Raw genomic sequence first — 57,671 nt, 5'->3', positions numbered from 1 at the left:
TGTAAAAATACCACTCCTTCCTATTGATATTCAAAAACAAATTATCAAGCAATATATTCAAGCGCAAGAAGCAAAACAGAAAAAAGACGAAGAAGCGAAATCTTTGTTAGATAGTATAGACTCTTTCGTGTTAAAGAATATGGGAGTAGCTTTACCCTCAAAAGATATTTATGCAAAAGTAAATGTAGTTTCCTTATCTCAATTAATTGGCAATAGGTATGACCCTTATTACCATAATGAATACTTTGAAGAAGCATTTAAACATCTAAAAGAGACCTCCAATTACAAATTGGTAAGATTAAGTGATATTACCGTATTGATAACAAGTGGTATTACTCCAAAATCAGGCGGTGATGATTATACTGATTCTGAACATGGTGTAGCATTCATCAGAAGCGGCAATATTGACATTATGGGCGAAGTAGATTTTGATAATTTATTATACATAAGACGCAATGTCCATAATACTCGAATGAAGTCATCTAAAGTACAAAACGGTGATATAATGATTGCTATTGTTGGCGCAACAATAGGACAAGTTGGAATTTACCATTCGTCTCGTGAAGCAAATATCAATCAGGCAATAGCTTTAGTACGATTGAAAGATGGATATAATCCGGAATATATTAAGGAGGTAATAAAATCTTCAATAGGCCAACTTAATCTTGATCGCCTTAAACGACCAGTAGCCAGGGCTAATATAAATCTTGAAGAAATATCCTCTATGCTCATTCCTGTGCCTGAAATCGAGATTCAAAATGAGATGGTAAAAAGTGTTGTTTCAATACGACAACAAGCAAAACAACTTCAAAAAGAAGGAGTTAAATTACTTGAAAGTACAAAACAAGAAATAGAAAAAATAATATTAGGCTAATCCATGAAAGAAGATATTTATAGCATTGCATGTCAATGCCAAACAATCATAAAGACGCAAGTAAGAATTACACGGAATAAAATACCATATTCTCATTTGAATCTTATATTTACAGATTATGATATTAATGGTGATATAAAACTATTAGAGACAAATCTGTTGGCTTTAGTGGAAAATATCAAAGTCAAATATCCGACAATATCCCAGTTACTACAGAAACATATAGATCAATATGATAATGATAAAATTATACATTTAAGTGCTATTGAAGCCATTGTTGACTGTATCGTTTCTTTAGAAAAGAAAGATGTAAATAGTAAACGAATTTTCATAAGCCATTCGTCCAAGAATAAAGATATTATTGAAAAATTTGTTGATTACATCTTGCAACTCGGTATAGGAATAAAAGCCGAAGACATCTTTTGTACTTCTATTGAAGAAATGGGAGTAAAAAATGGTGAGGATATTCGTAAACACATACAAACGAATATTCAAAATGTAGATTATGCGTTCTTGATAATTTCTAAAAAATATAAGGCCAGCGAAATCTGTATTAATGAAATGGGGGCAGTATGGGCTTACGACAACAAAGTACGATTATATCTTTTACCTGATGTGAATTTTAATAAAATAGGTTGGTTGTGCGACACTCGAAAGGCAGAAATGATAAATTCATCTATAGCCTTAGATGCGTTACATAAAGAAATGATAGAATATTTTGGATTACCGGATAAGGAAATCTGGAGTCGCCAAAGAGAAGCATTTCTAAAATATATAAATAACATCAAGTAGAAATTATGGCAAAGTTAGAAGGAATAATATATAAGACATTTAATCATTATGTTGTGCTTAGAGGTTTCGCCCCCATAAAGGATTTGGCCGCAATATCTCATAAACCAGATTCATATCAAAGAAATGCTTTGGACAATCATAAAAAAGAAATCGTTGAGTTTCTTGCAAATGGAGAATACAAGTATTTCCCTGAAATTACTCTTGCTTGCAGAGTACATGATTATGAGAACTTTGCAAGAAATATCGGTATTGATAATGCGGTAGATAGAGATGATGCCCAATTTGTTCCTGGATTAAAAGTTTTAAGTGAAAGACTCCCTTATGAGGGGTATCGGGCAAGACATGCTTATTTAATCAAAAGAACAAATACTGAATTAGTTAGGGTTGACGGGAATCATAGATTGGAACCTTTTGACAGTCCTGCTGATAGCGTTTGGACTGAAACAAATGCGGACATAAATGAGTTGAAAAAACTTATTGTGCCTTTTACTGTGATATTCTCAGCAGAAGAACAAGCGGACAAGTTTGAAGCTGGTATATTCCATAACATAAATTTTAAGCAAGAACCATTAAGACAAGAGGCAAGTTTGAAAATTATTCATGATTTGAATGTGTTTGACGATAAAGAAAATTTAGGGAAAGAATACCCAATTGCACTTCGTCTAATAGAACAAGTAAAGTCAGGACGATACAATGCGATTCCTTGGTTAAGGGTTAATGATTCTATTGACCAAGACTATTATCGTACTGCTTGTTTGAGAATCGTACAATTAATTAACAAGTTTATTCCAGAAATTAAAGAGGCATACGAAGAAGAGCAAAAAAGGTTGCCAGGTACTCAAGCAAAATATGAAGAATTGGATTCGCAATTAGTTAAACTTCAAACATTGCATGATCAACTTGTAGAGAAATTAGATGATTTCAAATTTAGGAGCAATTATGATGTAACTTTACCAGAGTATAGGACACTGGAGAAAGATGTTTATGGATACAGTTTGCAAGTACGCGATTTGCAAAATCAATACAATGGAGCAAAATACTCATTAGAAGTCAGAAAGAGTCAATTGAAAACTTATCAATCATTTCTCGATAAGGTACAAGATGCAAATGCCATAGAACAAGCTTTAAATATAGTTGGACGAGAATATGAACAATTTGAGGGAAACGAATATGGGAATATTGCTTTCTTGTGTGCAATGGTGTTTTATGCATTATTAGATAAGAATCGACTTAAATCCTTTGTGTATTGGGCGAAGCAAAATGGAATAAACAAAATTGTTGATGCAGACGATTTGTCCAACGATGGCTCAGAGAACTTGGTTAATATGTTTGAGCGAATACATCAGACAAAAAGAAATGAGATTTTCATATCAATGCAATTTGGGGATTCTCAAAGTGAATTGATATACGAAAAAATTGTTCGAGCAGTAGAGACATTTAATGCTAAACATCGCAATATAACATTGAATCCAAGACCTATTAGAATTGATAGAACCATTGAATCAAGCACATTCTCCATTCAAGATAAAATACTGGAAGCTATACAATCATGTAGTTTGATTATTGCAGATTTAAGTAGTGCTAACATTAATGTTTATCATGAAATAGGATATGCAATGGGGGTGGCACAATCTCACAATATGATTCCTAACATGATATTATTATATAAAGAAGACACTGACCACAATAAAGAGAGAAAAGATGTGGATAAATTTATTGGATTCAATTTAAGGAATTTGTCACAACTTCGTTTTAAGGATTATTCCCAGTTAGTTGATGGGCTTGTAGAACGATTAGAAAAGCATTACGGTGTATAATTATGGGCAAAACAGTAACAACATATCTCATTGATGGAGATCCGAAAGGAACTCAATACGCATTCATTAGCAACAAGATTTGCCAAATGTTTGTCGTGCCACGTTCTAACCTCTCTTATTTGAATACACAAAAGAAGTTGCAAAAACCTGCGTTTTATATATTACTAGGCGAAGATGAATCAACCAAGCCACAGGCATATATAGGTGAAACGGAAAACTTTAAAGAACGTGTAAAAGACCACGACAGCAAAAAAGCGTTTTGGCAAAAAGCACTCATATTCGTATCGAAAGATGCCGATATGACTAAAGTTGATGTGCAATACTTAGAGTATAAAGCGATAGCTGAAGCCAAGAAAGCAAACGCTTTTGTTTTAAGCGATAATAAACAAATCCCTAAAGCACCGAATCTACCAGAACATCAACAGGACTCAATAGATGAATTTTTCGAAGATGTGAAGTTTTTGGCATCATTTATCGGTTGCAATATCTTTGAAGTATCACAACCGAAGGAAGAACATTTGTTCTACACCAAAGGTAGAGGATGCAATGCAAAAGGCTTCTATAGTTCTGATGGATTCACAGTCCTAAAAGGAAGCATTGTTGCCCCAACAATGGTACCGTCTTTCAACTGGAAAGAAAAGCGAGAAAAGATGCTTCAAGACTACACCGCCAATGAAAACGGAATATTGGTATTGACATCGGATAAAACTTTTTCAAGCCCCAGTACTGCCGCCGATTTCTGTATTGGTAGTAGCAACAACGGCTGGTTAGTATGGAAAGATAAAGATGGAAATACATTAGATTCAGTTTATAGAAAACAATTAGAATAGATGATATGAATATATTTTCTAAAATTTACAAATTCTTATATGATTTGAATAAGGTTGAATCTGAATTACATTGGATAAGAAAAGGATGGTATATAATATTGTTGATTTTTTCGTCAATGTATGTATTAAAAAACTTTGATACATTTGTAACTCAATGTTTTATTTGCAAATTTGATGGAAACAGCTTAATTTTTGTTTTATGGTTATTGTTATTAATCATGCCTCTTATCAATAGTATAGAAGGATATGGTTTTAAATTCAATAAAGAACAAGCCAAGCAAGATGAAATAACACATAAAATCAAAATATTGAAAGAAGATATTATTAAACAAAATAACCATCCTGATTTAGCCGAGTTAGAAAATCAATTAAAAGACATTCAAAAAGAATACACAAATGAATAATTATAATAAGAATCAAGAATTAATCCGCAAATATATTCGTGAATTGATTGATGACGGATTAAAGCAGATGAAAGATTATAATCTTTCAGAAGAATTGTATGGTATATGGCTGAAATATTCTCAACAAGTTTTGGAAATAACTACCAAAGATTATAATCCTGCAATTTTATTGAATTATCTTAGTGTTGTTATGTCAATTAATCCCCAATTAAAGCCTTTTCAAAAAATTGGAATATGCTTGGATTACCTTATAGGGGTATTGAGAATTATTTAAATAATAAAAGCAGGTTAACTCTGATATATTACATTAAATGCTAAACTTCGACGAATACATTCAGCAAGGCGAGCCGCAAAAGCGTGAAAAAGGCTATGCGTGGCAAACGGCAATAGGACTTCAAGCGGTAGATGGCCTGAAGCCCTCCGAATATCTTATTGAGACTGCTCGTAAGCATATTGAGGGGGATATAACCATTGATGAAGTACAACAACTTATCAAGAGTTACTACGATTCGAAAGATATTCGTACTGAAAAAGATTACGAAACGGAGGAAGCCGATAAAGTTTCTGCTAATATAACCAAGCTATTGAACGAGCGTTCGTTTGCTTTCACTGTAGCTGGATTGACCGCTATCCATCGACGAATATTTGATGGTGTATTCAAATTTGCTGGACAAATCAGAGATTACAATATTACCAAAAAAGAATGGGTACTTCGTGGTGATACCGTATTCTATGTATCTGCTCCAGACATTCGGAAAGCCATCGAATATGACCTTGAACAAGAAAAGACGTTTGATTATACGGGGTTGGACATTTATCAAATAGTCAGCCATATAACTCAATTCGTATCGGGATTGTGGCAGATTCATCCGTTTGGAGAAGGTAATACCCGAACTACAGCAGTGTTTGCCATCCAATATTTACGTTCGATGGGATTCAATGTTGAGAATGACCTTTTCGCTAAACACTCTTGGTACTTCCGTAATGCTTTAGTTAGAGCCAACTATCAAAACATACAAAAAGGAATCAAAAGGGAAGTTGCCTATTTGGAACGATTCTTTCGTAACCTATTGATGGGAGAAAACAATGAATTGAGGAATCGTTTTATGATAGTAAATGCGCCCGAAGACATACTCATCTCCACCCCGACAAGTACCCCGTCAAGCACCCCGTCAAGATCGGAAAATCCATTACAGATAGATAATGAAAATATCATCCGGTTAATAAAAGCTATTGCGAACAATAGATTATCTGTCAAAGAGATGATGGCAACCGTAGGATTAAAAAACCGTGAGAATTTTATGGAATACTCACTCAATCCAGCCATAAAAGAGGGATTTGTTTCTATGCTCTACCCCGACAAGCCTCGCCATCCCCGTCAGAAATATCTGTTGACGATTAAAGGATTGGCAGTGTATAATTCTAAATATATGCAAAAATGACAGACAAGAACTGCATATTCCCTATTCAATCTGAGAACATAAACATACAATCAACTAGAAAGCCATTACAAGCGTTCTGTAACATATCTGCGGAAATGTCCTATCTTCAATACATTGTAGCTGATAGCGGACATTCCACAAAAAGACTGAAAATAGACGGCACAACACGTGTATGCAAAACAATGAAATACAATGATTTGCATTTGTCCTTGCATTCTATGTACTTGTAAAAACGGAGGTTGTACTGATAAAATGAATTGTCACTGATAATCAGTGATGTAAATATGCTGCGTTGGTAGTGTCAATATTCTTGGCTATCCAATAGGAGAAGATAGTATTATAAAAATTGCAGACATCAAACTTACAAACGAACTTTTGGATGTCATTTACAACAATGGAAAAAAGCTGTATGAAAACTCAAGAAGTAAGGAAAAATCGACCAAAGAGAAGAAGAAATAAAAAGTAGGGAGAAAAATCATTCACTATGCTTTCTAAGAACAACACGCCAAGTGCAAAAGCTTTTGCCGTACAACGCTATAGGAAAGCAGATAGCCTGACCGAATGCCGACAAAGTGAAAAGCACATTGAACCGGACAAAGGCGGATATTGTCAAGTAACCGAAAAAACGGATTGATTTTTCTGGAGGGAGCGCAGTTTGCCGCCTGCCCGCTTCATTCGGCTGTCAAAAAATATCCCTCCTATAGGATATCGGAACAGCATACAGACCGGTAGTATTCTACTGAACGTATGCTGTTTCTCTTTTGTTTTTGTTCCGACTTTTCCGTCGGTCGCTTGTTTCCGCTGCCGACGGCATCCATTGTACAGACGTGAAAGGGAAAAAGTTTTCGGGCTGAATACGCTCCGAAGGAGGAAGATTCTGCCCGAAACGGCCTGCCGCCCGACTTTTTCACTTTCAATGAAGTCTGTACTAACTTCCATGGGCGGCGAGGAAGCGGGCGACCGCGAAACAGGGATTCTAATTGGAAGATGCCCCGTTTTCACGTCTCCTTGCCATCAGCTTATCCATATCCTCGGAGATTTTATCATCGGTCACTTTGGCATAGCCTTGTGTGGTCCGGATGTTCGTGTGTCCCATCATCTTGCTGATACTCTCGATCGGCACACCTACTGAAAGCGTCAAGGTTCCGAACGAATGTCTGCTTGCATGGTAGCTGAGATTCTCTTTCACGCCGGCCAATATGCCTATCTCGTGGATGCAGTACCAAAGCCTGTCCCGATTGGGCAGAGGGAATACCGGCCTGCCGTCATCGGTTGTATTGTAGAGGGACAATATCTGTTCGGCTACGGGGTGTAACGGTATAAGGGACTCGACATCGGTTTTCTTCCTGTTAATACGGATATACCTCCTGCCGTCCGCGGTTGTTCCGATATGCGAGGGATAAAGCCGTTTCACATCGACATATGACAGCCCCGTGAAGGCCGAAAAGATGAACGCCCTCCGGGTAAGCTCCTGCAACCTCTCCGGCATGGGCTGCTCCATGACCCGTTGCAGTTCCGCCCGGCTAATGTGTTTCAACTTATAATCCGGTTTCTTCTCGTATGGGATATCGGCAAGCGGATTGAAACGGAGTACCTCTCTGTCCACCGCAATATAGATAAGACGGTTCAGCCATGTAAGGCAGTGGTTGATATGCCCATTCCCGCATCCTTTGGTTTTCAGATAGAGTTTATAGCCCCAGCCGAAGTCTTCGGTAATGTCCTCAAAGGCGATGTCCCGCATACCCAGCGACAGCAGATACTCGTGCAGGTATGCCTGCGAGGATTTGGACTGGCGGTAAGAGGAGGTCGAGTTTATCACTTCTGAGCGGATTCTCAGTCTTTCCCGCTCCTCCTCTCCGGCTTTCATCAGTGTGGTGGGAACGGTTGCAACATGGGTAATCTCGTTCTTGAGCATTTCCGCCGTGACCATACCCGCGTCCTTCAACAGATTGTCATATGAGGTTTCTATTCTGGAACGGAGTCCGACAAGGAGGTTGTTTGCCCTTGCATCCTTTACTTCCCCTGTTTTGGCGTTCCAGTTTTTGGGATTGCAGTAATAACCGGTGGCAAATACACTGCTCTTGCCGTCAACGGTGATACGGCACAGTATTGAAGTCGTTCCGTCTGCTTTGACCTTGCCACGGTTGATGTAGTATAGAATGGAAAAAGTGCTTCGCATAATCGAATTGTATTTATAGGGTTAGAGAATGAGTTTCAAATCTTTTGTCGCTTCGATGTATTTGTCCATATCCTCGAAGAGTTTCTTAGGGGTTACACGGGCATACACCTGGGTGGTTCTTATATCCGCATGACCCAGCATCCTGCTGACAGTCTCGATGGGTACTCCGTTTTCGAGTGTCATGAGGGTCGAGAACGAGTGTCGTCCCATGTGGTAGGACAGACGCCCCTTGATTCCGACCTTCATCTTAATGCTTGTCAGACACCATTTCAAGGCTTGATATGGAATCACCGGGAACAATGTCGCCCGTGTGTCGTCACGGTATTTGTCGATAAGGTCTATCGCTTCGGGCAGCAGTTTCACACGGCTCAACTGCCCGTTCTTCCCCCGGCGGTATTTCAGCCACAACGCTCCGCTATCGTCCCTTGACAGGTTATCGGGGGTGATCGCTACCACGTCCACGTACGAGGTTCCGGCATAACAGGCGAAAAGGAACATGTCCCTGACAATGGAGTGTTCCGGGCGGCATCCGGTAAGTTCTATATCCCGTATCTTCTCGAAATCCTCCTTGCTTAACGCTCTTGGAGCTGTTTCCTTCTGTTTGGGTAATTTGTAGTGCTCAAAATAAAATTTATCCGAGTGCCCCTCCTTGAAGGCTATGCGGCAAATCTTCTTCAGGATAGCCAGGTAGTGACGTACCGTCTGGACACCCAAGCCTTTCTCTATCACCACATACTCCTGAAATTCCCGGATGAACTGCTCGTTGAGCTGGCAGAAAGCAAGGTCGGAAACTTTGAACCTGCTGCTGACGAAATCAGCGAGACGGCTGCGGGTATAAAGGTAATTGGGAAGTGTACGGTGGGACACATCGATACCTACACGTGCCCTGACTTCCCCGATATGCCTGTCGAAGAGTTTGAGCAAGGTCATCCGCGTCTCCTTGCTGCCTTGAAAGGCTTCCTTGACCGCTGTCGCATCGAAATCGGTCTTTCGTTCCACAAGGGAGTCGAACGCGGAGTTTACAGCCAACAGCAGCTTGTCGATTTTCGCGTTGACTTCCACCGCCTCCTTGCTCTTGCCGTTCAGACGGCTTTCACGGGGATTCCACAGTTCGGGAGTGCAAGAGAGCTTGCAGCTGAACTGCGCCATCGTCCGGTTAACGGTGATGCGCCCCATTATCGGGGCTTTGCCGAATTTGTCCAGTCCGCTCTTTTTGAGGTAGAGCAACACCTTGAATTTTTCTACTTTCATACGCTTATATTTTTAGTGGCAAATTTACCTGTTTTATAAGCGCTCTTCGATATGCAAAACCATGACAATCAGTGTAATATATCGCTGTTTTAAATTGTTTGATCCGCTCTTCGTTACCTTATCCCTGCCGGTAACAGCCCTGCTAACGATTTGGTAACTGAATATCCTCAATAAGCCTCGCTTTTTTGCGTTTTACTCATGTGGAAGAATATAGAGAAATAGTTAATTACCAGTAAATTGCGTTGTGCTTTCTTTTCGTTGCCATTACTCATATTACTTCTTTCTTTCCATTGTGGGCGACATAGCTACGCTTCGCTGTTGCTGGAAAATGGCGTTGACATATACACAATCAAGTCTTTGATGGGACATACAAACGTCAAAACTACGCAGATTTATACGCATCTTGTAAACGAACAAAAGGAGAAAGCCGCCAATACACTGTATATAGAAAATTTGGATTTATAGGTTGTGGTGGTTATATCCACCATTGAGCATCAACGACTTATGTAATACCAATCATATACTTACCACCATTTGCCCCTCATGAAGCATCGGCTTTTTGAGGGGTGTTTTGTAGCATTGAGACTTTCGGTGAGGAATGTGTTAGTCCCAATAATAGTTTATTCCCCTTTTATTATGTTTTCCAATATATTCTCGTATTAATGAAACTTAAATCTGTCAGTGGTAAATGAGCGGTTGATTGGTGGTGGTTAAGCACCTATTTAGCACTCATAAACATCCCTATACTTTTGCGGCATCAACTTTAATACGAAGAAAATGGTTTATAAAGTAAATTCATTGGAGGAAATGCCGAATGCGTTGTCCTACCTGATTGAGTCCGTAGAAGTACTACAATCCAAAGTAAATGCCTTGCAACATAAGCAGGCAAGTAATTCACCTAAGTGGATGGATATAGATGAGCTTTGTACTTATCTGCCATCACATCCAGCCAAACAGACAGTTTATGGATGGGTATCTACCAAACAGATTCCCGTACATAAAATAAATAAGGCTTTGGCTTTCCTGCAATCGGAGATTGACGATTGGTTGAAGAACAAATCGCACAAGACCCAAGATGACTTAATGGAAGAAGCCAGACGATTTGTCGAATCTAAAAAGATTATCAGATGATGGAAACGACAGATTATTGCTTTTCGTTCTTTCGTAAGCCCATTCAAAACATCGAACCGATAAGGGCTGTAGGCATTGTGGATGTGTATCGCTATGTCATCGGGCATTATGCGCAACCACAAACCGAGTCTCTGCGTTCGATGCTATCTTCTCCCGAATCCAAAAGATACAAAGCCACCCATTTCGACTATTGTACTTTTTCGGGATTATTCCGTAAACGGAATGAAAAGGAACTGATTATGCACTCAGGATTGATGTGTCTGGATTTTGACCATGTGGAGAATATCGTGGAGCTAAAACAGCAATTACTCAATCATGAATATTTTGATACGGAACTATTATTTGTCAGTCCATCCGGTAATGGATTGAAGTGGATAATACCTGTAGACTTGAAAGGCTGGGAACATTCCCGATATTTCAAGGCTGTTGCTAATTGTATCAAAGCAACAGGTTTGCCATCAGCGGATATATCTGGCAGTGATGTAGCTCGTTCTTGCTTCCTGCCATACGACCCACAAGCATATATTAACCATAAATACAAAGATGATGTCGAAGAAAATATTTTCCGCCCAAGATTGGGAGAATGTCCCTTCTGAAATACAGCAAATACATACGCCAAGTATTGCCCCTATATATAATAAGGTGGAGGAAGATGTGGAAAGTGTTGTTCGGGAGATAGAACGGCGTGCCATTGATATAGCCCCTAATTATAAAGATTGGGTAGAGTTGGGCTTTGCACTTGTGGATGGATTAGGAGAGAACGGACGGGAGTATTATCACCGCATCAGCAGGTTTTACCCTACCTATCAAAGGGAAGAAACGGATAAACAATACACGCATTGTCTGCACTCCAAAGGGCAAGGCATTACTATCCGTTCTTTCTTCCATTTGGCAAATCAAGCTGGAATCTTATTGGCTTCGTTCAATAAAGAGCGTTTATCCATTTTGCCAAATATCCAAAATGGTAAAACGGGTAAATGGATAAAATCAGAGGAAGAACTTCCTGCATTTCCTGAATGTGTGTTTGAACACCTTCCTCCTTTTCTAAATGAGGTTGTCAATAACTCCATTTCGGTAGATGACCGTGATACAATATTGATTGGGGCTATTGTATGTTTGTCGGTATGCTTTCATAATGTTTGTGGAGTGTACGATGAGCGTATTGTTTATCCGAACCTCTATCTGTTCGTGGTAGCGGATGCCGGTATGGGAAAAGGAGCATTGACCTTATGCCGGGAATTGGTAGCCCCCATCAACTGCCATTTGCATGAACTTTCCAAACGATTGGAACAGGAATATAAAGAAGCAATGAACACATATATTAAAGGTAAGAAAATTGATGGAATGACTATGCCAGTCGAGCCACCCATGCGTATGCTTGTTATTCCTGCCAATAGCAGCGCAAGTTCTTTCTTGAAGATATTGGGAGATAATGACGGAATCGGACTGTTGTTTGAATCGGAGGGCGACACGTTAAGCCAGACATTGAAATCGGACTACGGCAATTATTCCGATGTGTTGCGAAAGGCATTTCATCATGAGTCGGTCAGTTTGAGTCGGCGTAAGGACAGAGAGTATTGTGAAGTAGCTAATCCGAGAGTGTCAGTCGCTTTGGCTGGAACTCCCGAACAGGTAAGAAGATTGATACCTGATGCAGAGAACGGATTGATGAGTCGCTTTTGCTTCTATATTATCCGCTTCAAGCGAGGTATAAGAAATGTGTTTGCCACAAATGATATTTCCCAATCCAAGAATGCCATGTTCAAACTATTGGGAGATAAATTCTGCCATCTGCATGAGGAATTTATAAGGCAGGGAAATTATTTCTTTTCTCTTCCTTCCGATTTACAGGAACACTTTATAGAATATCTCAGTCGGGTGAATGAGGAATGTTGTGACGAAGTAGATAACAAGATGCAAGGAGTAGTCAGACGGATGGGACTGATTGCTTATCGTACAATGATGGTGTTGACTGCTGTCCGGCATTTGGAAAATGTATATCGTAATTCTTCCTCACTTGATAAGACAGAACAATTACTTTGCCATGAGTATGACTATTCTATAGCCATGAGTATTTGCGAAACCTTACTTTATCATGCCGTATTCATTTATCGGAATTTGTCAGGAAGCCAGTCCAAGCGATTACAAGCCGCTTCACAAGAAACTGGCGTTTATGCACGAAGGAATGCCCTTTATAATATGTTGCCCGAAACATTCACTAAAAAGGATTATGATGCGACAGTTTTAGCTTTAGGTGAGAATGGGAGTACGGCAAATAAATGGATAGAAGCCTTTATCAAAGATGGCAAACTAAGCCGAATAGAACAAGGGAAATATAGGAAGATTTTTTGAGTGGCAAGTTTGTGTTTTAGTGTCACTAAAACCTATGCGGCAAGCGGATAGAACTTCCACTCTCAAAAAGTCAAATTACCAATATCAAAAGTCAATATGAGTATGAAAGAAAAGAAACTTGGTGGCCGCCCAAAGTTGGCGAGTTATCAGAAACGTACGAAATGTTTTCGGGTAATGTTTACCGAAAACGACTATATCTATATCCAATCCAAAGCGGAACAGGCTAGATTGTCTGTCAATGAATTTTGCCATCAGGCGGCAATGGATTGTCAAGTCTGTCAACGCATCAGTCCTGAAATGGCATCGGCAATCCGTGACCTTTCCGGCATCGCCAATAATGTCAATCAGATAGCCCGTCAGATGCACACTTATGGTTTGGAAGTAGTAAAGCAACAATGCTTTTCAATCATATCAGAAGTCAGCAGAATTATCAACCAAGTAAAGAACAATAGCCATGATAGCAAAGATTAAAACAAGAGCAGATTTCGGAGGAATAGTGAATTACGCCAACGACCCAAAGAACAAGAAAAAGAGTGCGACACTTTTAGCACATGAAGGTGTCTGTGCCATCAGCAATAAAACCATAGCCGATTCTTTTCAGATACAAGCGTCCATGCGCCCGAAAGTAAAAAGTCCGGTGAAGCACGTATCACTTGCTTTTTCTTCACAAGACATTAGCCGTTTCCCTGATAACGAAGAAGGAGATGCGCTGATGGTGGAGATTGCCGAGAAATGGATGGAGCAGATGGGGATTCGTAATACTCAATATATCATAGCTCGGCATCACGACACGAAATATCCTCATTGTCATTTGGTATTCAATCGGATAGACAATGACGGCAATCTTATCTCTGACAGTAATGAAAGAATACGTAATACTAAAGTATGTCGGGCTTTGACTAAAGAATATGGACTGTACTTTGCCCCTAAAAACAGCAAAGCCAGAAATAAAAGCCGTTTGCATCCTCATCAATTGCGGAAGTATAATCTACGGTCTGCAACTCTTGATGTGCTGGCTGTATCTCACTCATGGAATGATTTTCTTGGCATTCTCAAAGGTCAAGGCATAGATATGTGTTTTAATCGTTCTGATAACTCTGATAAAATTCGTGGTATATCCTTTTGTATGGATGAATTTAGCATTGCTGGTTCTAAACTTGACCGTGATTTGAGCTTCAACAACCTTTGCACTATATTGGGTGATGTAGCTGCGGAACTGATTATTCAACCCCATCAAGTCATAACTCCCGGTGGAGGTGGAGGAACCAACAATGAACAAGGCGGGCGGGATGATAAAGACAAGGATAACCAAAGAAGCGAACCTTTTTATAAACCTTCAAAACGTAGAAGATAATGAAAGAAGATGTAATAGCTGCAAATCTTGCAAATTTGCGCCAAAGTATCAGTGAACTGAAAGAGTGTATTGAAAAACAGAATGTCACTGTTTCTAAATCGGAACAATCTGTAAAAGTGGAATTTGATGAAAAGACCATTTATACTGGAATTGCCAAAAGTTTCTGTACTTGCTGGAATGAAGCCTTGTCTGTGATCAAGAAACATATCTGGCAACAGCAGCCTAACACATTGCCGTTTTCGCTATGGTTTCCGAAACTCATTGATTTATTCAAGCAGAAGTCCAAACTTCTTGAATATCTTTATCGGCACGTTTGCGATTACAATCAGAATCGTATAACTATCGAAACTAATACCCGATGTATATTGAAACGGCAGGATGAGATATTAGCAAAAATCAATGAATTGAAAAGCCCTGTAACCGTTATTCCACCTAATATCAGTGGGTTGTTTATATATGGCTATCATATTAAGCTACGATATGTCATGGTCTTCATTGTCGTTATTATGATATGGGCCGTTGCTGTTTCTGTTAGTAGTATGAAGTATAAGGAAGAGAGCTTTGCGTATTATTCTATGTATAGAGCAGTGAAGGAACAGAATCAGAACTTGATAGAAAAGCAGATAGCAATAAAAGGGGAAAATTAGTATATGCTTCTACGTATATACTGTTTGCTCCAATTTATCCCTTTACATTTTAATCAATTGTGAAGGAATTTTTTATATTGGTGTATATTAATATAATTTTAAGAGTTATGATTTACGGATACATTAGAGTAAGCAGTGACAAACAAACTGTAGAAAACCAACGTTTTGAGATAAGTAATTTCTGTAATAATAATGAGTTGACAATTGGCGATTGGATTGAAGAAACTATTAGTGGAACGAAAAATTACACAAAACGACAGCTTGGACGTTTACTGCGTAAAGTACGCAAAGATGATATTATCATCTGTAGTGAGCTTTCACGTCTTGGACGCAATCTTTTTATGATTATGGAAATCTTGAATATCTGTATGACAAAAGAATGTAAGGTATGGACAATTAAAGATAACTATAGACTTGGGGAAGATATACAAAGTAAAGTCCTTGCCTTTGCTTTCGGATTGTCAGCTGAGATTGAACGCAATCTTATCAGTCAACGTACAAAAGAGGCGTTAGCGAGAAAAAAAGCAGAAGGGGCAATGCTCGGACATTGTCGTGGCTTTCGTTGTAGACTTAATCCCAAATGTGCCAACAAGCACGATTATATTGTAAAAGAATTGGCTAAAGGAACAGAAAAAACAGTTATATCTAAAAGATTGAAAGTATCAAAAACTACATTATATCGTTATCTCGTTTATACGGGGCTTCATTTGCCTATAAACTGTCAACAAGAAGGATGGGAAGAGTATGGTATCTATCATTGATTTCTATGTACTACAGAAGCGACCCTCAAAAGAGGGCTTCGATATTGTCATTGGCAATCCACCGTACGGTGCTAAAATTTCATCTATAGACAAAGCATGCTTCAAACATATATTTACATCTGCTCAAACTATACCTAATATACAAAAAGGATCTTTAGATACTTTTTCGCTTTTCATTGATTTAGGTTACCAAATATTACACACTAAAGGAAATGCAATCTTTATTGTTCCACTAAGTGTTACTGCTTCCGATGCAATGTCAGGACTTCATAGACTACTAATAAATCACTGTGACGAAATCTATGTCAGTTCATATGGAGACAGACCACGCCGTATATTTGAAAGTGCAGAACAACAAGTATCCATTATTAGTTTTAAAAAATCCAGCAACAAGGCCACAAGAATTATGACTACGCATATCAACAAACGCTATTCTGATGAATCTCTGTGGTTACTCTTAGATGACCTAAAGTTTGTAAATGCCCTTCATCATATTCGCAATGGGAGAATTCCAAAGATAGGCAATGAAATAGAATTAGGAATATTATGCAAATTAGAGCGTTGTGTCACAACAATAAAAGATGTGTATAAACGAGAAGGTTTACCTATTTATTACCGGAAGGCAGGTGGTAGGTACTATAAAATAATAACTAAGATTCCTACTCATTCTTCTGCAGAAGGGGAATTGAAAGTCAGAGAAAAATATCAAAGTCTTGTAGGAGCAGCCTTGTCAAGTAACCTTTTCTATTGGTTTTGGCTGATACACTCAGATTGGCATAACCTACGATCATCCGAATTAGAAATGTTTCCTATCCCATTCGAATCATTTTCAGATGAAGAACTTGATAAAATAAATACTTTATATGATACTTATCTTAATGATTTATATTCAAAGAGCCAGACAACTAAAACGGGACTGAAATGTTTTTTTGCAAGACAATCTAAAATGCATATTGATGCAATTGATAAATTTATTGGAGAAAAATATGGTTTATCTGAGATTGAAATAAAATTTTTAATCAATTATGACTATCAATATCGAAATGCTGAATAAGCATTAATTCTGAAAGGAAAGATTATGATAATTGGAGGGATTATCCTCCAATTATCATTCATTCTCCAGCCAACCTAAATTCTAATTCGTAATTTTTGATAAAATCGGTTTCCTCCTGCGTCAATCCGTATAGCGGACAGATGTAGTCATCTATCTCATCAATGATGGCTTTGGAGCGTACAATTTTGTATTCCTTGAATGAATCAACATTATAGGTGGACTCTCCAGAAGTTATTCTGATATTAGCTTTTGCCTCTATGTCAGAAAGATAACGAGAATACAACTTGTCAAGATAGTCAATATCCTCAGCTGAGAGCTGTGGAACTGTGAAATTCTCTATCTCGTATGTCTTCCAATTTAAATTATCAGAAAAAATCTGATAGAACCAAAATGACAAACTGCTACTGAGTACGCAGCCAACAGCATCTGCGATTTTGGAATTAGCGAAATAGATAGTTCTCTCTGCTGATGAACCGGTACTATAATTTGTTACGACTTTGAAATATCGCCCTCCTGCAAACCTATATATGATTGGACTCCCTGAAGTCTTGATAAGAGATCCTAACTTTGTATAGTTGAAGAGTTTGTTTAAGATGGTTTTCTCTATTTCAGAACCTATCTTTGGAATACGACCATAAAGTGTTTGCCCTTTCACATCAACAAATTGCAAATTATCAATGAGCCTTTGTAATTCAAACTCATTCCCTCTTCTGTGCATCTTGGTTGAGAAAAGATACTGACATGGCGTTTCAGTCTTCTTAAAAAGAAGTATCGAAGTGTTTACTACAGCGTTCTCAAAAACAGGCTTAGGACGTACTGCATACGATGATATGTATATGGTATCACAGTTTCCCATCAAAAGACGGTGTACGCCTGTTAGGGAATCACTTGATGTCAAGGATATTGGAACGATATAGGCAAAACTCCCATTCTTCCTAAGCAGATTGTATCCCAATTCTATGAATAGTGTATATGTATCAAGAGACCCCTTCTGTAATCCTCGGATGCTATTTGCCGTCACATAGGTATTCTTATAATACCTCTTTGTTTGGTTGTCGTATTTCGCTCCGTACGGTGGATTGCCAATGACAATATCGAAGCCCTCTTTTGAGGGTCAACAATATGTCATTGATACAATGCTTCCACAAGATTATTGAGCTGTTCTTCCAATTCAGAGTAATCGGTATTTGTTTCTCGAATAAGAAGAATCTGTTTTGCAATTTCGCCAATAGCGTTTTGTATTTCTCTTTGCGGAACAGGTATTGGAAGATTACGAATATGTTCTGGATATATGTGATAGTCACCGCCTCGTTGGTCTGTCAACAGCTGGTCTGCCATAGAAGAATTAAGGATGCCAAGCAAATAATACAGGTCGACCTTCTCAGACAGAGATTCCATAGCTTCACGGCTATGTTTACTGAATTTCTTTACACTAGAAGATATGCTTTTATTGCTAACATCTTTCAAATCTTTCCAAAGAATAGCACAGTAGATAGAGTGATTATGCAGAAAGTGTTCTTCTGCATCTATTATCACGTTGATAGTTCCTAAACAATTCATGATAAGTTTTGGACGGTCATACAACTCGCGAAAAGTTGGACGGCGTAGTTTCTCTGGGCAGCGTTCCGTGTTCCATTCAAGATAGCGTACACGTTTGACTTGAAATTTGTCTATATCCTTTGCTTCAATATACTTTCTACAATGGATAGCATCGTATGTGTCACTTATCAAATCTTCTTTTTTGAATGCTCCTTGGGCATCCTTCTCATTGGCATTAACAACCATTCCTACGCTTATATAGCAGAAGTCACCCAATACATTCATATTAGCAAAACGGTTTCCTGTTCTTTCCTCTTCTGTCAAGTTCCAAACATAATTCTTCTTGTCCAGTTTTAATGCCTTTGGAGATTTGCTTAACACTTCACGGATGGTCTTGTCCTCAAAGATTTGTGTGATGCGAAGTTCACCCTCTGGTTGACTGTTCTGAATAAATGGAATACAGTTACTCACTGTGGCATTCTCAAAAATCTTTGTTCCATTTAGGTCGGCTATTTCCAACAAACGATACTCTTCTACAATCATCTTACGGAGTTTCTTTCCATACTTTTGATTTGTCAAAGGATATGGGACTATCATAGAAAATACTCCATTGGGGCATAGTAACTGCATACCAAGTTCCATGAAAGGAACATACAAATCCCACTTCTCATTAAGCGATTTATACTTCTTGCTTGCCACTATACGCTGCCGCTGTTCGTTCAATTCTGGTGATGCTATCTGTGTTGGCGCACTGATGTATGGTGGGTTACCAATGGCTATGTCGAATCCGCCCCCATTTGAGGGTCGTGAGAAAACATCATGGAACCAGGTATGCCAGAGGAAGAACTGACTGTTTGCAGACAAGTCCATATCTTCAAAATCAATATGAATACCTTGTTCAACGAGTTCCTGCTTTACAATATCTGCAATGTCCTTTCTCAGCTGCATTTTCTTGTCATGTTCAGGGCAAGCGTAATATTCAGTAAGTTTGTCGCGTAGATTTTTGCGATAAACATCTAACATGCTATCAAAGAAAGTTAGACTTTCACCAGCTCCTATTTTCTTTTCTGTCATCGTTGAAAGGTCAACACCCTTATATTGCTCCAGAAGGGAATTCCCCTGCATAATCTTGAAATCAAGGTTAGGCAGAGCCTCTGGTGACTTTTCGTCAACAATCAGTGAGAGCCAGAAACGAAGTCGGGCTATATCCACTGCTCCACGTTCAATGTCAACACCATAAATGTTGTTTTGGATAATGTGACGTTTAATGTTAGCTGCATTCTCTACAATGTTTGGCTCAATAGCAGAACGGCAGAAGAACAGTTCGCGCAGCAATCCCATTGGAAAAGCACCAGAGCCAATTGCAGGGTCGCATATCTTCACATCGTACAGTTTCTGATCAATGTATTCCTTTAATTCGCCCAGCTGGGATGCATCGTGAGTTGTCACAAACTGACGTATACACTCCTTGTCTTCTTCCCTCATGTCTGTTTGCAGATATGCTATCAAGCTTTCTCGGCACATGTACTGCACAATCTCTTTCGGCGTATAGAATGCACCCTTATCCTTGTTGTCCTCCAGCAGGTTTTCAAAGATGCGTCCAAGCATTTCTGGATCAACGCCCACTTCTGCATCGTTTGGGTCATTTTCATCGATGGTAAAGTTGTACTGCGAGAGCATTGTCAGCAGGCCATTAAAATAGCTGGCAGGAAAATGACTGGGCTTCTTGTCAAGAATGTCACGTTCAAACAGACCGCCGTTCAAATATGGAATACGACAGTTGCGGAAGCCTTCTACTTTTGTGTCGTAAAGGTCGCCCTGATCTGAACGGTTACGGTCTAAACCTTCTGTAAACAAGTCTTCTAATATGTCATCAAGAAAGTTTTCCTTTTGACGTTCATTTGCATTCTTGAAAATATTCAGCATGAAATCACGATCGCCTTCGCCCCATTCCTTGCTTGCAGGAACGCCAAGCCAGCCTTTCTTTTGGAGGAAGTGCAGGAACACAATGCGTCCAAGAAGTTTCTTCACATAGTCACGAATGGGTTTTTCCTCACGGTCACGAATTTTGTCAGCAGCCATACCCGTATGGTCAAAGCCTGTATCAATGAAGTGTTGACGCATTCCGTTTGTAGGGTCAACCATGTAATTGACAAAAGCTTCGTATTGAGCCTTGTACTTCCCAAAGAACTCTTTAGAAAGAGCTTCAACGTTGAATGCATTTTCGATGTCTTTAATTTCAAGAGAATTCCTTTTGTCGTATAGAGCTATGAAGTTGTCAGTTGCCGTGCGGCATGACTGACCAGGCCCCAGCAGGAACGTATAGCGTTTGCTGTCGGTGGATTCTTCTTTGTTGCCACTCTTTCGGCAATAGGTGAAACGCCAATCCCAACGAGTATCATCCTCGTAATGGAACAGCATGAAGGCACAAGAGAATTGATCCATGACAGCACGGATGAGCCGCTGGATGTTCACACGGTTATGCTCCATCATAACCCGGTCGCTGACTGTCACATCGAAAATCTGTAAAGGTTCAACGCCAACATACATCATTCCAACTTGCTTGATGCTGCGTATTCCCGTCGCTTCTGCCAGTTGTCTTCGTTCGGGCTGACTCTCCAAAAGCTCTGTTTCAAAACCATCCTCAAAGTCATCTTCACCGAAAATGGGAAAAATAACATTGTTGAGGAACGAACTCCAGCCTTGATATCGGCTGCTTAAATATTCTTTTAATGACTCCTTATTCATGGGGGTATTTGTTTACTTGATGGTTCCTAATACAATAGATGCTTCGCCTTGTTTACTTTCCACATGGGCTACGAGTTTGCCGATTTCTCGCTCCAGAATCTCGTCTATATCTTGTTGCTCTATGGCAAAGAGACGTAACCCCCGCTCTTCTAATTCTTGACCAATAGCCAATACTTTTTTGATAATATCAAAACTTCCTCGGTCAATAAACTTACGAGCATTTTTCAGCAAAATCTTGGATTGTAGTGATAAACTAGGTGTGCTGTTAATTTTCACCAACATTTCTTTTGCAGCCGTAGCCTTGTCACCAGCCCTTGACTTGTTGATGCGGACAAAGTATTGGTTATAAGTCTTTATGGCTTCTGCCGAAAGCTGTCGCCAGTTATCTGGTAATGGAACACGTTTGGCATTTTCTTTCACACGCATATCTTCAAGCAGTTCAAGCAAAGAAATTATTTTGGCGTTATACAGACCCTCGGCTTCTGTACGTATTCTAATTGCAAGCCTTGCAGAGTGTGGTGCTTTTACTATGAAATATGCCGTTCCACTTGCAGCCTGTGCTATCTGCCAGTCTTTATCAGCTTGTTCTATTTGCAGATAACGTTCAGGGTGAGTATCCTTGTATTGTTTCAGTTCATATACATACTTCTGCAAAGGTGATTCCTCACCGTCAACAGCTTTGGCAATATCGTAATGTACCACACTTTCCTCTTCCGAGAAAATCTTACTGTCTTCACCAAACAGGACATGGAAGGATTGTAACTTGGTATGTGCCTTGCGAACCAACTGAATCTGCGCATCGCCTTCTGCACTTGGCATGAAGTTATAAACATAGACAAAAGGCTCTTTACTGCCGATACGGTTTACACGACCTATGCGCTGCATCAGGCGAGTGGAGTTCCAAGGAGTATCATAGTTCAGAATAACATTGGCACGGTGGAGGTTCACACCTTCTGCCAAGACCTCTGTTGTAATGATAACATTGTAGTCATCCTTCCAAACACCTTCGTAATTGGCATCGAAATTTTCCTCAATCGTGTGTTCCATCTCATCACGATTGGCAGCAGTAATGACAAGTGCCTTATAACCCTTTGCCTTTACCGCTCTCGCAAGCGATTGTACTGTGTCTATAGCTTCCGAGAAGATAACCAATTTTCCAGAGGTATTCTTTTGTGGATTAAACAATTCTGGCTTGATATTCTCTTTGAATGCATCAAATTTCGGGTCTTGTGGGTTTTTTGCCCATCGATCATAGAGATTAGAAATGAGTCGGAAGTCTTCTTTCAGTTGGATATAGTATTCCTCCTTGAAGTCTTTGCGGTTATATTCTGCATTCTGTCCCTTCTCGTTACGCCCTTGTTCCGTCAATTTTGTTATCTTGGCTCTGATTTCTTCTACACAATCATTAAACGAAACACGTCTACCACGTTTCAATGTTTTGGTTTCATAGTCAAGTTCTTTGTTCACGTCAATTTGCGGACAAACGAAAATTGTGTCGTTCTCCCACATCTTAATCATGTTCTCTGTGTAACGTCGCAGGTTCAACAGGGATTGGGTGAAAGCAGTGAACGAACTTTCAAGACGCTTCACAAGAAGAATCTGCATGATGATTGCAAGCTGCTTGGCAACGTCGTTGACACCACGATTGCCTCGACCAGTATGTTTTCTTTCGTTGGCAGGGTCAGTAAAATATTCAATGGCACGATAGCGGAAATATTTTAACCACTCGTCAGTCTGCAACTTTTCTGCCTCCGTTGGAGCAATGATTGTCATAGTATCAGAGAACAGTTGAGCCAACTCGTCATCCATGATGTATTCAAGATTGTTAGGTCCAACAATTTTGGGAAATATCAAGCCTTGTGATTCCATATCATCCTTGTAATATTTCTCAACGTCAGTTCTTGTTCGGCGTTCTAGAATATCACTTAACACGCAATCACGTAGTCTCTTTGACACGGCATCCAAGCGTTGGCGGCGCTCATCTGCTGGTATGTCGTTGCTTCTATCTATCAGCGATTCATATTCTCGGTTGACATCTGCAAAGAACCTTTCGATATTACCACTTTCAGCCTTCTTCAATGTACTGTCATTGTGGTTTCTCTCAAAAAGGTAAATCTGATTCTTCAAGTCATTTGGTCGGTTGTTCTGCGGTGTGGCAGAAAGAAGACCCACGTATGGATATACCCCTGTATTAGAACAAATCTTCTGTATCAGTTCATCAAGAGACTGGTACATCAATGTGGCACTGTTGCGGAACTTATGGCTTTCGTCAATGACAATAAAGCCATAATTCTTTTCTTGGAGTGTTCCACCAAAATCGCCAGAATCGCGGCTGTCGTCATCGTCATCTTCGCAGCTCTCATCTTCGGCAACATTTCCGATGCGTCCAGTTGTAATGAAGTCAATGTATGGCGCAATCTTCTCGTCAGAATTTTTGTCGAACATGGCTATAGTCTTCTTCCAACCCGATTGAATGGCAGGAGGAGTAATGACCAATACTTTACGTTCTCGTCCATCGTCTTCTGGTACGGACAAGAAACGCTTGATGATGAGCGTACCAATAATCGTCTTGCCAAGTCCCACCACATCTGCCAACATAAAGCCACCATGTTCGTGCATAATGCCGATACACCTCTTGACAGCTTCTATTTGATATTCCAGTTTGTGGATGTTCGCTGGCAGATAAGTTTCTATCTGTTGTCCGAGTGATTTGTCTACAATGTCACCAAACTTAATTTGTAGCAATTTGATATATAGTTCGTATGGAGTGAATGATTGTTGTTCACTTTTGCGTTCTTTTTCCACGTCATCTGTTATAGGTGCAGATTTAAGGATTTGTTCTAAGAATTGTTTGTTCCAAGGTTCAGATATTTCCCATTTTTCATTAAACCATATCAAATGAGATTTATTACCAGGTATTTCATCAAGCGATAACACTTGATTTGGAGCTGTTTCAATATAGTTTAATTCAGCGTTACCTTGTAATCCTTTTTGTGTAAAATTTGTACTACCCACGATACCAATACCAATGCCGTTTGACTTTCCGTCAAAGATGTAACACTTAGAATGTAAAAATTGAGTTTCGTCATTTTCATTTTTTCGAAATACACGAATCTGAATCTTTGAATCATTGTTTTCCGTACAATAATCAAGAAGCAGACGTATAGCATCTTTATATTCCTCAGTAACATTAAGTTCGTGGATATCAGTTTTTATGAAGTCCAGCGGATAATTTGCATCTTTATATTTAGGTGACTTTAATTGATTTACGTATATATAAGGGTCTTTTCCTATAAGTAAACGAAGCGTTGTTCCTTCTTTTTCAATGAAAGACCTCAAATTTTCTTGTAGTATAGCTAAACCGGGAATATCCCAATAGCCTGTGGCAATACTAACTGTTTTAATACCATCAATGGCTAAGCATTTTCTCAATGTTGTTGTCATTGAAAGTGCTTCTATGGAATTATCTATAAGTGTATTATTCATTTTAATTCTATTCTATGGTTTGAAAATATGCGCTAATTACATTCTTTCTCTCTCCTCTCTTTTACTTTTTCCAATCCCGGCATCTTTTTAGCCAATGCACTTTCTCCTGCTGGAAAATAGAGAGGAAAAACTTTATATAAGAAACCCACAACTTCACTACGACTTTTATCCATATTGTAAAAAGCAGAGCAGACAAAGTACATTAGTTCTTGCTGACTACATGTTTCTTTAGGTTGTATGCTTATTGAGGGAGCAACTATCAAGTCATGTTCAGCAAATGATAGAGCACTGGCAAGAATAGCTTCCTGTTCTTCTTCGGTAAACATCTTTATTTTCCCAGCTAACCATTCAAGCTCTCTTTGCCGGAGTGCTTGTTGTTTTTCGTTTTGATGCTCCAATAGGATTGCTACATTTTCTTGTTGCTTTTCTGTCAAGGCGTTTTCTAATGCTTGGTTCTTTCGTTTAAGAACGTTGAATTTTAGCAAAGCAGCAATGTACATACAGAAATATCCTACTGCAATATCGAATATTAGGACAAGCAGATAATTGTTACTTGAGTTTTGTATGCCACCAGCCATATATTCACTAATAGGGATAACAGTTAATAGCATGATAATGGCTATTGCATAAAGCACTCGGTATCGCGTTTTATGGTTTACCTGTGGCAAAGAGGCAAACAAAAAGGCGATAATCAAAACGGCTATGATTGCAAAGAGTGGTATGAAAGAGGTCTCCATAGGTTTGTTGTTCTGTTTATGGTTTAACAATAATGCGCCAATAACCAGCCTTGTCTGAACCTTCGTGAACCAAAATTCCCATACCCCTAAGGCTCTTGATATTTTTCTCTATAGCGCGTTTAGTTACACCAATCTTGTTGGCCATATTATCAGCTGTGATTGAAGGATCTGAAATAACGAGGTCGATTATCTTTTGTGCAGTTTTACTGACTTTCTTCTGTGTTTCCGATGTATCTCCGAACTTATCCGCATTTACACCGAACTTTTCGACCGAACTTTCTTCATTTACACCGAACTCTTTTGTGTTTACACCGAACTTTTCGACCGAACTTTCTTCGTTTACAGGGTACTTTTCGAGGGTACTATTTACCCTGTTGGCTACTTCCTCTACAGGTATTCTTCCGCTTTCGTTCCAGTTCAAATTATAGAACGTGGTGTAGAAAGAGGTCGCTTCCGTTTGATATTGCGGTTCTTTGCCTTGCAAGAAATTAGGTAATTTCTCTGTAAGCTCTCGCATTTTGCGTAAACCGGAACCACGTTTCTCCATATAATCCAACTGTGTGAACACATCTGCAATGACAGGATTACGACGCATGGACGGCACTTTGTATATGTCACGGTCTTGAATTTGTGTACCGTCAAGCATAGCACCAGGTGATACCAGTTCTACGCGGTCATCATAAATGTCGATATGTACTTCACCGCCCATTATAGTATAATCTCTATGGATAAGGTGGTTTACCAGTCCTTCAAAGATGGCACGGTCGGAATAGTCGGGGAGGTTAAGGCGATAGTTTGGCATCTTCACCCAGCCGCTCATGGTATAGTTTTTGATGAAATCCATACCATATTTTAAGAGCAGCACAAGGTTAGCCCGATGTTCTACGGAACTGATGGCATCATCCTTATAGAGTCCAGTCCAACGGGTGCAGAAAATACGCGATTGAAATACCGTGCAATTATCCACAAACAGCAATCCTGCATTGGTCAGTTTGCCGTCAGGAGTTACTAGTCCGAATGATTCCAGATACTTGTCGTTCCATTCTTGATGGGTTTGCTCACGGAAAGTATTGGCAAGGATGATGAAAGAATGTTTGCCGGCATCCACTTGGGTAGGAAGAGAATCCCATGTCATGTGCGTGCCTTTTAATACCAACGAAAGTAATTGTTGGGAGTTGCATTCTACACTTTCATTGCCAACCCGTACATATGCGGTACGTGTCCCATCCTGATAATAGTAATAAGGTGTAAGCGTTCCTGCCTTTACTTTCACTTCAAGCAGGGTATGCCCTTCGTGTTCTATCGGAATAAGCTGAACTTCCGGCACAGGGTCAAGTCGTGCCTTCATCATTTCACTGATAAAATCAGCATCGGCTTGTGGATTCTCCAACCCTACAATTACACCGTCATCATTCACTCCATAAAACAAACTGCCACCGTCCGTATTGGCAAAAGCCGACACGGATTTAAGCCATGACTTTACTTTCTTACGTTCCAGCATTTCCTTGAAATCGTAAGCCGAGCATTCCACTATCAATGTATTGTTATGTATTTGCATAGTTTCCTTATTGTTGTTCGGGTATAATATCCCAATATCATACACAAAGGTAAGGATAAAACCGAAGAATCTGTTAAAAACATCGCTTTCTTTTGATTTTTATGCGTTTATGTCTCGTTGTTTATGAATAAAAATCGTACTTTTGTGAGCAAGAGCGTGTGTTGCTTATGGATGCTTATTTTCGGATTTGCGATATAATTGCAACACGTGTGCGTAAGTTGCTCATACAGAGATACTGTTGATTTTGAGGAAGTGAAGTAATTACATTAGGTGTTAGTTAATAGATGCGGACTCCCTCCATCAACTTCCAAAAGTTGATGGAGGGAGTCCTTTTGTTTGTATACTTTTATTTGAGTAGAGAGGCCGGATATTTCAAGTCTTACTTACCCTTTTCTAAGATAAGTTTTAATGAGGGATTCGAGTCTCTTCCGGGGGAATTCGGGGTGTACGAAGCATCGTTTGCATGTTTGGTAGAGGGCATGCAATAACAAATATAGGGGGCTGATGATTGCGACAAGAACCCATAATACTGCATTTAGGAACAATAATAAGAAGGCATACAAGCGTTGCATCTTTGTGAAGCTGGAAAATATAATACTGGATTATGCTTGCAAAAGTATGTTTTTTTTCGTACCTTTCGAAATATAACCATATAAAATATTGAAAAGATGAGGAATGTGAATAAAATAATAAAGGGGATGGTTTTCGGGCTTGCCGTTACGGCGGTTGGGCTGTGTGTTCCGCATACTGCTGAGGCATGTACGGGAATTACGTTGAAGTCGCAGGACGGCGCCACTGTCTTGGCTCGTACCATAGAGTGGGGCGGCAGCTACCTGAACAGCCGTTATGTGGTTGTTCCTCGGGGGTATGTGCAACAATCATATGTGCCTGGAGGACAAAAAAACGGATTGAAATTTACGGCGGCATACGGTTATGTAGGGATAGCCGTGGAGTTGGAGGATTTTGTGGCCGATGGACTGAATGAGGCCGGACTGGCTGCCGGTTTGTTTTACTTCCCTCACTACGGTAGTTATGAAGCGTACGGTGAGGGGCAACGTGAGAGTACATTGTCCGATTTGCAACTTGTACCTTGGATGTTGTCTCGGTTCAAGACGGTGGATGAGGTAAAAGAGGCGCTTGGAAAAGTACATGTAGTGTCATCCGACCCACGTGCTTCTACAGTCCATTGGCGTATTGCGGACGCTTCGGGACGACAGGTCGTGTTAGAGATTGTGGGCGGCATTCCTCATTTTTATGAAAATGAATTAGGCGTGCTTACCAACTCTCCAGGTTTTGAATGGCAGATGACGAACCTGAACAATTATGTAAATCTGTATGCCGGAGGGGCAGAGGCCAAACCGTTTGGCAAGGTGAAACTTGCAGCTTTTGGCGCGGGCAGCGGCTTTTTAGGGATTCCCGGCGACGTGACGCCTCCGTCCCGTTTTGTGCGTGCGGCTTTCTATCAGACTTCTTCTCCCATGCAGGCTACGGCGCGGAAGACGGTGCTGCAGGCTTTCCAGATATTGAATAATTTCGACATTCCTGTAGGGATTGAATTTGCAGATGCCAAGGTGCCGGTGGATATTCCGAGTGCCACGCAGTGGACTTCAGCCACGGATATGACAGGTTTGGTGTTTTATTACCGCACCATGTACAACAGCGAGATCCGAAGTATCGACTTGAAGGCCATAGATTTTGCCCGTGTAAAGTACCGTTCTGTTGCGATAGACGATGTGAAAGAACAACCGATTGTTCCAGTTATATTGAATTAGTGGTGGAAAAGTTGTACTTTTGCAAGGAAATAAAGACGATGGCGAATGAAAATAGGAATTATTGCAGCGATGGCTTCCGAACGCGAACAGTTGGCCCGGTTGGTCAAGGGAATGCGTACGGAACAGCATGGACTTTTTGAGTATACCGTAGGACGGTTGGGCGGGAACACCTTATATATCATGGAGTGTGGTATTGGGAAAGTGAACGCAGCCGTTGGTGCGTCCGAACTGATGGCCCACATGCAGCCGGATGTGGTGGTGAGTACGGGAGTGGCCGGAGGCATCGACGAAAAAGCCGGGGTGATGGAAGTCGTGGCAGCCTCGGAAGTCGTTTATCACGATGTGTGGTGTGGTAACGGGAACGAGGTCGGACAAATACAAGATATGCCGGCCAGGTTTGTTTGTGACGGGCGTTTGCTTTCCGTAGCTGTTTCTTTAGATGCTTCCGTACCCGTGCATGCCGGGTTGATTTGTACCGGTGACAAGTTCATTACGGAACGCGCCGAGTTGGATGCCATAAAGGCCGAATTCCCGGAGGGATTGGCCGTAGACATGGAATCGGCTGCCATAGCTCAGGTTTGCCACCTCTACCGCGTGCCTTTCATCAGTTTCCGGATTATCAGCGACACGCCGGGAGCCGATGCGCACTGGCAGCAGTACGAGAATTTTTGGGAAACGATGGCCGACCGATCTTTCGGGGTAGTACGTACCTTCTTGGAGGGTTTGCCTTCTTCTTTGTCTTAATCCGAAAAAACATATAAATCCAATGAAGAAAATTCCAAGTTTTACGATTGACCACATTCACTTGTTGCGGGGCATTTACGTCTCTCGTAAAGATGAAGTGGGAGGTGAGGCAGTGACCACGTTCGATGTCCGCATGAAAGAACCCAACCGTGAGCCGGCTTTGGGGCAAGGTGCGTTGCATACGATAGAACATCTGGCGGCCACGTTCCTGCGCAATCATCCGGTATGGTCCGATAAGATTGTGTATTGGGGGCCGATGGGGTGCCTGACGGGAAATTACCTGCTGATGAAAGGGGACTTGCAGTCGGAGGATATTGTGGAACTGATGAAAGAAACGTTCCGTTTCATTGCGGAATATGAAGGGGAAGTTCCTGGGGCAACCCCGCACGACTGCGGCAATTATTTGTTGCAGGACTTGCCGATGGCTAAATGGGAGTCTGCCAAATACCTCCATGAAGTGCTGGAACAGATGACGGACGCCAATTTGCATTATCCGTCGCAGGAAGGTTGAACCGTGCGCGGGCAGAGACGAAAATTCGTTTCGTAGGAGTGGACGGTAGATATTTTTTCAGGAACTTGAAGGGGATGGCTTTGCGAGAGGCCATCTCCTTTTTTAGAAACTGTTTCATTTGCCCAACGGTTGTATCTTCCGTCTTAATGCCTTGGAGATTTCCAGAAACATGTATTGCCGTGGGAGCGTGTGGATACGTGCGCTGTCGGCCGAGTATTTACGACGGGCATACTCTTTGGATTTCTCGAAAGTGAGCCGCGACATTTCCTCCTGCGACTTGCCTTCGGAAGTGGAATCCAGTTTTTCTTCGGGGAAAAAATCATCCAGGTCTATATCTCCGATCATCGTAGTCTCCAGAAAATTAGCCTGGTTATGACTGCGGTCGGTGTAATACCCAACATACATGTGCCCCGGAATACGCACCAATATCGGGTCGATGTTGATGGCGCGGAGCAGGGAGGCGAACAATACGCTGCCGTCCACGCAGTTGATTTGCGAAGAAGCCAAGGCGTCTTCCAACGTCCGTACGCGTTGGGAATAGACCACGTTGCTCGAAAGACTGCTGTATGAAATCGAACTGTAACGGAACTTGCGCCGTTGCAGCACGTTCCATAGGGCATAAACCTGCTTGTCCACGTAGTCTTTACGCTTGTTCTGATAGCCCATGAAACGGTTGACGATACGTGTGTTCAAGGCTTCCCGCAGGATTTTGTCTATCAACGGACTATCCTCGTTCACGTATGCGGCAAACAGGACGCCTGTATTGTGGAAGCGGTTCTTCTTGTCATTGTAGCCGATGAGGCATTCATTGATGCTGCGCACGGAGAACGTGCGTACGCGTTGGCTTGCCTCCCGGTCTTTGATTTGTACTTCCACCGACACGGTGATGGGTTCGGCCTGTGTGTTGTTGCGTAAAGCGTCGTAGTTCCAAAGAATGTCGGGATACACCGTGTAAGCCTTTCCTTCCTCGGGAAGGATGAATTCCGATACGGAACGTTTGAAAAACGGTGTTTCTGCCACCTCAACATGGAGGCGGGCGTCTTTTACGGGACTTGTGATTTGTATCGAGATTCCCGATTTGGGATTGCCCAACGCGCCTTTTTCCGTGGGGGCTACGATGAGGGTGTCCGTAGTGGCTGTGGAAAGAATCAGGGATGGGAAGATGTTTCCCCCTAATTCGTCATTCAGTTCAAACGTGGTGGAGGGGAAGATTTTGTCACGCAGGTGGAAGAAAGCCACCGTAAGTCCCCCGGCCAGAACCAGGAGGGCCAGAATCCATATTATGCGTTGGGTTGCGCCACGGCTTATTTTAATGACTATCATGTCTTCACCTCCTTTTTTGTCTGTTGTCAACCTCGTGTCGGATTTATTCTCCCGTTTCCGTAGAGTCTGTGGCTACCACCGTGTCCAAGACTTCATCTTTCGTTATTTGGTAATTGCCGTCGGGCGAGATGGTAATGGACAACGGGATGTAGATGTCCGAAGCCGGGTAGCTGACACTGGCAGCGAAGCGCAGGTTGTTGCCGTCCACTTTGTCGAAAGCCATTCCTTCCAAGATGGCATGGGATATGAAGCCTTTTTCCATATAGTTTCTGAAGTGGTTTTTGGTAAAGGCTTTATTGAAGATTTCTTTTCCTTCGCGGTTCACGCGCAACCGGATATAGTTGTCGGCATAGCGTTCGCCGCCGTCCCCCGTCACTAACGGAAGCGTGTCGTTTACCTCCCGTACGATGTCGTACGTATATCGCGTTTGTCCGACTTTGACTTCTGCACTGTAATGATAGTCTTTCATTTCCTGCACGGAATTTGTCGTGTCCGGTTTTTCATATTCACTGTATCCGCTGACGGTTTGCGGGTTATTTCCACCGCAACTGTAGCACAGCAGTACGGTGCATGCCATACATAGGAATTTGAAATGTGTCTGCATTTTCTTCTTTTTCTCAACCGTTTCACAAAGGAACAAAAAAAAGGCGAGTTGGACAAGCTTGTCTGTTATATTTTTAGGTCTTCTTTTGTTGCCTGTTATTCCATAAATGCCTATCTTTGAAGCCCCCAAGCATTTGCAATGAAAATAACGTTCTGTTTTGTCATAGTTTTGTGCCTGTCTCTTTTGTCGGCTTGTCGCGGGAAAGAGACGAAAGCAGAGGCCGTCCGGGTCGATACGCTCTCCTTGGTTATGCAGGTAAAGGAGTGTGCCCGTCTGTATACGGCCGAATATGAAGTGCATAAATTAGTTTTGAAGGATGACCCGTTGCGGGTGAAAGGGAATCTCTTTCAGCGGACGTTCGATGTAAAAGTGCCTATCGGCGAACGCAAGGTCATGATACCTCTCGATGTAACCCTGAAAGCTTACATTGACTTCACGGGGTTCGGCGAGAAGAATGTGTTGCGTTCGGGCGACCGTATTGTGGTCACTTTGCCCGATCCACGGGTGGTCGTGACCTCCTCGCGCATCAATCACGATGAAGTGAAGCAATTTGTGTCTTTGACACGTTCGGACTATACTTCTGCGGAACTGGCCGATTTTACGCGTCAGGGGGAAGACGAGATTCTGGCTTCCGTGCCGCAGTTGGGCATTTTGGAGATGGCCCGCGAGAATGCGGCCCACGTGTTGGTGCCGATGTTGACGAGGTTGGGCTATGACGAGCGGAACATAGTGGTTTCTTTCCGTAAGGATTTTACGGCGGCAGATATGCCGTTGCTGTTGGAACGTGAAGGACGGACTGAAAAACTGAAATGAAATGGGAAAATGGTTGAGTGCACTGAAGTGGTTGGTCGTGGCCGTCGTATTGGCAGTCTTTATCGGGTTGTTGGTAAAATGGAACCGTAAAGGAGGCATATCGGTGGAAGCCGGTTTTGATGACCGTATCGAGCTGACCTCTCAGGAGATACGTCGTATCGAACAAATCGGGCAATGGGAATTCTTGTCGGTCCAGTCTGAAGTCGTGGCCGATACGTTACGCGAAGGATTTTTTACCGACGACCGCTTGGTGGCTGTGTACACCGGAGTCCCCCGCATCGGCATCGACATGAACCGGGTGACCGGGGAATGGGCGCAGGCACATGGTGATACCGTGACTCTCCGTTTGCCGGCCGTGCATTTGTTGGACAAGGATTTTATCGACGAAGCCCGTACGAAGGTTTTTTATGAGAGTGGGAAGTGGTCGAATGACGTGCGTCGAGATTTGTACGACCGTGCCTACGTGAAGATGTTGCGCCAATGCCTGACACCATCAAATATGCGTAGGGCAGAGGCCAATGCACGCAATCAGTTCACGGCCTTGTTCCGTGCTTTGGGTTTTCATACGGTGGAAATCTATTTTATAAGATAACCCAACTTAATACTAATTCACAATAAATGTTATGAACTTAAATCTTATTAAAATTGTAGGAGTCGCCGTGGGGGTTGCCGGAATGACGGTGGAGACCCGGGCGGCCGTAGTGCAGGAGTATGTGGCCGAACGGGACAATACCCAAGTTAGCGCGTGGAAGAGCCATCGTCCTGAAAAACGTTTGTTCACGTCCAAGGCTGTGGAGGAACAGATACAACGTGCCAAGAAACTGTTGACGAATACGAAATTGGCATGGATGTTTGAGAATTGTTTCCCGAATACGTTGGATACGACCGTCCACTTCGACGGGGCGGACGACACCTTCGTGTACACGGGTGATATACATGCCATGTGGTTGCGGGATTCCGGTGCGCAGGTGTGGCCCTACGTACAGTTGGCCAATGAGGATCCTGAACTGAAGAAAATGTTGGCCGGAGTGATTCGCCGTCAGTTCCGGTGTATCAATATCGACCCATACGCCAATGCCTTCAATAAGGAGGCGACGGGAAGCTATTGGGCGTCCGACATGACGGATATGAAGCCCGAAGTGTATGAGCGGAAATGGGAAATCGACTCGCTGTGTTATCCCATTCGTCTGGCCTACCATTATTGGAAGGTGACGGGAGATGCCAGTGTCTTCTCCGACGAGTGGCTGCAAGCCGTGGCCTACATTCTACAGACGTTCCGGGAACAGCAGCGTAAGGATGGGAACGGCCCCTATCATTTCCAACGCAAGACGGAGCGTGCGCTCGACACCATGACCAATAACGGATGGGGCAATCCGGTGAAGCCTGTGGGGGTGATAGCCTCGGCTTTCCGACCCTCCGACGATGCCACCACGTTTCAGTTTCTGGTGCCTTCCAATTTCTTTGCCGTGACTTCCTTGCGTAAGGCTGCCGAGATATTGACCGAGGTGAACCATGAAAAGACGTTGGCCAAAGAATGCCGTGAATTGGCGGATGAAGTGGAGGCCGCCTTGAAGAAATACGCCGTATACGATCATCCCCGTTACGGAAAGGTGTATGCTTTCGAGGTGGACGGTTTTGGCAACCGTTTGCTCATGGACGATGCCAATGTGCCCAGCCTGTTGGCCATGCCTTATCTGGGTGACGTGCCAGTGGACGACCCGGTGTATCAGAATACCCGCAAGCTGATATGGAGCGAGGACAATCCTTATTTCTTTAAAGGGACGGCGGGCGAAGGCATCGGCGGGCCGCATGTCGGTTACGATATGATTTGGCCGATGAGCATCATGATGAAGGCTTTTACGAGCCGTGACGACAAGGAAATCAAAGCCTGTGTGGAAATGTTGGTGAATACGGATGCCGGTACGGGATTCATGCACGAGTCTTTCCATAAGAACGACCCGAAGAACTTTACCCGTGCATGGTTTGCTTGGCAAAACACGTTGTTCGGCGAATTGATATTGAAACTGATTAACGAGGGGAAGGCAGACTTGTTGAACAGTATCGAGACGGATTGACCCGGGAATACGGGATGCCGGCAAGGAAATCCGGTGCGGCGAAAGCTTTCCGCCGCACCGGATTTATTTGTAGGGTGATTCGGGTTCCAACTTGCCTCCCTGCCATCCGTACACTTTCGTATGGATTTCGTGGCAGATGCGTTCAAAGTCTTTCTCTTCGTCCAAATCGCCGTGCACCATAAGGAGCAGGGGGAGCGGCGAGAGGTCGGCGGCGTAAGGAGGCTGCATATAAGTACGATGTTCCCACAGGCGGAAACCGCAGCGGCGGTAGAAGCCGATGCGCCGTGCGGCAATGTCGGTTGTGGGCGGCTCCACTTCCAGCACGATAGGTTGTCCGGCTTGCCGGATGAAGGCATCGAGGATGCGCCGTCCCAGTCCGCCGCCGCGCAAGTGGGGGCAGGTGGCCAAGTGTTCCCCATAAAGGAACCCGTCCAAGGTCCAATAGTTGAACAGTCCGGCAAACGTCCCGTTTTCCACAACGACTTGAGGGTGGAAAAGTGGGTTGTGGTCGGTGTATTGGCGTTGCCGCTCCAGTGGACGGCGTTCTTCGGGCGGGAAAGCGTCCGTCATGAGCCGTTCGGCTTCAGCATAATACGGGTCTGTCGTTTTTACAGGTATGAGTTCCATTTCTGTTTGTTTTTTGGATTAGTCCTGCAAAAATACAAAGTTCGTTTTGCTTTATCCATTAAAAAATGTAATTTTGTTGTAAAACGTAAGGAAAAAGAAGAAATGACAGGACTTTTATGGCTTTTCACCGGTTTGGTATGTGGTGCCGGTGTTGTTTTTTTGTGGACGAAGGCGCGTGTGTCTTCCCTGCAGACCCTGCTGCAGGCCCGTGAGGAAGAGATGGAAAAACGTCGTCTCGACATGGAAGAACTGGCAGGACGGCAGTCGCAGGATTTCAAGGAGCGCGAGGGGCGCATGGAGAACCGTTTGGCCGAGTTGCAAGAACGGTGCGAGACGTTGAATCGCGAGAACAAAGGGTTGGCTGCCGACAAGCAGACGGTGGAAAAGGAATTGGTGTTGGTGCGCGAACAGATGGTGCGCGAGGCCGAAGAGCGCAACCGCCGTTTCAAGGAACAACTGAATCTCATGCAAGAGCAGTTGCAGAACGCTACCCGTGAAATATTGGGACAGCGCACCCGTGAGCTTTCGCAGCAGAACACGGTGCAGATGACGGCTATCATAGACCCGTTGAAAGAGACCATCCGGGAAATGCGTACGGCCATGGACAACAGCCGCGACACGCATAACAAGAATACGGCTTCGCTGGAGAAAGCCATCGAGGAAGTGATGAGGCGTACGCGTGAAATCGGGGCTGAGGCCGACAAGCTGGCTTCGGCGTTGCGCAACGAGAACAAGGTGCAGGGGAATTGGGGCGAGTTGATTCTGGACGAATTGCTCGAAAGCCAAGGGCTGAAAGAAGGCATACATTACGAGAAGCAGGTAACCCTGCGCGACCGCACCGGCAAGGCCATCTTGAACGAAGAGTCCGGGAAGCGGATGATTCCCGACACCATCCTGCATTACCCCGACGGGAAAGATGCGGTGATCGACTCCAAGGTGTCGCTTACGGCTTTCGTGGACTACCAGAACGCCGAGACCGATGAGGCGCGTGCCGAAGCCCTGCAGCGGCATGTCCGTAGCGTGCGGCAGCATGTGGCCGAATTGGCCCGCAAGGATTACAGCGCGTACATCAAGTTGCCGCGTCAGGCTTTGAATTACGTCATCATGTTCGTGCCCAACGAAGGGGCACTCCAGTTGGCGTTGGCCGAAGCACCGGAGTTGTGGCGTGAGGCTTTTTCCAAAGGGGTGTTCATCACCGGCGAGCAGAACCTCACGGCGGCACTCCGCATCATCCAGATTGCGTGGACCCAAATGCAACAGGCGCAGAACCAGGAGGCCATCTATGATACGGCCCGGATGCTGCTCGACCGCGTGGCCGACTTTATCGGCCATTTCGAGACTGTGGGACAGAAGTTGCAAGATGCTTCGTCCTCCTTTTCCAAGGCCGCCGACAAGCTGAAGGACGGGCGGTTGAGCGTGGTGGGGGCGGCCAACAAGCTTATCAAGTTGGGCGCCAAGGCCAGTGCCAAGAAGGTGATTCCCGAAGAGAACGAACCGTTGCGCGGAGTGGAAGGGACGGCGGAAGCGCCTGCCGGACTCCAAGGGTAAACGTGTCGGTAACTTTCATGAATGGACGATATTTCGTGGTTTTGCTGTCTTTTTGACAGTAAAACCACGTTTTTTGATTAAGGCATGCCCTGAAAACCGGCAGGTTTTAGAGGGGGCGCAAGGTGCTTTGGGGTACATTTTTTAGCATTTCAGGCTTGTTTTTTTACTATGTTGGGGATTTTTAAGAATCAGTCTCAGCCGAATGGTTTTTCGTTCGGCTGAGAAAACATTTTTTTTCTCCGCATGTTGTTGAGGGAATGTCCGCGCATGGCGACGGAAAGCACCTGAAAACGGGATAAGGAAATGCTTTTCAGGCGTGGTTTTATTCTATTTGGAGTGTTTTGGTTTGTAAAAGCCGGATGTCAAAATGGCATGTCCGTCTCCTCGGTTTTTTTCCTTTGTCCCGCCCTTCTGCGTTCCAATTTGTTTTCCTGCGTGCAGGATGTCACGGGAAATCCCCAAGGGCTGTCAGATTGTCTTTCCGTCTCCCTGCGAGACTCGCGTATTTCCGGGTACTTCCGTGAGGGGGCGGAAATACGCGAGTCTCGTGGAGGTCGGTTTTACTTTTTGTCAATGTCAGGATGCTCTTTGGTTGATAGGGGTCAAGGCAAACCTGTCGGCAGAAACTTTGGTCATTTCAAATCCTCCGCTTTTCAACAAGTCGTTGACTTCATATTTGAGGTTGCTGATTCTCCGTTTGGAAGCAGGCGAACCGTCAAAGAAATTCTCATTGAATACGGTATTGAGTTCCGTGAATGAGATTTCGTGCGTGGGCTGTTTCATCAGGTAGTCCAACAGGGACACCACTTGGCAGCGGCTTGGGTAGGCTATGCCGTCTATGATGATTTCGTTGGTATAGATGTTCACTTGTATCTTGTGGAGTTCGCATTCCGACGTGTCTGCCATCAAATCGACCAATTCCGGATGGCGTTTTTGTTGTTGGCGGAAGTACCATACCATCATGGCTGTCATCAGGCATAAACATACGAAAGCAATGCCCATCCAGTAATAGGCGTGGAATATCATGTTTTGCGTGTGCCTTATGGCCAATAAAGGTAGGGTGCCATCGTCGCAGTAGGTTTCCCATTCCATACAGTGGTGTAGGCTGATGCATGCCCCTATGATTGCAGTCAGGATTAAGATGGCAGCCGATGATGCGATTAGGTTAATAATGTAACTCGCTCTAAATTGGACTTTGATTGAAAATCAAGAAGTTGGGCGTTTGCCTATATTATATAGGTAACAATATGGAAACGAGCGACCTTCTGCTCGTTTCTGTATTTTGCAATATGCAAAGAACGCCTTAATTCGGGGACAAAGATACGATATTTTTCTAAATATCCAATGATTTACAAGAGGAATTTTATGGAAATTAGAACTTTTGCGTAAAATCTGATGCTTACCGACACAATATGCATCCAAAAACAAACAGCAGGTATTCGGATATAGTTTATCCGAATACCTGTTGCCATAACGTTTTATTGCTGACGATGATTCTGACATCGACTTTCATGTACTGTTGCAATATTGGGGTATTTTGTCCCTGTGTGCTCACAGTGGCTGTAGCCATAAAATAGTTGCCATCTTCCCTATGTATGAGTTTGGCATTATGGCTTATGATGTTGCAGTTATAAGATGCATTGTCGTTGCCCTCGAAAGAAACATGAGCTGTCCTTGGCTCATCGAAAAGATGCAAATACTCAAAAAAATCTTAAAACATTCTTTATCCCCGATTAAATATCGTACCTTTGCAACCGAAAGAGTTCTTTGAATGGTTATGCAAATCACAGCAGGATGCTACATTCTGTATATTTCTAATTCGTAACCTCTTCTTTTTATGAGATAAAAACTTATCTCATTCTCATTTACTTATAAAAAATAAGTACTTTCGATGAAAAAACTCTTCAATATTTAGACTTACTGACATAGGGCTGTCATAGAAGACGCTATCTTTGTATCAAAAAGTATTAAACTTAATATTATAGAATATGAAAAGATTATTTTTATGCTCATCATTTGCTGATGTTGCTAATCTATTTGTCGATTGTGCCAAAGAAGATTTGCAAGGGAAAATTATAGCTTTTATACCAACTGCAAGCCTTACAGAACCAATACGATTCTATGTAAAAAAGGGGAAAAAGGCTTTAGAAGAAGCAGGAATGATTGTTGAAGAAGTCGAGATTACCCAACTGCCCAAAGAGGAAATATCTTCTATATTACATAAATGCGATTATATCTACATAACAGGTGGAAATACATTTTTCCTTTTGCAAGAGTTAAAAAGAAAAGGTGTTGATAAAATTATATCTAAACAAGTGAAATTGGGTAAACTGTATATTGGGGAATCTGCCGGAGCAATAATAGCCTCTCCCGATGCAGAATATATGAGAAGTGTGAATTTTGATCCAATAGAAAAGGCTCCTGAATTGAAAGACTGTACTTCTTTAGATTTGGTCGATTTTTATACGATTCCCCATTATGGAAATTTTCCATTCAAGAAAAAAGGTGAAAAGATAGTTCAACTATATAATGAGAAGTTGCAGCTTATTCCTATAAGTAATAAACAAGCTGTTATTATTGAAGATTCAAATATTCAAATTAAAGATGCAAAATGAATAGAATAGACCGTATTTCTGCTATATTGATTCAGTTACAATCGCACTCGTTAGTGAAAGCACAGCAAATTTCAGAACGTTTTGTAGCATAGACGAGATGCCAAGAAAGCATATCAAAGCAGAATGCAGCAACAAGAACGGTTGGCAATTCGTTACCTCAAAATCGGACAATCCTCCCAATGTCCTTATTATAAAGGGATAAAGATTATATTCCAAAATTACACTAAATAAATGAGAGGGGAATGTATTAAGTTTATTTCCCTCTCATTTAGTTTAGTTAGTTTCCAGAAACTTTATTTTGAGCTTTTCATAGCACGTTTTATGCGATTTGATTCTTGCAAAAGCTTATTGGCTATACTATCTTTATAAGTAGCCATTTCAACCATTTCATGATGATGGCGAATAGAATCCTCGTAGGCAGCAACACAATTTCTTACATCATCTATAACTCTCTCATCTCGGCAAACAGAAAAATGCTTTTCGATGTATCGAACATTTGGGTCGTCAGATGGAAGAACCATCTTCAATGCCCGATATTTCAAGTCTGCTACCTCCCAAGCTTGATACTCTCGCCATTGGGCTAGGTTGCCCCAAATGGAGATGACAAGAGATAGAGCCAAGCCTCCAATGAAAAGAAGAACATACTTTGAAGTTGGCTCGAAGCGATGAGTCACTACTTTCTTCAGAGGTGTGTTATCCATTGCGTGAAGTTTGTCCTGCACATTTTTTGATGTGGCATTCAGCTCTTGTTTCACCTGATTAATGGTATCAAACAAGAGTTTGCTTCGCTGTTCATCTTTGCTTGCTTCTTTCTTGGTAAGGTCGGTAAAGATACAGATAGCCTCTCTTAATCTTACCAATTTGTCAATAGCTTCCCCTTCTTTTACAGCCATAGCAAGAATAGCTTTTTCAAGTTTGCTTGTATCAACACTTACAGAGACCGGAGTGCTTTCCGCCTCTGTATTCTTTGGTGAGGCAGAAAGTTCATCGACTTTTTGCTCCAATCTCTCAACTGTGCCGTAGATGGCTTCTAACATTTCTTCTTTCATGTTCGATTCTAATTTTAAGTTTATGACTTGCATCAAAGGCTAAAGCCTCTTCTGCGTTTCTTCTTTTTTTTCTTGGATGATTCATCCTCTGGGAATTGCTCAAAGGTCTGTGCATTGGCAGGAGCAAAGAGTCCTATGGAAGAAATACCGTCCCAAGGATCCTGACTGCTCTCCGACATGAATGGCATCTGCTCATTCTTGTGACAACCCTGCTCATATTGCTGAGCAGATTTGGCTCTTGCTGATAAAAGGTTCTCCGTTCCCTCTAATTTCGCATTCAGTTTGCCAAAGCTATAGTCACGGCTAATCTGCGTACCCTTGAAACAATATCCGTCCTTACAGAAACGGATGCCTTGAACCTTGGTTCGCTCCTTATCCTTATAGACAAACTCTAAGTGAACACCTCGTTTTGCAAGTTCATTCTTGAACTTCTGCCAACTATCAGCACCTTTCAAGGCCTCCTTGACGGCATTGTGAACCTCGTATTTGGCACGCTCTGCATTGCGCAATTTGCGAGTGTTAGTCTTGCTCTTGTCCGTTCCGTAAGTCAATCCATACTTGGATTTTAGAGCCTTGGTCACTTGCTCATTACGCCTGTAATCGTGGGCGTCTGATATGAGTTTGCCTTCATTGTTGATGCGGTTATACACGATATGACAATGTGGATTGTCCGTGTTGTGATGCCTTACGATAATGAATTGGGTATCGTTGATACCCATCATTTGCATGTATTCAAGGGCTATCTTAGCCATGAAATCATCCGTCAAACGTGGCTTGTCATCGGGCTTGAAACTGAGTGCAATGTGTCCCACAGGCTTCTTAATCCTTGGATTTAGCTGTCTTTGCAGCTCAAAACTTTGTACTATCTCGGCATTCGTGCCGAGTAACACTCCATCGGATGCAAGGATTTTCGCCTCGTCCTTGCCTGTAACATAGCGGATGCAACCACCAAATGAGCTGCCCTTCTTTAGCTTGCCTATCATGTGGTATCCTCCTTTCTGCCCATACTGCTTGGCTTCGGTTTATAACTTGCTTGGCGATACTCGCCAAGGATTGCTTTCAATCTCCTCAACAAGTCCACTACATACACATGGGTTTCCTGGAACCCTCTCTGATGCGACAGCTTGGTAAGTTGGTTGAGGTTGTTCGCCATGCCAATGAGGTGCTTGGCGATGGCTACCGTCTCTGCGTTGTGTCCGCTGACCACCTCGCCGTTCAAGGCGGACTCACGGATGTACTCCGCCAATTTGCGGTTGGCTTTTCTCGCCCTCAGTCTCAAAGCCTCGTAGCTTGGCTTCGAGAACTTCACCGTGACAGACTTCGACAGCTTGCGAACCCTGCCCGTAGGCGGTCTTCCGCCCTTTTTCCTATTCTGTTCCTGTATGTTTGTCATTCGATATACTGTTTACAGTTGGTACACTCACTTTCTGCGACCGTTGGGAGCAAAATTCCTCCGCCCTCATGGTGGAGCGAGGCGTTTTGGGGGTTCCCAAAACATAACCTCGCTCCCTCTCAGAACACGTTAGTTGGAACTACAGCCTTTCAGCTATCCACGTCCAAGGTCGCAGACCTTAATTCTCACAATTTGCGCCAAGCCTCGAAGTCCTCTTCATAAAGGCTTAGGTGGTGGCGCACGATGTTCTCGATGATGCCCGATACGCTCATGCGTCTCCCTCCGAGGATGCGGACGACACGATCAAGACGGTCTCGTACATCGGAACTGACGAAGACTGGCTTGCGGTCGTCAATCCTTGGAACCTGGAGGAAGGTCTGCTGATACTCCTCCAATGTCGCCTTGCGCTGCTTGCCACTGATGCGCTTCTGCGGATTCGGTGGCGATTGAGCCTCGTTCGTTGATGTTTCCTCTCTATAGGGAGTTGTTGCAGCAACTTTCTCTACAATTGCTCTCAACTCTGGGTTCTCTACACCATCATAGAGAGAATTACAACTACTTGGATTGGCTTTGTTGCCATACGTAGATGGTTTAACAAAATCCAAATACTCTTTTTCCATCAGCTCCTTTTGCTCAGGAGCCAAGACTGCATCTTTTGTTCTTGCCATAGCTTATGCTGTTTTATTTGTTAGTATAGTGGTCACGGTTTGCACCATTGACCGATTGTCGGGTGCAAAGTAAGTGTACTGAGTGCAGCCATGCAACTGATTGGGTGTAACGTGGCAATTTAGTTGTGGCTTGCTTATTTGCATACCGAGATAGTTGTGAGAACTTCAACGTATTTCTCAACTCATCATTGTTCATGTATTCGTTGCAGTCGTGCAAGTTTTTCTTGTTGTTTTTGGCGTTGAAGTCGGCAAACCCCGGCAACATACTGCCACAGAAATTGAAAACGCTTGTTTTTAGATTGCCGTGCCTTATCTTTGCACTCACAAACGTGGAGCACTGCATATGCGTGGAGCTTTGCGATAAACATAGTATTAACTTAGAAAAAAGAAAAGTATGGGATTCATCGTATTCGAGGAAGAGGCATTCAACTATCTTGATGCCCAGTTGGAGAACTTCGTGAAGCGCATGGACAGAATCCGTGAGCGCAGTGAGGACAAGACCATGAACAAGTGGCTCGACACGCAGGACGTGTGTCAGACGCTCAACATCTGCCCACGGACAGTGCAGACGCTTCGGGACAACGGAACTTTGGCTTATACGCAAATCAGCCACAAGACCTACTACAAGCCGGAGGACGTGATGGCTATCGTAGCAGTAGTGGAGGACAGGAAAAAGGACATGCGCTTTCGCAAGCGCACAGGTTAGGCTGGCAATATACAACAGCCACTTTATCCAATGCAGCAAGTAAAACGAGTAACGTAAGTATCAACAATAAAACGAGACAACTATGAGCAATGAAGTAATGACAAGAAACAGCGAGTGGATGAACCACATCGTGAACCACCTCAACCGAATGGTTGACAATTTTGAACGTGCCGTGATGAACTACCGCCCCATGCTTGGCGGTGAGCGCTTCATGACGGACAAGGAGCTTTGTGCCAGGCTGCAACTGAGCCGAAGAACCCTGCAGGACTACCGAAACAACGGTGTCATCCCGTATATCCAGCTTGGCGGAAAGATACTCTACCGCGAGTCCGACATTCAGAAGATTCTGATGGCTAACTATCGTGAGGCGTACAGAATGAAAGGTGTATAGGAGAATATCCTTGATGAGTGTGTGAAATGAACAAGGCGACAACGTATAACTTACCGAGTGTGGCTGTTATAGGTTGTCGCCTCGTTTTATTGGCTATACCGAGTTGGTCGTGTTTACCGAGTGTTCTCCTTATGGTCTGTATAAAATCTAATACCATGCTAAAACACACTGCGGTGGTTCGCCCAAGTGGCTGGAGGCGCAAAGCCTCCAAGGAACGTTGCTTTATGGCAGGGCTATGCCATTGCGTTCTCTGTAAAGATACAGACCAGTTTAGTGCGGCTTGTCTGCCTGCCGATGACGGACTGCATGATGAACTCCCGAAAGGCTCGGCTCTCAATGCTGTCAATACGGAAGGCTACCGCAATGACGAGTTCAAGACTATACACATCATAGCTGATGCGGTCGTTCTTCCTGACATGACGGCGTACACCCTGCTCTTTCAGAATGCCATCCTTGAATACAGCCTTGACAGCCTTGCGCACATAGCAGCCGAACACATTATACATGTCGGCAATCTCCTGCATGGTCATCCATACAGTATCGGTCGGCATGGATACCGTTCCGCTCTCGCTGATAGTTATAACTCCTCTGTTCATTTTCCAATAGTTTTTTCGTTCGATAATCTGTTCCTTTCTCGCTTGGCAATAAGCTTATCCATGTCATTTGAAATCTTCTGCTCCGTCACCTGCGCATAGACCTGTGTGCTTGTGATGTCTGCGTGTCCCATCATCTTGGCTATGCTGCCGATGGGAATGTCCTCGTTGAGCATCAAGACTCCGAATGTATGGCGGCTGGCGTGGAATCCCAACTTATTACTTATGCCAAGCACCATTCCAAGGGTATGCACATCAAGATAGATGTCTTTCTTCTCACCCAGTGGAAAAACAGGCTTGCTGTCGTCCGTGGTATTGTAGAGCGAAAGAATCTTCTCGGCTATCGGATGGAGTGGCACGAAGAACTCCACGCCTGTCTTCTCTCTTTCCTTGCGGATGAACTTCCTACCCTCGGAGTTCTCACTGATATGGTGAGGGTACAGTTTCTTTACATCTATATAGGATAAGGAGGTGAGCGAGGCAAAAATGAAACATCTGCGTGCAAGCTCCGTTCGCTCGTCAGCCATCGGGGTAGAGAGCATCTTGATGAAGTCTGCCTTGCTGATATGGGTCATCTTCGGGGCTGCCTTCTTCTCATACCCTATCTTGGCTATGGGATTGAAGCGGATAATGCTCCTGTCCACTGCCTTGTACATCAACATGTTCAGCCAGAGAAGGCAATGGTTCACGTAGCTGTCGATGCGTCCCTGGTCTCGTTTCAGGAATAGCCTGTATTCCTCCCCGAAATTCTCGTCTATGTCCTCAAAGGCGATGTCGTCCTTATCCAACGAATGGACAAAGGCTTTCAGGTTCTTCTGCCATGTCCGCTTGTGCAGAAAGGTTTGTCTGGCTTTTGAGGTTCGATACCATTCCACGATGGTATCACCAAAACTCAGCAAGAACCTTCCTGTCGTGTCCTTGTCCTTCAACACAGCCTTCAGCATTTCCACGGTGATGATGCCATTGGTGGTAAGAAGTGAGTTGTATTTATCCTTGACCTCAGCAAGGAAACTTGCCAATCGTCCGTTGTCCCTTGCGTTCCGTACCTCTCCCTTCTTGGCGTTCCACTCCTGTGGGGTACAGGATATGCCTGTGGAAATGGCTGCACTTTTGCCGTCAACGGTGATGCGGCAAAGTATGTTGGCTGTTCCGTCTGCCTTCACCTTCTGTCTGTTGATGTAAGGCAAAATTGAAAATGTACTTCTGCTCATAGTTGTTGTCCTTATAATATAATAATGTAGTTGAAACTGTAAAAAGAAAAGTTGAAAGCCTTGTTCATAATGCGAGAATAAAGTCCTTCTCGGTTGCAGCGATGAACTTGTCCATGTCCTCAAACAGCTTCTTTTGGGTTACTCTCGCATACCGCTGCGTCATCTTCACATCCTTGTGACCGAGCATCTTGCAGATGGTCTCCATCGGCACACCAGCCTCCAGCGTAATGAGGCTGGCGAACGAGTGTCGTCCCGAATGGTAGGAATAGGTCTTGCTCGTTTCTGCCAACTTGCAGATGGTGATGAGATCGATACGAACACGATTCGTGCTCAGCAATGGGAAAAGGGTATCTCTTGCCTCGTCCTCGTATTTCGCCATCAGCTCCAACGCCTCGGGCAGGAGTTTCACCCTGGCAAGTGTTCCGGTCTTCTTACGGTTATAGATGAGCCATTTGTCGCCATCCTCCAACACCTTGACATTGGCTTTCGTGATGGAAACGGTGTCTATGAAGGCTGTTCCTGCATAGCAGGCGAAAAGAAACATGTCACGGCTAACGGATAGTCTCGGCTTGTCTTCGGGCAGTTCCACATCACGGATTTTTATGAAATCAGACATGCTGAGAGACTTGGGTGTCGTAACCCTTGGAGTGCCAACCCGATAATGGGCGAACAGCAGGTTCTTGCACAAGCCTCGCTCAAAGGCGATGCGGCACATCTTCTTGAAGAGCGACACATAGATGGTGATGGTTCCTGATGAAAAGCCTTTCTCGTCAAGCAGGTAATGGTGAAAGTCACTGATGAAAGGCTCGGTCAGCTGTCCGAAAGCCAAATCAGTCAACCTATACTTCTCCCCGATGAACTCAGCGAGATTCTTGTGAATCTTTCTGTAAGTCCAGACACTGCTCTTCGACATATCGATGCCCTCATGGGTGCTGAGTTCACTGATATGCTCGTCCACGAAGGAGAGAAGGGTGGTCTGTGTCTTGACGCTGCCCTGCAAGGCCTCCTTGACATCCTTAGCCTCGAAGTCCGTTCTCTTTTCCACAAGCACATCGAAAGCCTTTTGGATGGAAAGCAACAACTGCTCGATGTCCTTGTTGGTCTCCACGGCTTCCTTGCTCTTGCCCTCCAATCGGCTGGCACGAGGATTCCAAAGCGATGGAGTGCAAGACAACTTGCAGGAGAACTGCGCCATAGTCCTGTTCACCGTGATGCGTCCCATGATGGGAGCTTTTCCGTTCTTGTCCATTCCGCTCTTTTTTAGGTAGAGCAACACCTTGAATTTTTCGATTTTCATAACGCTTACATTTTGAGTGTGCAAATATAATCATTTTGTAAGCGTTCCTTGATACGCAAAACATTGAGAATCAGCGCAATAAAATCCGTTGATGCACAAAGTTGCCTTTCCGCATTGTTACCTGCTTTGCATAGGTAACTGTAGCTCACGATTTAGTAACTGAACTACTTCAATATTCCTCACTCGCTTGCTTTATGCCGATTTGGCAACTTTGTGCAAATCTGCTCATTCCCAACTGTTTATGTTCCAACCTCTCTTATTCTCCTTTGGCTGCTTTAGAGCTTTATGTTAAATTTTGTGTTTCATGTTTTTATTATTTTTATCCGGTTAAGTCCTACAAATTTAAAAGAAACGTCTGGAAAAAACAAAAGAAAGAAGATGTTTTTTTGGCGTTGACATTTTCTGATAATATTTGATACCGGATTTGATAATATTTGATAGCGAAAAGTTGCTTGTGTCGTTTTTGTTATTTTACTTTGTAATGCTCAGTCGTTTAAATAAAATGCAGGACTATGAAATATGTGTTTTTAGCATGGGTGCTGATGTGTGGATTGGGGTGGCCGCTCCCCATGCACGGGCAGGGAACGGCAGGTTTTGAAGGCGCGGATTCGCTTTACCGTAAAGTGGAGGGTTTCGGTGTCGGGTTGCCGCAGGAAAAGGTGTATCTCCATTTGGACAACACCTGTTATTTCCTCGGCGACACCCTTTGGTATAAAGGATATGTCATGCGTTCCGACCGGGGCACGTTGACCGACCTGAGCAAGATTCTCTACGTGGAGCTTCTCACGCCGGACGGGTATTCCGTGGAACGGCAGCAATTGGAGATGGAGGACGGCACAGCCCACGGCATGTTCGTGCTGAAGGACACGCTTTATGCCGGTTACTACGAATTGCGGGCTTATACGCGTTGGATGCTCAACTTCGGGCAGTGCGAATATCCCCATGTGCGTATTTCGGAGGATTTGTTCTACAGCAAGAAGATGGCCAAGGAGTTTTTCCGCGACTATGAGAAACTTTATTCCCGGGTGTTCCCCGTGTATGACAAACCCGGGGAAGCCGGGGATTTTGTGAAAGACATGACGTTGCGCCCCATGCGCCGTTACTATAAAACGCCGAAGAAAAAGAAACCCGAAGTGGACTTGCGTTTCTATCCCGAAGGGGGGAACCTCGTGGCCGGCACGGCTTGCCGGGTGGCCCTTGAACTGAACGGCGAGGACGGGCAGCACCTTGGCGGCATGGAGCTTTCCGTCCGGGATAAGGACGGAAAGGTGGCGGCTGTTTGCCGGACGGACGAACGCGGCCGGACGACATTCCGCCTGCCGGACGTGTCGGAGGACGCGGATTACCGTGCTACCTTCACTTACAAGGGGTATGGGTATGAGGAAGAACTTCCCGAAGTGGAGAAAGAAGGTTGTGCCTTGGCTGTCACGGTGGGCGACAGCGTGGTGGAGGCCGTGGTGCAGGCTGTCGGTGTGGATAACCCTATAGCCGTGCACGTCATGAGTGGCGGAGTGTCCCGTTTCTACCGTCCGCTTCCTGTTTCCCTTCTTTCGTCCGGGGGCGTGGATGTGGCGGACGGGGCGGCATCCGGATGCCGTACGTGCCGGATGGCCATCCCGTTGGACAGCCTTCCCACGGGAGTCAACCAACTTACGGTGTTCGATGGCAAGGGGCGCATCTACGCCGACCGGCTCTTTTTCGTCAACCATCACGACTACGGTGCCCCGGGGCTGGCCGTTTCCGGTGTCCGCCAGTCTTACGAACCTTTCGATTCCATCACCGTGCATTTGCAATTAGCCGACCCGGCGGATTCCCTGTCCAGCCTTTCCCTTGCCGTCCGCGACCGGGAAACGGAAGAGGATACGTACGACAACGGCACGATACTCACCGAAATGCTCCTTGCCAGTGAGATCAAAGGGTTTGTGGAAAATCCCGGTTATTATTTCGAATCCGATGACAGCCTCCGCCGTCAGGCCCTCGACCGGCTCATGATGGTGCAGGGGTGGCGGCGTTACAAATGGCGCGAGATGGCGGACGTGGAGCGGTTCGCGCCCGCTTGGTTGCCCGAGAAGTTCCAGACCATCGGAGGATGTGTCAACCGCTCGGAAAGGCAGAACATAGATTTCAAAAAGATCAGCAACTTGAAAAAGGAGGTGAACGTCTGGGCCATGTTCACGCAGGGGCCGGAGACTTTTGAATTGAAGCAGCAGACGAAAGACGGTTCGTTCTATATGGCCATGCCCAAGATTTACGGTGATTGCATGATGTTCCTCAGTGCGGCGAAACTGAAAAAGGATATAGGGTATGTCCGCAAAAAACGCCAGAAAGGCTTCACCGACGAGGAGGCTTGGCCGGACTATTATGTGAAGTTGGACTTGTTCCACCCCCATTTTGCGCATCCCTACAGTTTTTATCAGGACATGTCGCCGCACGACCTCGAACCGTTTGCCCACGAGGACAGCCTTGTGCGAGGTTCGTTCGACGGTCGCGTGTTGCCTTCCGTGACGGTACGGACGCGGAGGAACGGGTTGCGTCATTACGACCCGGCGAAACCGGCTGTGGTGATCGACGCGTATGATGCCTACAACATGATGGCCGACTACGGTCTGGCCGATGTGCCTTTCTATTATTTGAGCAGTCCTGCCGTGTCCACGCTCGTTTCGTTCTTGTTCGTGGGCGACATGAACAAATACCGTGATTATTTTCTTCGGACGACCTTCAACGCTTGGCCCAACCGCTTGTGGGACAAGCCTGTCATGCCGAACACGCCGACCCATCCCGTTCCCGATTGGCTGTCGCGTGGGGAATTCGAGAAATTCCGGTCGCTGAGCCTGTTGGAACGGTTCTATATTTATACGGACTATGTGCCCCGTGAAATGGGGAGTTGGAAATACCGGCAGGACAACCAACCGGAAGTCATCGTGGGGATGCAGCTCCGTCCCAACGGGGAATATTTCCCTTCTTGCCGTGACCGCCGTTACCTGTGGCACGGTTATGCCGTCTGCGACGATTTTTACAGCCCCGACTACAGTCGCCGTCCTTTGCCCGGAACGGAAGATTACCGCCGTACGCTCTTATGGATGCCCGAAGTGAAGTTTGATGCGAAGGGGAGTGCCACGGTCCGCCTTTACAACAACAGCAAGCGGACGGCAGTCAGCGTAGAGGCCGTGGGCGTTACGGACAGTGGGCGGTATATGCAATATAATAATGTGCGGTAAGGATGTAGGGGGAGTTGGATGTGGAAATGCGAAAGGGGAAAAGTCAATTCCCCTTTTTCGTTGCCATGACCAACTTGCCGGGAGGAAGCCGGAGCAATTCAAACCCCATATCCTTCAATGCTTCGTTGGCCTCATATTTTAGGGTGCTGATTTTCCGCTTGGCAGAGGAGGAACCATCGAAAAAATTCTCATGGAACACGGTGTTGAGTTCCGAAAATGAGATTTCATGTTGGGGGTGTTTTACGAGGTAGTCCAACAAGGTTACCACTTGTAAGCGGCTTTTTCGTGAAATGTTCCCCAACGTGACTTCTCGGGTATGGATGTTGACCCGTAATTTCTTGAACTCGCCTTTTTGTGCGTCCGACATCGGTGTGTCCTGTTCCGAATGCAGCTTTTTTTGGTGGTGGAAGTACCATAAGGGCATGGCGGCCGTCAGGCAGATACAGATAAAAGCAATGCCCATCCAATAGTAGGCGTGGAAGACCATGTTTTCTGAAAAATCCAAGGCTGTGGCAGACATGTTTTCATTCTTGCAATAGTCTGCCAATTCCATGCAGCGGCGGATGCTAATGCCCATTCCCGTGAGGGTGCATAAGACTAAGGCGGAAGCCAATATGATGCTTAGGTTAAATTTGTATCTAGGTTTCATGATATATGTTTATGGTAAATCGTAAACAAAATTATGATTTATTTGAATAAAATGCAAGGTGTCCGGCTCTTTTTTTTGTAGGAAAGTGCCGTCTGGAACCGTGTTTTCACCTGTTGTGTGTATGGCCGGTAGGAAAATGAAAAGAAAAAGTGCCTTTCTCGATGGCTGAAAATCAGTTGCTTGACATTTTCTGATAATATTTGATAGTTGATTTGATAATATTTGATAACGAAGTTTTGCGTTTGACGGCGATATTGCTTTACTTTGTATGGTCATCTCAAACCATGGTAAGGAAGAGGACAAGTAATTGGAGCATTGACTTAATTTTAAAAGAAAGAAAAATGAAGAAGAGTTTATTCATGAAAGTTTTGGCATTGTTGTTTGTCGGCGCAGGTGCATTGGCGTATAGCTGCTCTGGGGATGATATTTTTGAAGAGGAAGAGGATGCACGTTCGTTGGCGAAGCGGGCGATGAGTACGAGAGGGGAACATTCCGACGCTTATTGCGTGAATCCTGTTACGGCTGGCTCTTATACGGGTACTAGCTTAAGTAAAAAATGTGATGTCTCTGTTTCGTGGAACGCAGGGTATATAGGTGGAACTCAGCGTATTCCTCAGTCAGAATTAACTGTAAGTGTGTCACGTTGTAGTGAAGTTAATGCTTCTATCGTAAGTGTTGATGCAACTTGGTATGGAGGTAGTAACATTGGGGTGTTTGGTACCATAAGCTATACTTATGAAGTTTATGTAAAGTATATAGATGAATATGGGAACGAAAAATTTCGGTGGGAGAAAAGACGTGGAAGTGATAGCTATGATTTCCCACTTCATTTGAATTATATTACGCCGGAAGAGTTGGAGGAAATTCTAAAACGTTAAAGATGAATAGGAAAAAAATCTTGTGGTTGGTGGCAGCATTGCTGCCAACCACGCTATTAGGAAAAGGTGAAGTGGCCTATACGCGTTTGCAGTCTTTCTATTCCAATGCGGGGATGGTGGGCATAGACAAGGTGGTGCTGTCCGACACGGCCACGGTCATGTATTGCACGGCGAAGGGGAAAATCAATGCCTGGTTCCAATTCTCACCGTCCACGTACCTGAGCGATGAAGAGGACGCACGCTATCCCGTGAAGGGGGCTGTAGGGTTGGCGTTGGGCGAGAAATGCTATATTCCGAAAGCCGGGCTGTTGGAGTTCCGTCTGCTCTTCGAACCGATGCCGAAGGACACGAAGATATTCGACCTGATAGAAGGAACGGACAAGGATATGTTCCGCATCTATGGCATCCACGCAGCCAAGACCAAGGTGAAGATTCCGGAGGCCAAAGAAGAGATGGACGCGGAAGAGACCTCCGAGAAGATGTTCCAAAAGGGAAAGGCTGTGGTGCACGGCAAGATAGAGGAATATTCACGGGATTGGAATAAGGGGATTTTGTTCTTTGATGTCAGTTTTTTGGGACATAGGGAGATTGCCCCTTATCCCATAAATCGCCCTTGCACGGCTTTGAAGCCGGACGGGACATTCTATGCAGAACTTTCTTTGGACCATCCGGTGTGGGCGGAAATGAAGATGGAAGGTGGAAACTTGCCTGTTCCTTTCTATGTCCGTCCCGGGGATACGCTTGACATCACCGTGAAAGGGGTGCGGGAAGGTAATGTGACAGTGGACTATGCCAGTAGCCATCCGAAAGGCTGTTATGAGAACCTGTTGAAACATCAGGACGTGCCGCTCATCTGTTACGGATGGGAACGTTTGTCGGATTATGGACGGAACCTGGACACTGAATATTTCCTGAAGAATGTGGACGAGAGTGTGGCGGAAAACATGCGGCTTTGCGACTATGTGGCATGGAAGTACAAGCTTTCTCCATGGGAGACGCATCTTTTGAAGAACCGTCAAAGGTTTGAATTGACAGACCGTTATTTGTACATGGCCAGCCGGTTGTTTGAAGAAAAGGTGGAACGCCCGAGAAAAGTGCAGGTGCAAAAAGAAGATTATGCAGGTTATGATTATTCAGCCTATAAGGTGTTGAACATCCTTTCTTTGGATGATCCGTCGCTTTCTTTCTTGCCTTATAGTTTGGGGTATCCTCCGTCTATCGATATGACATATATGATGGCTTTCCTTGATATGTATGCTTTTTGGGATAATTCTTCTGAAACAGAACCTTTGGACTATGTGAAAGTAGAAATAGAAAAAGACAGCCTTCAAGTGAACCTTTTGCGCGAACTGACCGGCGCAGAGGGGACTCCTTGGGCTGTGCAAGCCTACCTCACACAAAAAATTACAGGTTTGCAAGGGGAATGGAGTGTAGGACAACGCGAAAGGTTGGTGGACTTCTTGTCTTCTTCCTATTTGACTTACCCCTACTTTAAGGAGAAAATAAAGGAATTGAACCGTTTGTCCGGGAACTCGGCCTCATGGGTCTATGAAATACCGGAAGGGGACGGTTGTCGGGAGATGAAGTCTATTTTAAATAGGTATAAAGGCCGGTATGTGCAGGTGGTTTGGCTTTCAGACCCGAATGGGGATTGGAGCTTTTGTTCCAATTCATCCGTGAAGAACATCATGGCAGATTATGAAAGTTTTCCGGACTTGCAAATCGTCGCGATAGTCAACGGGGAGGCGTATTCGGATGAAAACAGGTTCGCCCAAATAAGAAAAGAGTTGTCTGCACCAATCGTTCATATAGAAGATGGCGAAAGTTACCTCAAACTACAGGAGTTGTTCCATTTCTACAGCAGTGGCAAGCAGATGACTTTCGACCGCAACGGGTTGGTCTTCAAACAAACGCTCGACATGAAAAACGAAACGATGTTCCGTGACCGGTTCCGCCGTATATTGAAGGCGGAAAAAGAGATGCAACGATGGTAATGGAGAGAAGCAGCCAACATATCAGGGGAAGTGTTCCCGAAGGAAAGCAGGTGGCAGACGGGGCAGGCGTTTACTTTTACTTGTTCCTGTGCCTGTTTGCCGCCTGTTTCTTTCCACCGGTAAGGGGCTTTTCGGAGGAATGGCTAAGGCCGAAATGGGTCTTGGCCGAAGCCGTAGGGCTGTTGGTGCTTTTGACATTCGGGATACAGGTGCTTGTGGCCTGCAGGCATCGAGGTTCCGGACGGCGGGCTTTTGGGTGGTGGGGGCGCGTGGAAGACGCGTTTTGCGAAGCCTTAGTGGGCGTGGCTTTCTTGGAGGCCGTGTATGCGATAGTCCGGATGTTCCGGGGAGGACAAGAAGGGATGGCGGCATCCGGCACGTTCGACAATCCTGCCGGGTTGGCTTTCTGCCTTTGCGCCGCTTTGCCGTTCCATGCCTGTTTGTGGCAAAGGTGCCCGGGAAGGCTTTGGTTCCGTTCTGCCCTTGCCGTATGTGCTTTGGTCATCTTGACAGCCATATTATGCACGGGTTCCCGTACCGGATGGATATGTTTGGCATTGTATGCAGCCTTGTGGTTGCAAAAACAGTGGCAAGGTCATCGTATGATGAAACTGACGATTCTGGCGGTGTTGGCTGTTGGTCTGGCCTGGGGCATTTCGGTGGTCAAGACGGATTCCACCAACGGACGCCGTTTCATATTGGAACGTTCATGGGAACTGGTGCAGGCACGGCCTTTTGCCGGATATGGCCCCGGCGGTTTCCTGCGGGAGTATATGCCCCGGCAAGCCGACTACTTCAAGGCGCATGCCGATAGCGGACATGCGTGGTTGGCCAGTGAGGTGTACCATCCGTTGAACGAGTTCGTATGGGTATGGATTGAGTTCGGTTTGCCGGGCGTATTATTGACATTGGGGGCTTTGGCTTGGCTTTTGTCCGGATTGTTCCGGAGGCGCGACATCTTTTCCCGCATGTTGGCTGTTTCTTTGTGTGCATGCGTCGTTTTTGCCCTGTTTTCCTATCCGTTGAAATATCCGTTGGCTTCGGTGATAGGGATAGCGGCCGTGGGACGTATGTGTAGCGGTATGCTTGGACGAGGCAGGATGAATGGGAAATGTTGGCGTTGGGTTGGCATGGCCGGAATTGTGGTAGCGGTCGTGGCGTTGATAAAGGTGTCCGTTGCCTATTCTTATGAATATGAATGGAGCCGGGTGGCTCGTCAGGCCTTGCGCGGGCATTCGCGTGAAATGATGCCCCGGTATGCGGAATTGTACGGGCATTACCGCCATGACGCTTCTTTCCTGTATAATTATGCCGCCGAACAGTTTTATGCCGGGCGTTATGAGGAGGCGTTGTCGACGGCAAGGGAATGCCGGGCGTTATGGCCCTCGTATAACTTGTCCCTCCTGACCGGGGACATTTGCCGGGCGGCCGGGAAATATGGAGAAGCCGTGCGACATTATGAACAGGCCCATTGGATGTGCCCCGTCAGGTTTGCGCCTTTGGAGGGACTGTATTACGCATACAAGTCCGGAAGACAGACGGATAGGGCGGATTCTGTGGCAGACGTGGTAGCCCGGAAAAGGATAAAGGTGGATTCTCCGGACGTGCAACGGATTAAAAAGGAAATATTGGAGGATGTGCGGCACGGCGAAAAGACGGTGCCGCGAGACGGAATGATGAAAAAGCTATGAAACTTATGAAGATAAGAAAACCGGTTGTTGGGAAGATGGCGGTTACGGCAGTCATCGTGATAGTTGCGGTTGGGGTTTATGCCGTCTGGGGTTCGAGGCGTTCGGAAAGGGTACATGTCCGCGAAATGGCTTTGGCTGAAAATCCCGGTTTGAAGGGGATATTGGAATTATATCAGGAAGATTCGTTGAAATACGAGGCGGCTTTGTTCCTGATAGACAATATGGCATATTACCAAGGGGCTGACAGTGGGGAGTTGGAGTCCATGTACAAGGCATACGATATATTCAGCACGGGACGTTACACGTACCGGCAGGCGTTGGATTCGGCGGAAAGGTTGTGCGGAAAGCCCAAAAACGTGCAGCAGATACGATGGAAAGCGGACGTGGACATGGAACCCGGCTTTTTGGTTTCCAATATAGAATGGGCCTTCAAGGTATGGAGGGAACAGCCGTGGGGCAAAAACGTTTCGTTCGAGCAATTCTGTGAGTATATACTGCCTTACCGCATAGGAAACGAGGAATTGGTTCCGTGGCGGGAAAAATTGTATTACCAGTTCATGCCTATTATCGAGAAGTATAAGGATGACCCTCAAATAGAGAACCCCACATTTGCCGCCCACATTGTTTTGGACAGCCTGCTCCGGGCACCTTTCCATTTCACGGGCGAAATGGCGACGAGCGTGCGTATCGGTCCGAGGATAGCGGACTGGAGGGGCGGAAGTTGTCTGGACTTGTGCGACATGTTGGTATACATTTACAGGGCGTTGGGAATCCCTTGCGGCATAGAGGAACTTCCGATGCGTGGTAACAACAACGCGCCCCATTACTGGAACTTCTTGGTGGACCAACATGGACAGACTTGGTATTTTTCCATGTTTTATTGGTGGCACCGTTTGCTGAAAGCCGAAGTCTATGACGATGTGTATGGAAAAGTGTTCAGGCAACGGTTCAGCCTGAACCGTGCCATGACGGATTCGTTGCAGTTGCCGTTGGACAGTGTGCATCCTGTATTCCGCTATCCATTCTTCGAGGATGTCACCCGTCTGTATGCCACGGACAAGGCTTTTACTTTATCCGTTGGGAAACGGCATCTCGTCCGGCACGTGAAAAGGGGTGAGGTCGTTTACATTTGCATGTCCGACCGCTATGCTTGGAAACCTGTGGGATGGACAAGGTATGACGGCTCCAATGCTGTCTTTAAGGATTGCCACGGAGGTACCATTTACTGTCTGGCGGTTTATGACGCGGCTCATGACAAATTGGATCCGGTGTCTTCACCTTTCAGCGTAGGGAAGGAGAACGGGAAAATGGAGTTTTATGAGGCACGGGAAGAAACGGAAGATGTCGTTCTGCTGAGCAAATTCGGAATGCTTGGGGAGTTCTTTTTGGGACGGATGGTCAATGGGGTGTTTGAGGGCAGCAATTCGCCTTCTTTCAAACAAAAAGACACGTTGCTCCTGATTCGTGAGATTCCGGGCAGGCTTTGCACAATGGTAAAAACAGATTCCTCCAAAGCATACCGTTATGTGAGGTATTACGGTCCGGCAGGTGGTTATGGGAATATCTCCGAGGCCGGGTTCTATTCGTCTGCCAATGACACGGTGCCGTTGGCCGGAAAAGTCTTGGGTCCGGAAGACGGTGCGGCAGGCGACCATTCTTATTTCAATGTGTTCGACGGGCATACGGACACATCGTATGATTATCCTTTCGCCGACGGGGGATGGGCCGGACTCGACCTTGGCGAGCGAAAGCATATAGGGAAGATTGTCTATACACCCCGTAATCGGGATAATTTTGTCTGTAAGGGGGATTTGTATGAGCTTTGGGTTTGCCGGGAGGGGAAATGGAGGCCGTTTGCCCGGCAAACAGCCACGTCAGACTCTTTACTTTTCAAGGGTGTGCCGAAACATGCGCTTTTGTTACTCCGCGACTTGAGTAGGGGAGAAGCGGAACGGTTGTTCGAGTATAAGGATGGCAAACAGGTGTATTGGTAAGCAGGAAGAGGATGAAAACACTCCCTGCCGGCATGTCTTTACCGGCAGGGAGTGACCCTTTCCTTAAGGAAATATTCTTATGAACGTTTGCTGCCGTCGGGATTGTAAAACAGAATGAGGTCCATCGGTTCACGATCCAATTCAATACGGTAATAGATACCTGTGTCCGTTCCGTTGGGATATTCAATGCGGTCCACATCGTCCTCACGAGGATTGAACGTGTAACCTTCTTGTGTGAAGCTGTTGACTACGGCTTCAGGAACTGATGTCCATGCCATATCCTCAAACTCTGTGAACAGCCATTGGTAATTCGTATCTACATGCATGTCCACTTCTGCGTTGTTCAGCCAC

The 57,671-nt window shown here is 44.3% G+C and carries 50 protein-coding genes and 2 pseudogenes (1 of these 52 running past the window's edge); 32 read left to right on the top strand and 20 right to left on the bottom strand.

Features of this window, described 5'->3' with window-relative positions; genetic code table 11:
• The 8 genes from HMPREF9442_RS15430 to HMPREF9442_RS16275 all read left to right on the top strand — a co-directional run.
• Positions 1 to 874, top strand: the 3' portion of a protein-coding gene (locus tag HMPREF9442_RS15430) for a restriction endonuclease subunit S (protein WP_008628685.1). Its footprint begins 521 nt before the window's first position; only the last 874 of its 1,395 coding nucleotides appear in the window; the start codon falls outside the window, past its left edge; its stop codon occupies positions 872 to 874.
• A gap of 3 nt (positions 875 to 877) precedes the next feature.
• On the top strand, positions 878 to 1,666 hold the full coding sequence (locus HMPREF9442_RS11455; RefSeq protein WP_008628684.1) for a toll/interleukin-1 receptor domain-containing protein: 789 nt from the start codon (positions 878 to 880) through the stop codon (positions 1,664 to 1,666).
• Between the two features lie 5 nt (positions 1,667 to 1,671).
• Positions 1,672 to 3,483 (top strand): hypothetical protein, encoded by a 1,812-nt coding sequence (locus HMPREF9442_RS11450; protein WP_008628683.1) that lies wholly within the window; start codon positions 1,672 to 1,674, stop codon positions 3,481 to 3,483.
• Positions 3,484 to 3,485: 2 nt separating this feature from the next.
• Positions 3,486 to 4,313 (top strand): GIY-YIG nuclease family protein, encoded by an 828-nt coding sequence (locus tag HMPREF9442_RS11445; RefSeq protein ID WP_008628682.1) that lies wholly within the window; start codon positions 3,486 to 3,488, stop codon positions 4,311 to 4,313.
• A 5-nt stretch (positions 4,314 to 4,318) separates the two neighbouring features.
• A complete protein-coding gene (locus tag HMPREF9442_RS11440; protein ID WP_008628681.1) occupies positions 4,319 to 4,717 on the top strand; it encodes a hypothetical protein in 399 nt (132 codons plus the stop codon).
• The gene (locus HMPREF9442_RS11435; protein ID WP_008628680.1) at positions 4,710 to 4,991 is read left to right on the top strand and encodes a hypothetical protein; all 282 of its coding nucleotides are present in this window, start codon (positions 4,710 to 4,712) and stop codon (positions 4,989 to 4,991) included. Before HMPREF9442_RS11440 ends, HMPREF9442_RS11435 begins: the two co-directional genes overlap by 8 nt.
• Before the next feature lie 37 nt (positions 4,992 to 5,028).
• Positions 5,029 to 6,159 carry a Fic family protein gene (locus HMPREF9442_RS11430; protein WP_008628679.1) on the top strand — a complete coding sequence of 377 codons (1,131 nt, stop codon included), beginning with the start codon at positions 5,029 to 5,031 and terminating at the stop codon, positions 6,157 to 6,159.
• 484 nt (positions 6,160 to 6,643) lie between these two features.
• Positions 6,644 to 6,793 carry a hypothetical protein gene (locus tag HMPREF9442_RS16275; protein WP_008628676.1) on the top strand — a complete coding sequence of 50 codons (150 nt, stop codon included), beginning with the start codon at positions 6,644 to 6,646 and terminating at the stop codon, positions 6,791 to 6,793.
• A gap of 342 nt (positions 6,794 to 7,135) precedes the next feature.
• Here the strand turns inward: HMPREF9442_RS16275 and HMPREF9442_RS11425 are convergent, their stop codons facing one another.
• Both HMPREF9442_RS11425 and HMPREF9442_RS11420 read right to left on the bottom strand, forming a co-directional pair.
• Positions 7,136 to 8,338 carry a site-specific integrase gene (locus HMPREF9442_RS11425; RefSeq protein ID WP_008628672.1) on the bottom strand — a complete coding sequence of 401 codons (1,203 nt, stop codon included), beginning with the start codon at positions 8,336 to 8,338 and terminating at the stop codon, positions 7,136 to 7,138.
• Between the two features lie 21 nt (positions 8,339 to 8,359).
• Positions 8,360 to 9,589 (bottom strand): site-specific integrase, encoded by a 1,230-nt coding sequence (locus HMPREF9442_RS11420; protein ID WP_008628670.1) that lies wholly within the window; start codon positions 9,587 to 9,589, stop codon positions 8,360 to 8,362.
• A gap of 279 nt (positions 9,590 to 9,868) precedes the next feature.
• Between HMPREF9442_RS11420 and HMPREF9442_RS11415 the strand changes: the two are divergent.
• The 9 genes and pseudogenes from HMPREF9442_RS11415 to HMPREF9442_RS11375 all read left to right on the top strand — a co-directional run.
• Positions 9,869 to 10,054 (top strand): annotated as a pseudogene (locus tag HMPREF9442_RS11415) (tyrosine-type recombinase/integrase); the annotation flags it as partial.
• 312 nt (positions 10,055 to 10,366) lie between these two features.
• On the top strand, positions 10,367 to 10,720 hold the full coding sequence (gene mads1 / locus HMPREF9442_RS11410; RefSeq protein WP_008628660.1) for a methylation-associated defense system helix-turn-helix domain-containing protein MAD1: 354 nt from the start codon (positions 10,367 to 10,369) through the stop codon (positions 10,718 to 10,720).
• Positions 10,717 to 11,316: a BT4734/BF3469 family protein gene (locus HMPREF9442_RS11405; RefSeq protein ID WP_008628658.1), complete on the top strand. Its 600-nt coding sequence runs from the start codon at positions 10,717 to 10,719 to the stop codon at positions 11,314 to 11,316. The genes mads1 and HMPREF9442_RS11405 overlap by 4 nt, the downstream gene beginning before the upstream one ends.
• Positions 11,267 to 13,072 carry a DUF3987 domain-containing protein gene (locus tag HMPREF9442_RS11400; protein WP_040603018.1) on the top strand — a complete coding sequence of 602 codons (1,806 nt, stop codon included), beginning with the start codon at positions 11,267 to 11,269 and terminating at the stop codon, positions 13,070 to 13,072. The genes HMPREF9442_RS11405 and HMPREF9442_RS11400 overlap by 50 nt, the downstream gene beginning before the upstream one ends.
• Positions 13,073 to 13,174: 102 nt before the next feature.
• On the top strand, positions 13,175 to 13,543 hold the full coding sequence (locus tag HMPREF9442_RS11395; protein WP_040603044.1) for a MobC family plasmid mobilization relaxosome protein: 369 nt from the start codon (positions 13,175 to 13,177) through the stop codon (positions 13,541 to 13,543).
• A complete protein-coding gene (locus tag HMPREF9442_RS11390; RefSeq protein WP_008628655.1) occupies positions 13,527 to 14,426 on the top strand; it encodes a relaxase/mobilization nuclease domain-containing protein in 900 nt (299 codons plus the stop codon). Before HMPREF9442_RS11395 ends, HMPREF9442_RS11390 begins: the two co-directional genes overlap by 17 nt.
• Positions 14,426 to 15,073, top strand: coding sequence for a hypothetical protein (locus HMPREF9442_RS11385; protein WP_004313932.1), 648 nt, complete (start codon positions 14,426 to 14,428; stop codon positions 15,071 to 15,073). The genes HMPREF9442_RS11390 and HMPREF9442_RS11385 overlap by 1 nt, the downstream gene beginning before the upstream one ends.
• 107 nt (positions 15,074 to 15,180) lie before the next feature.
• Complete coding sequence (locus HMPREF9442_RS11380; RefSeq protein ID WP_005818830.1) at positions 15,181 to 15,834, top strand: master DNA invertase Mpi family serine-type recombinase; 654 nt, start codon at positions 15,181 to 15,183, stop codon at positions 15,832 to 15,834.
• Entirely contained in the window at positions 15,818 to 16,888 is a 1,071-nt protein-coding gene (locus tag HMPREF9442_RS11375) for an Eco57I restriction-modification methylase domain-containing protein (RefSeq protein ID WP_005818831.1), read from the top strand. The genes HMPREF9442_RS11380 and HMPREF9442_RS11375 overlap by 17 nt, the downstream gene beginning before the upstream one ends.
• 58 nt (positions 16,889 to 16,946) lie before the next feature.
• Here HMPREF9442_RS11375 and HMPREF9442_RS11370 read toward each other — a convergent pair whose 3' ends face one another.
• From HMPREF9442_RS11370 to HMPREF9442_RS11350, 5 genes are read right to left on the bottom strand one after another with little or no spacing between them, the layout of a single operon-like run.
• Positions 16,947 to 17,975: an Eco57I restriction-modification methylase domain-containing protein gene (locus HMPREF9442_RS11370; RefSeq protein ID WP_087944113.1), complete on the bottom strand. Its 1,029-nt coding sequence runs from the start codon at positions 17,973 to 17,975 to the stop codon at positions 16,947 to 16,949.
• A gap of 38 nt (positions 17,976 to 18,013) precedes the next feature.
• Entirely contained in the window at positions 18,014 to 21,175 is a 3,162-nt protein-coding gene (locus tag HMPREF9442_RS11365) for an Eco57I restriction-modification methylase domain-containing protein (RefSeq protein ID WP_008628653.1), read from the bottom strand.
• 12 nt (positions 21,176 to 21,187) lie between these two features.
• Positions 21,188 to 24,661, bottom strand: a complete 3,474-nt coding sequence (locus HMPREF9442_RS11360; protein WP_008628652.1) for a helicase-related protein — start codon at positions 24,659 to 24,661, stop codon at positions 21,188 to 21,190.
• 32 nt (positions 24,662 to 24,693) lie between these two features.
• Positions 24,694 to 25,398: a hypothetical protein gene (locus tag HMPREF9442_RS11355; RefSeq protein WP_008628651.1), complete on the bottom strand. Its 705-nt coding sequence runs from the start codon at positions 25,396 to 25,398 to the stop codon at positions 24,694 to 24,696.
• 16 nt (positions 25,399 to 25,414) lie between these two features.
• Positions 25,415 to 26,956 (bottom strand): RNA-binding domain-containing protein, encoded by a 1,542-nt coding sequence (locus tag HMPREF9442_RS11350; protein ID WP_040603016.1) that lies wholly within the window; start codon positions 26,954 to 26,956, stop codon positions 25,415 to 25,417.
• A gap of 668 nt (positions 26,957 to 27,624) precedes the next feature.
• Between HMPREF9442_RS11350 and HMPREF9442_RS11340 the strand changes: the two genes are divergently transcribed.
• From HMPREF9442_RS11340 to HMPREF9442_RS11330, 3 genes are read left to right on the top strand one after another with little or no spacing between them, the layout of a single operon-like run.
• Positions 27,625 to 28,728: a linear amide C-N hydrolase gene (locus tag HMPREF9442_RS11340; protein WP_008628648.1), complete on the top strand. Its 1,104-nt coding sequence runs from the start codon at positions 27,625 to 27,627 to the stop codon at positions 28,726 to 28,728.
• A 45-nt stretch (positions 28,729 to 28,773) separates the two neighbouring features.
• A complete protein-coding gene (locus HMPREF9442_RS11335; protein WP_008628647.1) occupies positions 28,774 to 29,472 on the top strand; it encodes a 5'-methylthioadenosine/adenosylhomocysteine nucleosidase in 699 nt (232 codons plus the stop codon).
• 22 nt (positions 29,473 to 29,494) lie between these two features.
• Complete coding sequence (locus HMPREF9442_RS11330) at positions 29,495 to 29,983, top strand: S-ribosylhomocysteine lyase (RefSeq protein WP_008628646.1); 489 nt, start codon at positions 29,495 to 29,497, stop codon at positions 29,981 to 29,983.
• A gap of 114 nt (positions 29,984 to 30,097) precedes the next feature.
• On the opposite strand, the gene HMPREF9442_RS11325 is transcribed toward HMPREF9442_RS11330, so the two are convergent.
• On the bottom strand, positions 30,098 to 31,306 hold the full coding sequence (locus HMPREF9442_RS11325) for a hypothetical protein (protein WP_008628645.1): 1,209 nt from the start codon (positions 31,304 to 31,306) through the stop codon (positions 30,098 to 30,100).
• Between the two features lie 43 nt (positions 31,307 to 31,349).
• Positions 31,350 to 31,883 carry a DUF4738 domain-containing protein gene (locus HMPREF9442_RS11320; protein WP_253271107.1) on the bottom strand — a complete coding sequence of 178 codons (534 nt, stop codon included), beginning with the start codon at positions 31,881 to 31,883 and terminating at the stop codon, positions 31,350 to 31,352.
• A 165-nt stretch (positions 31,884 to 32,048) separates the two neighbouring features.
• On the opposite strand from HMPREF9442_RS11320, the gene HMPREF9442_RS11315 reads away from it, so the two are divergent.
• The 3 genes from HMPREF9442_RS11315 to HMPREF9442_RS11305 all read left to right on the top strand — a co-directional run bounded on the left by HMPREF9442_RS11315 (position 32,049) and on the right by HMPREF9442_RS11305 (position 34,798).
• Positions 32,049 to 32,723, top strand: a complete 675-nt coding sequence (locus HMPREF9442_RS11315; RefSeq protein ID WP_008628630.1) for a DUF4230 domain-containing protein — start codon at positions 32,049 to 32,051, stop codon at positions 32,721 to 32,723.
• 1 nt (position 32,724) lies between these two features.
• Entirely contained in the window at positions 32,725 to 33,315 is a 591-nt protein-coding gene (locus HMPREF9442_RS11310; RefSeq protein ID WP_008628629.1) for a DUF4230 domain-containing protein, read from the top strand.
• Positions 33,316 to 33,397: 82 nt separating this feature from the next.
• On the top strand, positions 33,398 to 34,798 hold the full coding sequence (locus tag HMPREF9442_RS11305; RefSeq protein ID WP_253271110.1) for a glycoside hydrolase family 125 protein: 1,401 nt from the start codon (positions 33,398 to 33,400) through the stop codon (positions 34,796 to 34,798).
• A gap of 63 nt (positions 34,799 to 34,861) precedes the next feature.
• Here HMPREF9442_RS11305 and HMPREF9442_RS15940 read toward each other — a convergent pair whose 3' ends face one another.
• Positions 34,862 to 35,425 (bottom strand): GNAT family N-acetyltransferase, encoded by a 564-nt coding sequence (locus HMPREF9442_RS15940; RefSeq protein ID WP_008628626.1) that lies wholly within the window; start codon positions 35,423 to 35,425, stop codon positions 34,862 to 34,864.
• 102 nt (positions 35,426 to 35,527) lie between these two features.
• Here HMPREF9442_RS15940 and HMPREF9442_RS11300 point away from each other — a divergent pair, with 102 nt between their 5' ends.
• Positions 35,528 to 36,973, top strand: a complete 1,446-nt coding sequence (locus HMPREF9442_RS11300; RefSeq protein WP_087944112.1) for a DNA recombination protein RmuC — start codon at positions 35,528 to 35,530, stop codon at positions 36,971 to 36,973.
• A 576-nt stretch (positions 36,974 to 37,549) separates the two neighbouring features.
• Here the strand turns inward: HMPREF9442_RS11300 and HMPREF9442_RS11295 are convergent.
• The gene (locus HMPREF9442_RS11295) at positions 37,550 to 38,065 is read right to left on the bottom strand and encodes a hypothetical protein (RefSeq protein ID WP_008628618.1); all 516 of its coding nucleotides are present in this window, start codon (positions 38,063 to 38,065) and stop codon (positions 37,550 to 37,552) included.
• 896 nt (positions 38,066 to 38,961) lie between these two features.
• On the opposite strand from HMPREF9442_RS11295, the gene HMPREF9442_RS11285 reads away from it, so the two are divergent.
• A complete protein-coding gene (locus HMPREF9442_RS11285; protein ID WP_004315354.1) occupies positions 38,962 to 39,588 on the top strand; it encodes a Type 1 glutamine amidotransferase-like domain-containing protein in 627 nt (208 codons plus the stop codon).
• A 293-nt stretch (positions 39,589 to 39,881) separates the two neighbouring features.
• On the opposite strand, the gene HMPREF9442_RS11280 is transcribed toward HMPREF9442_RS11285, so the two are convergent.
• From HMPREF9442_RS11280 to HMPREF9442_RS11265, 4 genes are all read right to left on the bottom strand, one after another.
• Positions 39,882 to 40,637, bottom strand: coding sequence for a hypothetical protein (locus HMPREF9442_RS11280; protein WP_040603043.1), 756 nt, complete (start codon positions 40,635 to 40,637; stop codon positions 39,882 to 39,884).
• 32 nt (positions 40,638 to 40,669) lie between these two features.
• A complete protein-coding gene (locus HMPREF9442_RS11275; protein ID WP_008628611.1) occupies positions 40,670 to 41,620 on the bottom strand; it encodes a relaxase/mobilization nuclease domain-containing protein in 951 nt (316 codons plus the stop codon).
• On the bottom strand, positions 41,617 to 42,030 hold the full coding sequence (locus HMPREF9442_RS11270; RefSeq protein WP_008628605.1) for a plasmid mobilization protein: 414 nt from the start codon (positions 42,028 to 42,030) through the stop codon (positions 41,617 to 41,619). Before HMPREF9442_RS11270 ends, HMPREF9442_RS11275 begins: the two co-directional genes overlap by 4 nt.
• Before the next feature lie 185 nt (positions 42,031 to 42,215).
• The gene (locus HMPREF9442_RS11265; protein ID WP_008628603.1) at positions 42,216 to 42,698 is read right to left on the bottom strand and encodes a DUF3408 domain-containing protein; all 483 of its coding nucleotides are present in this window, start codon (positions 42,696 to 42,698) and stop codon (positions 42,216 to 42,218) included.
• 394 nt (positions 42,699 to 43,092) lie between these two features.
• On the opposite strand from HMPREF9442_RS11265, the gene HMPREF9442_RS11255 reads away from it, so the two are divergent.
• Together HMPREF9442_RS11255 and HMPREF9442_RS11250 are read left to right on the top strand one after the other, a co-directional pair.
• A complete protein-coding gene (locus tag HMPREF9442_RS11255; RefSeq protein WP_008628599.1) occupies positions 43,093 to 43,404 on the top strand; it encodes a helix-turn-helix domain-containing protein in 312 nt (103 codons plus the stop codon).
• Between the two features lie 82 nt (positions 43,405 to 43,486).
• A complete protein-coding gene (locus tag HMPREF9442_RS11250) occupies positions 43,487 to 43,795 on the top strand; it encodes a helix-turn-helix domain-containing protein (protein ID WP_008628594.1) in 309 nt (102 codons plus the stop codon).
• Positions 43,796 to 44,028: 233 nt separating this feature from the next.
• Here HMPREF9442_RS11250 and HMPREF9442_RS11245 read toward each other — a convergent pair whose 3' ends face one another.
• From HMPREF9442_RS11245 to HMPREF9442_RS11235, 3 genes are all read right to left on the bottom strand, one after another.
• A complete protein-coding gene (locus HMPREF9442_RS11245; RefSeq protein ID WP_008628592.1) occupies positions 44,029 to 44,391 on the bottom strand; it encodes a virulence RhuM family protein in 363 nt (120 codons plus the stop codon).
• Positions 44,388 to 45,599: a site-specific integrase gene (locus HMPREF9442_RS11240; RefSeq protein ID WP_008628591.1), complete on the bottom strand. Its 1,212-nt coding sequence runs from the start codon at positions 45,597 to 45,599 to the stop codon at positions 44,388 to 44,390. Before HMPREF9442_RS11240 ends, HMPREF9442_RS11245 begins: the two co-directional genes overlap by 4 nt.
• A 64-nt stretch (positions 45,600 to 45,663) precedes the next feature.
• On the bottom strand, positions 45,664 to 46,896 hold the full coding sequence (locus HMPREF9442_RS11235; protein ID WP_008628590.1) for a site-specific integrase: 1,233 nt from the start codon (positions 46,894 to 46,896) through the stop codon (positions 45,664 to 45,666).
• A 512-nt stretch (positions 46,897 to 47,408) separates the two neighbouring features.
• Between HMPREF9442_RS11235 and HMPREF9442_RS11230 the strand changes: the two genes are divergently transcribed.
• Positions 47,409 to 50,114 (top strand): hypothetical protein, encoded by a 2,706-nt coding sequence (locus HMPREF9442_RS11230; RefSeq protein ID WP_008628588.1) that lies wholly within the window; start codon positions 47,409 to 47,411, stop codon positions 50,112 to 50,114.
• Positions 50,115 to 50,157: 43 nt separating this feature from the next.
• Here HMPREF9442_RS11230 and HMPREF9442_RS11225 read toward each other — a convergent pair whose 3' ends face one another.
• Positions 50,158 to 50,763: a hypothetical protein gene (locus tag HMPREF9442_RS11225; RefSeq protein WP_050795527.1), complete on the bottom strand. Its 606-nt coding sequence runs from the start codon at positions 50,761 to 50,763 to the stop codon at positions 50,158 to 50,160.
• A gap of 341 nt (positions 50,764 to 51,104) precedes the next feature.
• On the opposite strand from HMPREF9442_RS11225, the gene HMPREF9442_RS16545 reads away from it, so the two are divergent.
• The 4 genes from HMPREF9442_RS16545 to HMPREF9442_RS11205 are packed head-to-tail and all read left to right on the top strand — an operon-like array spanning position 51,105 to position 57,320.
• A complete protein-coding gene (locus HMPREF9442_RS16545) occupies positions 51,105 to 51,641 on the top strand; it encodes a hypothetical protein (RefSeq protein WP_187118530.1) in 537 nt (178 codons plus the stop codon).
• Positions 51,642 to 51,643: 2 nt separating this feature from the next.
• Positions 51,644 to 53,635 (top strand): hypothetical protein, encoded by a 1,992-nt coding sequence (locus HMPREF9442_RS11215; RefSeq protein WP_008628572.1) that lies wholly within the window; start codon positions 51,644 to 51,646, stop codon positions 53,633 to 53,635.
• Positions 53,629 to 55,326, top strand: a complete 1,698-nt coding sequence (locus tag HMPREF9442_RS11210; RefSeq protein WP_008628571.1) for an O-antigen ligase family protein — start codon at positions 53,629 to 53,631, stop codon at positions 55,324 to 55,326. The genes HMPREF9442_RS11215 and HMPREF9442_RS11210 overlap by 7 nt, the downstream gene beginning before the upstream one ends.
• A gap of 5 nt (positions 55,327 to 55,331) precedes the next feature.
• Complete coding sequence (locus HMPREF9442_RS11205; RefSeq protein WP_253271106.1) at positions 55,332 to 57,320, top strand: hypothetical protein; 1,989 nt, start codon at positions 55,332 to 55,334, stop codon at positions 57,318 to 57,320.
• A 77-nt stretch (positions 57,321 to 57,397) separates the two neighbouring features.
• Here HMPREF9442_RS11205 and HMPREF9442_RS16270 read toward each other — a convergent pair.
• Positions 57,398 to 57,671 (bottom strand): annotated as a pseudogene (locus HMPREF9442_RS16270) (PepSY-like domain-containing protein); the annotation flags it as partial.

Source organism: Paraprevotella xylaniphila YIT 11841 (genome assembly GCF_000205165.1).
In the GTDB taxonomy this organism is placed as follows: domain Bacteria; phylum Bacteroidota; class Bacteroidia; order Bacteroidales; family Bacteroidaceae; genus Paraprevotella; species Paraprevotella xylaniphila.
Note: the sequence above shows the minus strand (reverse complement) of the source record. Positions and strands in the feature narration are given on the sequence as shown.

Coding starts and splice junctions, on each gene's coding strand:
- HMPREF9442_RS11450 (WP_008628683.1), top strand. CDS start 1,672: ATGGCAAAGTTAGAAGGAATAATATATAAGACATTTAATCATTATGTT.
- HMPREF9442_RS11320 (WP_253271107.1), bottom strand. CDS start 31,883: ATGGCATGCACCGTACTGCTGTGCTACAGTTGCGGTGGAAATAACCCG.
- HMPREF9442_RS11385 (WP_004313932.1), top strand. CDS start 14,426: ATGAAAGAAGATGTAATAGCTGCAAATCTTGCAAATTTGCGCCAAAGT.
- HMPREF9442_RS11275 (WP_008628611.1), bottom strand. CDS start 41,620: ATGATAGGCAAGCTAAAGAAGGGCAGCTCATTTGGTGGTTGCATCCGC.
- HMPREF9442_RS11325 (WP_008628645.1), bottom strand. CDS start 31,306: ATGATAGTCATTAAAATAAGCCGTGGCGCAACCCAACGCATAATATGG.
- HMPREF9442_RS11210 (WP_008628571.1), top strand. CDS start 53,629: ATGGTAATGGAGAGAAGCAGCCAACATATCAGGGGAAGTGTTCCCGAA.
- HMPREF9442_RS11310 (WP_008628629.1), top strand. CDS start 32,725: ATGGGAAAATGGTTGAGTGCACTGAAGTGGTTGGTCGTGGCCGTCGTA.
- HMPREF9442_RS15940 (WP_008628626.1), bottom strand. CDS start 35,425: ATGGAACTCATACCTGTAAAAACGACAGACCCGTATTATGCTGAAGCC.
- HMPREF9442_RS11430 (WP_008628679.1), top strand. CDS start 5,029: ATGCTAAACTTCGACGAATACATTCAGCAAGGCGAGCCGCAAAAGCGT.
- HMPREF9442_RS11390 (WP_008628655.1), top strand. CDS start 13,527: ATGATAGCAAAGATTAAAACAAGAGCAGATTTCGGAGGAATAGTGAAT.
- HMPREF9442_RS16545 (WP_187118530.1), top strand. CDS start 51,105: ATGAAGAAGAGTTTATTCATGAAAGTTTTGGCATTGTTGTTTGTCGGC.
- HMPREF9442_RS11245 (WP_008628592.1), bottom strand. CDS start 44,391: ATGAACAGAGGAGTTATAACTATCAGCGAGAGCGGAACGGTATCCATG.
- HMPREF9442_RS11375 (WP_005818831.1), top strand. CDS start 15,818: ATGGTATCTATCATTGATTTCTATGTACTACAGAAGCGACCCTCAAAA.
- HMPREF9442_RS11445 (WP_008628682.1), top strand. CDS start 3,486: ATGGGCAAAACAGTAACAACATATCTCATTGATGGAGATCCGAAAGGA.
- HMPREF9442_RS11280 (WP_040603043.1), bottom strand. CDS start 40,637: ATGAAAGAAGAAATGTTAGAAGCCATCTACGGCACAGTTGAGAGATTG.
- HMPREF9442_RS11435 (WP_008628680.1), top strand. CDS start 4,710: ATGAATAATTATAATAAGAATCAAGAATTAATCCGCAAATATATTCGT.
- HMPREF9442_RS11270 (WP_008628605.1), bottom strand. CDS start 42,030: ATGACAAACATACAGGAACAGAATAGGAAAAAGGGCGGAAGACCGCCT.
- HMPREF9442_RS11425 (WP_008628672.1), bottom strand. CDS start 8,338: ATGCGAAGCACTTTTTCCATTCTATACTACATCAACCGTGGCAAGGTC.
- HMPREF9442_RS16275 (WP_008628676.1), top strand. CDS start 6,644: ATGCTTTCTAAGAACAACACGCCAAGTGCAAAAGCTTTTGCCGTACAA.
- HMPREF9442_RS11360 (WP_008628652.1), bottom strand. CDS start 24,661: ATGAATAATACACTTATAGATAATTCCATAGAAGCACTTTCAATGACA.
- HMPREF9442_RS11350 (WP_040603016.1), bottom strand. CDS start 26,956: ATGCAAATACATAACAATACATTGATAGTGGAATGCTCGGCTTACGAT.
- HMPREF9442_RS11240 (WP_008628591.1), bottom strand. CDS start 45,599: ATGAGCAGAAGTACATTTTCAATTTTGCCTTACATCAACAGACAGAAG.
- HMPREF9442_RS11365 (WP_008628653.1), bottom strand. CDS start 21,175: ATGAATAAGGAGTCATTAAAAGAATATTTAAGCAGCCGATATCAAGGC.
- HMPREF9442_RS11215 (WP_008628572.1), top strand. CDS start 51,644: ATGAATAGGAAAAAAATCTTGTGGTTGGTGGCAGCATTGCTGCCAACC.
- HMPREF9442_RS11250 (WP_008628594.1), top strand. CDS start 43,487: ATGAGCAATGAAGTAATGACAAGAAACAGCGAGTGGATGAACCACATC.
- HMPREF9442_RS11405 (WP_008628658.1), top strand. CDS start 10,717: ATGATGGAAACGACAGATTATTGCTTTTCGTTCTTTCGTAAGCCCATT.
- HMPREF9442_RS11340 (WP_008628648.1), top strand. CDS start 27,625: ATGAGGAATGTGAATAAAATAATAAAGGGGATGGTTTTCGGGCTTGCC.
- HMPREF9442_RS11330 (WP_008628646.1), top strand. CDS start 29,495: ATGAAGAAAATTCCAAGTTTTACGATTGACCACATTCACTTGTTGCGG.
- HMPREF9442_RS11395 (WP_040603044.1), top strand. CDS start 13,175: ATGAAAGAAAAGAAACTTGGTGGCCGCCCAAAGTTGGCGAGTTATCAG.
- HMPREF9442_RS11400 (WP_040603018.1), top strand. CDS start 11,267: ATGTCGAAGAAAATATTTTCCGCCCAAGATTGGGAGAATGTCCCTTCT.
- HMPREF9442_RS11225 (WP_050795527.1), bottom strand. CDS start 50,763: ATGAAACCTAGATACAAATTTAACCTAAGCATCATATTGGCTTCCGCC.
- HMPREF9442_RS11205 (WP_253271106.1), top strand. CDS start 55,332: ATGAAGATAAGAAAACCGGTTGTTGGGAAGATGGCGGTTACGGCAGTC.
- HMPREF9442_RS11265 (WP_008628603.1), bottom strand. CDS start 42,698: ATGGCAAGAACAAAAGATGCAGTCTTGGCTCCTGAGCAAAAGGAGCTG.
- HMPREF9442_RS11455 (WP_008628684.1), top strand. CDS start 878: ATGAAAGAAGATATTTATAGCATTGCATGTCAATGCCAAACAATCATA.
- HMPREF9442_RS11255 (WP_008628599.1), top strand. CDS start 43,093: ATGGGATTCATCGTATTCGAGGAAGAGGCATTCAACTATCTTGATGCC.
- HMPREF9442_RS11380 (WP_005818830.1), top strand. CDS start 15,181: ATGATTTACGGATACATTAGAGTAAGCAGTGACAAACAAACTGTAGAA.
- HMPREF9442_RS11355 (WP_008628651.1), bottom strand. CDS start 25,398: ATGGAGACCTCTTTCATACCACTCTTTGCAATCATAGCCGTTTTGATT.
- HMPREF9442_RS11440 (WP_008628681.1), top strand. CDS start 4,319: ATGAATATATTTTCTAAAATTTACAAATTCTTATATGATTTGAATAAG.
- HMPREF9442_RS11305 (WP_253271110.1), top strand. CDS start 33,398: ATGACGGTGGAGACCCGGGCGGCCGTAGTGCAGGAGTATGTGGCCGAA.
- HMPREF9442_RS11335 (WP_008628647.1), top strand. CDS start 28,774: ATGAAAATAGGAATTATTGCAGCGATGGCTTCCGAACGCGAACAGTTG.
- HMPREF9442_RS11285 (WP_004315354.1), top strand. CDS start 38,962: ATGAAAAGATTATTTTTATGCTCATCATTTGCTGATGTTGCTAATCTA.
- HMPREF9442_RS11420 (WP_008628670.1), bottom strand. CDS start 9,589: ATGAAAGTAGAAAAATTCAAGGTGTTGCTCTACCTCAAAAAGAGCGGA.
- HMPREF9442_RS11300 (WP_087944112.1), top strand. CDS start 35,528: ATGACAGGACTTTTATGGCTTTTCACCGGTTTGGTATGTGGTGCCGGT.
- HMPREF9442_RS11230 (WP_008628588.1), top strand. CDS start 47,409: ATGAAATATGTGTTTTTAGCATGGGTGCTGATGTGTGGATTGGGGTGG.
- HMPREF9442_RS11295 (WP_008628618.1), bottom strand. CDS start 38,065: ATGGAATGGGAAACCTACTGCGACGATGGCACCCTACCTTTATTGGCC.
- HMPREF9442_RS11315 (WP_008628630.1), top strand. CDS start 32,049: ATGAAAATAACGTTCTGTTTTGTCATAGTTTTGTGCCTGTCTCTTTTG.
- HMPREF9442_RS11235 (WP_008628590.1), bottom strand. CDS start 46,896: ATGAAAATCGAAAAATTCAAGGTGTTGCTCTACCTAAAAAAGAGCGGA.
- mads1 (WP_008628660.1), top strand. CDS start 10,367: ATGGTTTATAAAGTAAATTCATTGGAGGAAATGCCGAATGCGTTGTCC.